This is a genomic window from Alistipes finegoldii DSM 17242, assembly GCF_000265365.1.
GTDB classification, from domain to species: Bacteria; Bacteroidota; Bacteroidia; order Bacteroidales; family Rikenellaceae; genus Alistipes; species Alistipes finegoldii.
On record NC_018011.1, the window covers coordinates 2,131,051 to 2,182,500 of the forward strand.

Sequence of the window (51,450 nt, forward strand, 5' to 3'; positions counted from 1 at the left end):
TGCCGGGAGCTATATCTATTTGGTGAGAAGCACCGGTAGCGTAAAAATGATATGACTGTCCGTTCCCGTAGAGATATAGGTTCACGTCCTGGATTGTGTTCTCATCTGTTGCCCGGGCCTTTGCCGCCGGCTGTTCGGGCTGTAACTCCAATGTAACTACAACAGTTCTCCCGTCGGGACATATCTCGCCCACGAACTGCTGGCATCCCGAGAGTAGGATTAACGATAAAAAGCTGTTTAAGAGATATTTCATAAGTGTAAAGTTAAAATGTAAATCGACGGCGGGCCTTTCACCCGCATTGCGTATCCGTTCCGCACAATCCCATAGTCACGTCCCTGTCATGGACTGAATGCGCCGTTCTGTTTTTTGAACTACGCCGATCTGTGGTTATCTGGTCATTGTTATGTCTGAGGGCAGGTAGTATTTCGTCGTTTGCGACTCGACGGATCTGTCGTTGTAATTGAACTTGAAGCCCGGGTTGTCGGCCGGGCGTATCGAGACGGAGAATTTTTCGTCGCAGCGCCAGAGGAATGTCGATTTCGTCGCCCCTTTGGGTATCGTCGGCATCCCGGCGGACTTCCGGCCTACGGGCGGGATCTTCGATGTGTCGAGCCTGTACTCCTCGTAGTAGAACTTCACCGGCTCGGAAGCCTTGTAGTCGGCCGAATACTGCGTGCGGTAATCGTAGGCTACCTTCGGTACGGGACGTCCGCCTTCCATGACGAGATACTGAAATTCTATCCGGGCGATTCCCTGCCGGGTTATGTTTACTGTCCGGGGCTTGAGTCTGACTTCAAGTTGCGTGATGCAGTCGCGCGCGAGTGTGAGCGCATAGGTCGCCTCGTCGGATAGGAGCTGTCCGGATGTGTCGTACCAGCCCTCGACCTCGAAGTTGAACAATTCGTCGTTCACCAGCTTGAGCGTTACCGTCTCGCCTTCGATGTTGTGCTCCCCGGCCCCGTCGATGGTGAAGCAGCCCTCGACGACGCTTGTCACGACGATGTTTTTCACGACGTCCATGTATGCGCGTGCTTTTGCCGACGCCTTCCCTGCCGCGATCTCGAATTCGAGAATCTGCTCGCCGATCTCTTCGGGTGCATACTCGAACGTCACGTCGGCATCTACGGGACAAGCCTGGCCGTTCACGGCGTTTCCGTTCAGGAATATCTTGCCTTTGCCCAGACTGACGGCCGGTGTCACGATGAATTTCCCATCTGCGCCCGGAACACCTTGAATGTGTAGCTGCACCGGAATCCGGGCATCGGCCGCGGGGTTTACGATCTTCGCTTCGCAGACAGCTTCGGCCGTGATTTCTGATGGCGCTGTTACCGTGACCTTCAGGTCTTGCTGTTCACTGACTTCGCCATCAGGTGACTTGGCCTGAAAACTTACGAGCAGATCTCCCGCTTGGGCTGGGGTAATTACAAGGCGTGCATTCTTGGCCGAGAGCTGCACCCATTGGCCCGATGTGTCCATGTCGCTCCCGTCGAGTGTGAGCGTGGCCTTCCCTTCGCGGATGAACGCTGAGAGGGAGAAGTTGCCGTCTACGCCTTCCTGAGAGACGGCCAGCGTAAGACTTACGGCCTGTCCCAGTTCACAGACCGTTGCGACGGTAGACAGGGATAGTTGCGGCTTCGGCTCGACGATCTGGTATTTCGACGAGGAGCATCCGGCCGATACGAACAGCGCCAATGCGTAAAATAGGGTCGTTCTCATGGTGTCGTCAGTTTGTTACGATGATCTCAAGAGTCTTGAATTGGGTGGTATATCCGTCCGTTGCCGAGAACTGGAGACGGTGCATGCCCCGCTCGGCGGCAGTGTAGTAGAGCGGCTGTTCGCTGTTGGCCGGCACGGAGAACGCTTCGGCCGGGGTGACGGCTACGGCCCCGTACTGGAGCGTGCCGCTGCCTGTCAGTTGCGTGTAGGTTACGGGGATCGCCCCTGTCCATCCGGATTTTGTGAGGAGCATCGTCATTTCGATCCGCTCGGTGATGGATGCCGTTTCGGGGTATTCGACCTCCAGTGCGAGTGCGGGACTCTTCTGAACGTTGAAGTTGACGAAGCTGCGGCCGGACTGCTCGCCCTCTTTGGTTTTGACCTCGAAGGATATGCGCAGCGGCCCGGCCAGCGTCGGCGTGAGCGTCAGGATCTCCGTAGTGTTGGACATCGACGTCCATGTGCCGTCGGTCGGGAGGTTGCTGCCCTGCATCGAGAGCTCGCAGGCCCCTTCGCTGAGTACGGCCGAGAGCTGAAATTCCCCGTCGTACCCCTGCTGCGAGACCTTGAGCTGGAGATACGCCGGCTGGTTGATGATGTAGACGTCCTGCAAGGCCGTCACTTCGAGCGTCGGCCGAGGCTCGGTGATCCGATATTCGGATTTTCCGCAACCGAAGGCTGCCATGGCCCAGAGGTATAGGAGTGTCGTTCTGAAAAGTTTCATAGGGTAGTCGTTTGAATTATCACAGCTCTTCCGTCTACAAGTCGCGGACGGGATATGTCCGGTTGTCGGGTTCGTAGAGGAAAAAATATATTCGTTCGAATTGTGTGAGACTGATTGCCCAAAGGTGCAATCCATCTGCGGCAGTGGAGGATATGTAATGCTCGTTGGCTTTTAGTTTTCTGCCACCTATCAAGCTCAGACATCGTTGTACTTCGTCCAGATTTTGACGTATCAAATACATTTGTCCCGCAGCTGGCTGGTACCATTTGCCCGGATTATCTTTATCGTAGTTGTAACATTTTTCGGTGAACTCGATTTTCCGCATAACGTCTTTGGCATTGAGTAATGCCTCTGTGTTTTTTCGGCCGTTATAATCAAATTTGGCTTCTCTCCAGTCCTGAATGACCGTGAGGTCAGAAACACTCGTGAACTCACCACCGCCCCAATCTCCGATAACGGGATCCGGGGCCATCAGAAACCTGCATTCCTCCGTGATGATTGCGACACCTTCAGCTTGCTCTTCCCATTCTTTGTTCCATACCGTACTTGGGTAGTAGAGTGAATTGCAGTAAATATATACGCCGGGCTCGGGATTCGTGAGGCTTCCGTTAATCCCCTTGACTTCGACTTCGATGTCCACTTCGGAAACACTGATGTCGTCCTTTACTACGCAATGGATTTTGTGTATACCCGTTACATGGGGTTGGTAAGAGAGCATATTATGGGAGTCTGCAGGACAGTAGAAACGATTTCCGGCAATGCCGTTTTCGAGTATGAAAAATCCGTTGCCTTCAGTTGACAGTTGTACGAAAAAGTCACCGGCATAATTCTCTTTGGTTGCTGTTAAAATAAATTTAAACTGCTGTTCCAAATTGATTGTCGGGGTGATACATTCGACATTCGTTATGATTTCCGCAGTATTGACACTCACTGCATAAATTCTTTTTTCGACCTTTGTCCCGTCGGCCGAGATTGCATAGATACCGAAGTTGAACGGCTGTTTGGCCGTCGCCCCGGCTTGGGGCGTAATTTTCAGGTGGAGCACCTTCGAGGAGAACTCCTCGTTGACGATCTCGTAGGGAATCTGCTGTTCGGCTTGCCATTGCAGTTCATGGCCGTCTACTGTTGCCACGGCCTTACCTCCGTTGCAGGAGGTGTTCAACAGGAAATAGTCTGCTGCCGGATTCTTTTCGGTGATTGTCAGTGTTGCCTCGATTACTTCGCCTAACTCGTATTCTCGGCTCTGGTAATCGAGTGTCATGCTGATTGAGGGTTTCGGGCCGGGAGTATCCGGCTCTGCGGAGTCTTTGCTGCACGCCGTCGTTGCGGCCAGTAGCAGCATGAGAATTGTCTTGTAAGTTTTCATGACGCAAAATATTTGGAGTTGTGTCGCCGACGGGACTCGAACCCGCAACCTCATGCCCGGATCCAATTTACTAATCTATTCGTATGAAAGAAACCGGACATGCGCTCTTCCGATTGAGCTACGGCGACTTGAATCACCCCCGGCCGCAGCCGGGGATGATTGGGGAAAAGGTAGGGTTTACTGCCCCAAGTTCACGTCTTGCGTGGACAAGGCATCCCAGTTTGCGACGGTCACGGCCAAAGTCACGTCCTGTCCTGTGAGTCCGTCGAGCTTCGCATTGACTTTGTAGGAGCCGTTTCGTGCGATCTTGCCGCCGGTTGCTCCCGTGAGTTCCGTTTCGTAGGTGACGGCCAGCTGGTCGGTCGTAGTCGAGAGGTTGCCGTCAGCATCATAAACGGCATTGAGGACTACTTTTATTCGCGATCCCGTAGCGGCTGCGGCCTTCTCGTTGATGTAGAAAAGGTTGTTGTACTTGTAGGCGTTTGTTTTCGACGCTCCGGTCTTGTCGCAGTAGGCGTCCTGTGCCGAGGTGAAGGAAGAACTTACGGTTGCATATTTGTTCGCCGTCTGGTCAATCAGATAAGATTTCTCGGCTCCTTTGCTCAATGTAATTTTCTTGATCTCGATACAACCGTTGCCATATTTGCTCCGGAACGCATCCGTCATGGTGGTCTGAATCTCGACCTTCGCCACGACGCGCTTCACGGTCATGGTTACGGACGTTGTCCCTGCTGTGATTTTGGCGGTTGTAGCTCCGGTCATTACGAATCCTCCGGAGCGCATGGCCTTTGTCGTGACGTTTGCGTAGGTGCCGTTGTAGGAGGCGATGTCGCTCTCCAACTCTTCGAGCAGCTTGGTCTTGGTGGTGATGTTATCCGCTATGTTACGGTTGATAACGACATAGAAATCACACGAGGCATCGGCGCTCACGCCCGGAAGTACGAACTTGATCGGCGTCGTGGTCGAGCCGTTCACTTCGGCGGCGGTCAGTACGCGGCGCAGGATTTGCGTGCCCGAGGTGTTGTAGACGATAAGTACAGCGGAGGAGATCGACTTCTCCCAACTTTCGGTAGTGCCGGAGCCAAAGGCGCGAGTTCCGTCAGCTACACTTTCATTTTTCAGGATAAGTTCGATTTCGCCTTCCTTTCCACCGTTGGTCGGTGTAGGATTAACTTCGTCTTTCGTGCAGGCTGCAAGCAGCATCGGCATTACCGCGATTGCGGTCAGTTTCATAAAAAATTTTTTCATAAAGGGATGATTAAAAAATTAAGTGAGAAAATAAGTTATTTTCGAGCCTATGCTCCGAAATGTTCTTCTTGAATGACAATTCCTTCCCAGTCGGAGATAATTACCATCACATTGGCTCCGTTCAGGAGAATGCGGATGTCTATCTCGACGTCGTGTCCCGGATTAGGGGCGATCTCTATGTAGCGTTGTATCGTGGCCACAAAGAGTTCATGCCCGTAAATCGAGGTGGGATCGTCGGTGTAGATGCCGATTGAGATTGGCGAGTCCGAAGGAAAGTAGGGCGTGTAAAACGATCCCGACATGGTGCCGGCCGCCGGGTCGCGGGCCAGTTGGGGACGATACATTCTGAAGCCGCCGCAGGGCTTGTTGTCAAAACTCAGAGCGGCGTAGTTGTTCAGCCCGAAATAGAAATCTTCGGGGTTGTTGATGTTCTGCATCCCTTCGACACGGACGTTGACCTTGTAAACGGACTTGAACAGGTCGATGTCGAAGCGCAGCGAGTCGCCCTTTTGGATCGGCGTCTGGATGCGGTTGAAGAAAAGCGGGTCGGCACCCGTATCTGGGAAGGTGATTGCAGCGTCCCGGATGTTGTCTGCCGACACCGTGGAGCCATGCCCTACATTCGCAAGCGTCACAATCCCATATTCTCCATTGGAAATGTAGGTCTGCATGGCTCCGGTATCGGTCAGGAATTCGTCCCGCGTAAGCGTCGTGTCGCGGTACTGCCTGCCGGTCTTCAGGTCGAAGAAGAACAGGCGCAGGGTCTGCACCTCGTCCATGGTGTCGTGCTCCCCGTCGTTGTAGTTGTAGCGCAGGTATACGATGGCCTTGCGCTTCACATCGACGTCGATGTCGTCGTGGATCTCGCAGCCGGGGAGAAGGCTCGCGAGCCAAATCCCCGTGAGTATGTAGCAGAGGTATTTCATATTATTCGTTGTGTTTCTTGAGTTCGTCGAATAGCGTCTTGAGCTTCGCGTTGGATGCCAAATACAGGAAGAGCATATTTCGGGGTTTACAGATCATGGCCAAGTGTTCCTTTGCCTCGTCGATCCGCCCGGCCTTGTAGTATACCAAGGCGGCCAGTGCGTGCGTCTCTTTTGTGAAATGCCACCAATGCAGATAATCCATGATGTCTGCTGCGTCCTTGATCTTTCCCTGCTCCCAAAGGTCGAGTACCATAGCCTCGTAGCTTTTTCGACGAAAGGAGACCGAGTGCGGTAGCATGTAGCATAATATGGTGCCGACACAAAGCAGAAGTGCATAGAGTACTATATCGAATAATCCTAACTCAACTGTCATAGGTCGTAGATTTTACGTTGTTCTGCTTATAGAGTATCTGGATTTCGGGGTCGAGGTTGCCGCGGAACTTCAGCACCGGGTCTGCCTGAATCGCCTTGAGGTAATATTCCAGTCCTTCACGCGGCCGGTTCATGCGCGAGAGGGCTATGGCCGATAGGTAATCGGTTCTTGGGTTCTTCTCGGCCGGCGGCAGCTGCTCCAGAATCTCGAAAGCCGCCTCGTCGTAACTCAGCGAGAGCAGCACGATCGCAAGGTTCTGGCACTTGTAGTCGTTCAGGGTGCGCAGCGCCCCGACATAATCCCGGTCGCGGAGCTGCTGCACTCCGCGCATGTAGGTCGTGTCGAGTACGGTCAGCACGACGGTATCCTTGACCATATCGACGCGGCGCAGGTTGTAGCGGAAGTCCACGGCCCGCAACTGGGGATAGAGGATCTCCTTCATGAAGGCGTAGTCCCCGGGGAACTGCTGGCGGATCTGCTGTTCCGTCACGTCGAGGTTCCTGCTCCGGTCGATCATGTCCGTAATCTTTTCCCAGTTGGGCACGTCGCTGTTGTGGCGGATCAGGTGCTTGAGCAGCGTCCAGTCCTCACCGATGGAGCGGGTTCGGATCAGCGTATCGACCTCGTGGCCGAACTTTCGCACCAAGCGCTCCTTGATTGCCCGGGCACGCTCGCCGGCAATACGGTTGTTGGTCGCCATCGAACCGTCGGGAGAGGATGAAGCGGTAATGGTGATAGAATCGACGAAGAATTCGTACTGGTTGATAAGCGTGTCCATCAGACGTTCGATTTTGTCAAGCTGCACATGGTTCTGGCCCATCGTGTCGATTACATTGGCACGGCCGACCGGGAAGGTGATGTAGTTACGGTCGCGTACCTCGACATACTTGTCTATGATTTTGAGCATGTACCGAGGCTCGTTATCCAAAAGCGACAACATGGATGTCACGGTGTAGGTCAGCGTATCGCTGTTCGTGAGGTCGTAACGGCTGCGGTCGATGGCATCGACGCGGCCCCGGAAAAAGAGATGCAGGCGCTTGGTATCCTTCGTCGGCCGATAGGTCTGGGTGTAATAGTAGCGTATCTCGCCTTTGCGGATCAGTACGGAGTCGAGCCTCGGATCGTTCAGGTAGGGGAACGAGATCGTTTGTTTGTAGGTGGACTCCAGTTTGTCGGCCCGGCGCTTTTGGCCGCCGGCGATGTAGCGGTTGTAGGCTTCGTAGTACTTCGCGGCCAGACCGGTAGTGGTCGTAAGCTCTGTTGAGTCGCCGAGAATACGGTTCAGGTACTTGTTCATCTGCCAGTACTGGCGCTTCTGGATGTCGGAAAAAAGCTCACCCCGGATAGAGAGAGGTTGCAGCGCCTCTTCAGTCCCGTTGTTCTCTATGACCGGGGTGAGCGACAACCCCCACGTGCTGCTCTGGAGAGCAGCGGGTATGCCTATGATGAAGTCGATAGCAATCTCCCCGTTGCGTTCGGCTACGGTTTTCGACTTGGCGACGATGTAGACGGTTTGAATGTCCTCGCCCTTGATGGTGACTTCGCCCGTGGAGTCGCGTTCGACCTCGGCCAGATAGGCGCTGTCGCGGCCACCGTTCATCGAGATGCGGCGCATCTTGGCCACGGCACGTTCTACGTCTTCGACTTCGGGCGTTTCGACAGGCCCGTTGCCGGGCAGGTGGATGTCGGCCGTCGGGGTGCTGCGCAGCAAGGAGTGCGTCATGGCGCAGGAGAGCATCAGGACAGTCAGGGCTATGGAAACGAGTGTTTTATATGGGTTCATTTCTTAGTTGATTTGATGTCCGATAATCCTTCGGCGATATATTCGTTTGCCTTTGCCAGATGCGAGTTCTCCCGCGGACATTGAAGTTCCTGCTTCTCCGGTGCCGTGGCATGCCACTCTTCATAGCAGTCGGGACAATACATGAGATTGACGGCTCCCACATAGAACCCGCTTGAACTGATCTTCCGACCGCAGCGGTCGCAGACTTTGGCCCGAACCCATACTTTGATTTCGGCGGCCGATAATGTCAGTACTTTATATCCTTTGGAGTTTTCGAAAGTCGTTGTCATGGGATCTGTGAATTAGAACAAGTAGGAAAATGACAGGTTGCATTTGATCGGGACGAGCAGGAACCGGCGGTGACGATAGGTATACTCGTCGTCGAACTCCCCGATGTACTTCGGCCGCAGCTTCTCGGTGTAGGGGGTATAGACGATACCGGCCCCGATCTCGACGATGAAGTTCCAGCGGGTACTCAGGAGTTTCGAATAGCCCCACGAGCATCCGATGCCGTAGGCGTTGCCTTTGAAGGTGCGTTTGTCGTAGCCTATGGTGTAGTTGGCATAAAACAGCGAGGGGGAGACGAACTGTCCGATGTATCGCTCGACGAACCAGTGCCGCCATCCCGGTTGCAGGACGACATGGCTCCACTGGGTGTCTCCGAACTTGAACGGATTGGCTGACACCGGAATGTTGATCGTATTGTGCAAGTTCACGTTCAGATCGACGGCCGCGTTTATGTTCCCGGCAGCCCATCCGACGATGTTGGTCGATACGGACGAGAACTGGGCGTAAGAGGCTGAAAACGTGAACAGCGATACGATAATGAGGAGATAGTGTTTCATATTGACGATATTGTGAAAAAAGTGGGGCGGACGCATTTGCATAATGTATTAAATCCCTTCAGTCTGCTTGGAAAGAGAAATTGTCCGCCCCAGTAGTTTCATTCCGGAGTGTTGTGTCATTTGCAGACCGATGCTTTTATACATGATTAGATTTTAATACGTTATGCGATGCAAAGGTACCCGTTCTGTGAGGTGCAAAGCAAATTATAGATACTTTTGGGAGGGGCTTCCATTTTTGTAATCGTTTGATTCTAAAAAAGAATGATTATATTTGTGCAATTGAATTCTACAAGAAAAACATGGCGAAAAACGGGGATACGAGAAAGCTCCTGCTGGATATTGATATCGAAACGATGGAGTATATTAATGACTACAAGTATGCAATGCTTTTATCCCAGGGGATAGTAATGACCAATGTGGATATATTTATTGCAGCGATCCAGAGTTTAAAGCGTGAGACAGAGAAGGAAGGAACACTCAAAGTTGTTCCCCGGCCGGAGCATGTGCGTAAAATGGAAGTCAGCAGACGCGAAGCATTGCAGGCCGGCAAGTTACGGAAGAAACAAAATAAGGAGTAATACAAGGAGGGCTTGATTTAAGGCCCTCTTGTGTTGATAAAGAGATAGCAATAGGGAAGGGGCGGGAGAGTTTGTCCGTTCCTTTGGACGGTATAATGTAAATGCTTTCCCGTACTGCGGCCTGAGGTTCCCATTATGCCAATCGGATCGCCGATATGTATTTTTTGGCGCGGACTCCGGATAAAAGTGCGTTTCAGGTGCCCGTATGTGGTTTTAAAGCCGTATTTGTGCCGTATCTTTATGTGTAATCCAATAAGATCATTATAGGCTACTGTATCAATAATCCCGTTTGCCGCAGCGTAGATTGTATCATTCCCAGACGGGGGAATGTCGATGCCTGAGTGCTGGTGTATTTTTTGTGTGATAGGGTGAATGCGCAAGCCGTAGCCTGAAGAGATTCGCACCCTGTCGAAATTCGGTTGTTGTACTGGGGAGATACATGGGATGTCGAGGATCTGCGGTGCTCTAGCTGGGAGTTGGGCAATGATATCTAATATTTCATTGTTTCTCGCTGTATAGAGTGCATGTGTATCTTGTCCCCATAAAGTTATGGGAAGCAGTTGGAGGAGCAGCGATATTTTTGTCCATTTTCTCATAAAAGATCAGAAAGAAGAACATGCAGAGCATTCGTTATCGCCTCGTTCCGGGGGCAGTCGGCCTTGATGCTCCTGCAAAACTCCTGTATGGCTTCCTCGTTTTTGCGCTCGAGGTAATCCCGGTATTCTCGATCTGACATAGACTGGTGAAACTGGGGCTTAAAATCCGCGATGTAGTTGACGAGGTAGGGCTTGAAAAAGGCTAAATCGTATAATTCTCGTATTTCCAGATCAATAATCTGCTGGAGTTTTTTATCTGTATTTTCACTCATTGGTTTTTGATTTTTTCAACTGTCGATTTTGAAAAAAATACATAATTCTTGATTGATTGACGCTTCAGTATACTGCGTTCGACTTTCTCTATCGCCCTGTATTTTGCATTTTTTTTGTTGTCTGCCCGAACTCTGCAATGCACGATCATAAAACGTAACCCGACATCATATAGGCCCGGGGGAACTTTGTTGGCAGTTTTGTAAATACCTAATAGGTTCGCCATTCGATGTATGGCTTTGGAACTCCGTTTGAATTTCACCTCCAGCTCTTTAGCCGTATACTTTGGATAGAGTTTAATCAATTCCTTTTTTTCTTTTGAATTCCACTCCATAGTCTTGACAATTAGTGTTTAATAGGAACATTGAGTTCTATCTCACGGACACAGGCTTCCATGTCGTCGCCCATAGCTTCAGCCTGGGCCATTCCTTCGAGCCGGAGTCTGTCCGAGTCGTTGTCTGCGAGGGCATATAAGCGTCCGTATTCGCCATATGCGTCCTCGATAGTGATGGCATACACTTTCATATTCGGTATATTGTTATTGGTTTGGGGAAAGAATATCTTGTAGTTCCCACTCTCCTTTCATGTATTGCATGGTGGTTATGGCGGCTCGTCATTTCAGCATCGGGTATCATGGTGCCGGTCGTTATAAATTTTCTTTTTCCTTGAGGAGCAACAGCCCCTTGTAGATCGTTTCCCGGAGATTGTCTTGTATCCCCGGTAACTTTCGGTGCGCCTCGATGATCGACCATATTTCTTCCGTGAAGTCGATGCTTCTCTTCTGCACGAATGTATATGTCCGGCTACGCTTCTTTTTCTGGCGCTGCGTAATACCGGCCAACGCGATGCTCATCATGTCCTCGTCGTAGGAGGGGCGGTCTTCTATGGCTGGCATATGGAGTGTCTACTGAAGGAGTTTAGCAATGATTTCATCTGTCAAAGCACTCATGTCGTCAGCGCCTTTCGATTTCGGTGCGAATTCAAAAATCGTTTTATGTTCGGCTTCTGCCTGTTTGAAGGCTTCGCATAGGCGGATATTCGTGTTGAACGCATCAGGGAGAAGATCATCCGCCCGTAATAGTTCGACCGTTTGTTGGTAAACCTTTGTCCGGGCGTTAATCATGCTTAATATGATGCCTCCGAGCTGGATTTGGGCTCCATAATTCTTTTTTATCGTGTTTGTGGCAGAGAGGATACGTCGCATGCCGTCGTAGGAGAATTCTCCGGGCGACAGGGAAATAAGCATGGCATCGCCGGCGGTGATTGCGTTTATGATGATTGCATCGAGAGCTGGGGCGCAGTCGATGATGGCAATATCATAATCCTTGTATTCGGGCATTGCCAAGTACTTTTTCAGGAAAAACGGGGCGTTCACGTCGTTTGCGAGCTGAACGTTGATATTCGATGTCCTGACATCCGAAGGGATGATGTAAAGGTTCGGATTGATCTCGTACGGTTTTACGGCCTCGCCTGTTATAAAGAGCTTGAATAAAGTCTCCTTGTGTTTCGTAGCATTGAAGATTAGCGAGAGGTTCGCTTGTTCGTCCCCGTCGATCAGGAGAACTTTCTTTCCGAGTTGGGATAGGCGGAAGCCGACATTTGCTGCGGTGGTCGTTTTCCCGACACCGCCCTTTTGGTTGATGGAGATTAAAACTTTCATGGTAGCAGACTGTATTTGGTATTATAAATTGAGTTCCATTTGAATCACTCCCTGTTCGTGAGAAATCTTCTCTTCCTTTATCGCGTTTTCGATGGATTTGAGGTAATATGCATCGCGATTATTGATCTTGTCGCCGTGATCTTCCATGTAAATCCATGCTGCGAGATGTCTTTGAAACACGTATGTGTAATTTCTTAGGGTTATATTTTTGAATACCCGATTGTATCTGTCTTGCCCGATTTTTAAAATATGCCCAGCACAATGCCGCATCTGGGAAAGATGGTTCTCGTAAGCGTCGAGATCTTTTTTCGACGGATGTGTCTCGTATATGTTAAAAATAATATGGCTTGGCGTGGAATGGCGATTGCTCGGGAACTCCTCGGTATAGGTGAAATAATAGTTTGTCGTATTATTTTGCACCATAAGGAGCAGCTCGTCGCGTGCGACGTCGAGGACGCGCCGACGGAACTCATGGTATCTCGGGACTGAGTTGGCGCGGACACGCTGCTTGGATTCTGTACTCCCTTTCTTCTTGGGTGAGTCGACATTCAGAAGCAATCGTAGATCCGGATAGGGAATAGCCCATTTCTTCCCATCTGCGTGCCGGCATATCTGCATGTAGATCCTCGCAGTATAAACCGAATGGCAGTTGTCGACGGTAGCTTGCAATAAGCGTGAGTATCCGTAACAGGGATTTACCAGCAATCTGGCTATATCTTCGTCGAAAAAAATATGGATGTAGCTTCTGTTTTTCTGGGACTTGTCATTGTTGTAAAATACTCCCTGGCATAAAGGCCGGCGGCCGTCAGTCAGGGTTTCTTTGGCCAATTCCGACCATGTGGGGAATTTTACCGGTATCCTGATCAGATCGCTGATGGCAGCTCTGATCCGGCTGTAATGGCTCCGGATATTCGTAAAAGCATCTAAAGGTATCCTAACCTCGAGTGTCCGCTCGTTGATCTTCCAGTAAACGTTTTCGGCGTGCAGTCGGAGGTTCCGCTCTTCCCCCAGAAGGTAATCAATTTTTTGATGTTCCCCTTTGTTTCCGAAGCGTCGGCACAGCGTGACGTATTCGTCTATATTTTGGTTGATGATCGGCTGTAAAATGTTGGTGATTTTTACGATTGCCGATAGTTGTATCAGCCGGTAATTGTATTTGGCATCCAAAATCATGTTTGGCTGGTTTAATTCGAGTGGTGCTTCGCCAGTCGGGAGGGTTGGGGGAACGATCAAGCTCTCGCTTTTGTATACTCGAGAGTCTTTGTTGCTATATATCGTTTGTACTGCCATGATCGTGGATAAACAAGAGAGAGGGGATATGGTGTGCCAACTGCTACCGTGGGATCAGTGATGCAGTCTTATCACCACTCCCCTCAAGTCTCCTGTGCTTTATATTGATAATTTTAATTCTTTATATTTCCGCTTGAGCTGTTTGAAGTCGAGCAATAAGGCATCTGTTGTAAGTATGAGGATTTTTCGTGAGGTGCTATCCGGATGAGTCGGAATGAATCCTGCATGAACATACTCACGGACAGTCTCGACACACACGTTGTGCATCCGTGCGCAGGCGTCAACGGTTATGGCAGTGCCATAGAATTTTTGAGGGTCGAAACATTCCTGTTTCATCCTCGCGACGGTGGCTTCCAGATTTCTCACTGTGAATTCGAGTTGTTGGACGTAGAGACTGATCTTGGTGGAATCAATATGTGTAGAGTCTTCCATGACTGATTACGATTTATGATATTCTCGTGATTGTAAATGTATTGTCGTCTGAATATGTTTTGGTTTCAAACTTTCGTGGCTCGAGTTTTCCTGTTTTTATCTTCTTGTTATACCGCTTTATTGCCTGTCGGCCATTTATGACTACATTCCCTACATTTTTGAAAATGGCAGGATTTCCTACCTTCATTCCCTTTAAGAATACTTCCCACCCTTTGGAGGAAGGTACTTCTGTAAAAGTGATTTTTCGAGGCATGTCTTTGGTTTTCAAATGTTATTTCTTATCTTTACCTAATTTATTGGGGTGTGTGAGTTTGGTACGCATGTCCCACAACGCAAATATACAACAAATGTTATAATAAACAATAGAATTGTTATAAATTTTATTTGATTTGTTATGGATATAACGGAGCGATTGAAGGAAATTATTGATTACCTCGGACTTACGCCGAATGCCTTTGCTGCGAAGATTGGGATTTCGCAGCCACGGATGCGTAATTATCTGACTGGACGCACTCCTGATTTTGAAACATTAAGACGAATTTGTATAACATTTGTAAATATTGAGCCGCGTTGGTTATTGACTGGGGTTGGAGACATGTTGGTTCCATCGATAGCGCTCGGTGCGACTAACCCTTCTTCTGCTTCTACGTTAGAATTAGCGATTATAAAAACACAGGCTGAAACAATTTTAAAACAGCAGCAATTCATAAACGATCATTTCATGGAACTACACCAGAAAAAAATATCCCCCCCCCGCGTTGGCGTGGAATATCCTGATAAAGAGCATATTAAAGAGTAGTTCTGTGTTTGATATATTGTAGTGGGATCCAATTTTCAAACACGGACTCCATAATAGTATATCGAACAAAATGATAAAATTCTATTTAGCTACTCCCCAGCGGGAGAGATCGGCGATTATCTTATCCGTAACATTTAAGGGCAAACAGTATCGACGCACGACAAAAGAGTCGACTTTGGTAAAGTTCTGGAACCCCCAGCGACAGAGGGTTCGGGTGTGTCGTGAAAACAGATTGGCGAATTGCACGAATGATGCGTTGGAGCTGTGGTGCCAAGCTGCCCAACGAGCTGAAGTGTACTTTAAGAAAGGTTATACGATTCCATCTTCGCGAGACTTTTTCGAGGTCGTGGATGAAGAGTATTACAAAGCCTTAGAGCGACCTGTTCCGTCAATAAATACTCCGGAGTCTCCCTCTGACTATTACTCTGATTATTTTGAGCGTTATATTGCCCGCTATGCCGATGCGAGGTCGATAATAACGATCCGGCATTACCGAACAGTCCTGAATAAGCTGAAGCAGTATGAAAAGATGATTCGGTGTCGTTTGCAATTTGAAGATATCAATATCAATTTCTATAATCAGTTCCGGAGCTGGATATATGGGCAGGGATATTCGGATAATTATTTCGGCAGTCTTATCAAAGTGATCAAACAGGTTTATAGGGAGGCCCGGGAGGTGGATCACCTGCATAATTTGAATGGCACAGCTCATAAAAATTTTATCACGGTAGCAAAAGAGAGTGATCCTGTCTATCTTTCGGTTGACGAACTGATGAAGTTGTATAGATTGAGAATCACAAAAAACACAGTATTGAATGAGTGGCCGGATCTGTGCGGAGAGAAAGCAGTCAGGCAGCGCATAGCTACATGTGAACTGGTACGGAACCGGTTTCTTATCGGGGCATTTTCGGGCATGAGGGTGTCTGACTTTAGTCGTTTCAGCGAGTCAAATATTGTTGATGGGATGATTATGATGCGTACCCGTAAGACAGATACCCCGATTGCGATTCCACTTCATCCTGTGATACAAAGAATCCTTGAGAGCGATTTTGACCTGTCAAAAACGATTTCTGACCAGAAAATGAATGTCTATATCAAAGTGGTGGCGAAAATGGCAGGGATCGACGAAAAAGTGACAATTTGCGAACATCGAGGGGGTGAGTTAAAAGAGATTAGGGTCGAAAAATATACTTTGATCTCTACGCATACTGCTCGCCGATCTTTCGCCACGCACCTCCAGCGTTCCAAAGTTCCGCTTACTGCGATTTCCAAGGCTTTGGGGCATAAAAAGGTTACTACGACAATGCGTTACCTGCGATTGGGGGTGGATGAGAATGCTGCTATACTTGCGGGAAGTTCCTTTTTTAAGGATTTTGAAGGAGAAGAGTAATTCAATTTATCCTAAATTTTATCCTGCACAAAAAAAAGGACGCTGATTATCAGCGTCCTTTGGTGCCCAGGACAGGGATTGATTTATGAAAACATATACAAACAACTGAAATTCGAATATATTTATAATATGTTGAAATATAGTATATTAAAATGATATACTATGAAATGTATTTTGTCTGTTTTTAGCTGTTTTGCAAAAATGCGGACACGGTGCGGACGCAAAAGTATTGCTGTATTCGAATCTAAATCATATCTTTGTAGAGCATAAAATGAGGATGTATGGCAAAAGTTACATATGTTTTGGCGCAAGGGGAGAACAGCGCGGGAGAATCGCAAGTTAATTTCCGTGTCTATGTTTCCCGCGAATTGCGTGTACGTGTGCCGTCCGGCATTTGGGTCGATCGGAAACGTTGGGGAAAGAAAAACGATATCAATATTCCGAACATACCGGGGGAGGAGCGCGATGCGCTGTTGGCAAAGCGGGCGAAATTGAAAGAATTGGTCGATGTAATTGAGACCTCGGTCGAGGCGGCAGACGATAAATCGACCGTTACGCGCGAGTGGCTCGAAAAGTTGATCCGGCGCACTTTGCGGCCAAAGACGGCGACTTCCGTTGAGGAAAAGAAAATAGGCTTTTTCCCGTTGACGGATGAATACCTCGCTACGCATAAATTGTCCGAATCGCGTGTCAAGCATTTCAATGTCTTGGTGCGGACGTTGAAGCGGTATGAGTTGTATCGTAAACTGTCGAACCGACGGTTCGTGCTGGACGTACACACCGTATCTCCGACGACACTTGATGATTTCGGGGCATTTCTGATGAAAGAACCGGAGATTTTCGACGAACATCCGGAGTTGTACGACGAGGTGCCGTATGCCCGGCCGAAGGTGAGGAAGAATCTGCCTGTGAAGCGCGGCCCGTACCTCAACGCTGCGGGAGAAACGGTAATTCCCGGCCGTCCGAAAGAGCGGGGCATGAATTATGTTTCGGACATGTTGATTCGTCTGCGGTCGTTCTATGTATGGCTCAATGATAATGGACATACTTCCAATGATCCGTTCAAGCAGTATAAGATCACGGAGATTGTCTACGGTACGCCTATCTATATTACGACCGACGAACGCAAACAGTTGGCCGAAGCGGATATGGGGGATGACAAGCAGCTGGAAACGCAAAGAGATATTTTTGTTTTTCAGTGCATGATCGGCTGTCGGGTGAGCGACCTTTATAAGATGACCTATGCCAATATCATCGGCGATTGCATCGAATACGTTCCCCGCAAGACGCGCGACGATCGGGTGGTGACGGTCTCGGTGCCGCTGATCGGTGCTGCGAAAGAACTGATTCGCAAATACCTCGACGAGAACCGTGGAACGCTGTTCCCGTTTATTTCGGAGCAGAAATACAATGTTTATATCAAAGCGGCGTTCCGTAAGGCGGGACTGACGCGCATGGTGACGACGATTGACCAGCGGACGCGGCAGAATGTTCAGGTGCCGATCTGCGACCTTGCTTCGTCGCACATGGCGCGCCGGACATTCATCGGGAATGTTTATAAAAGCGTGAAAGACCCTGCGATCGTGGGAGCGATGTCCGGGCATAAGGACGGCAGCCGGGCGTTCGCCCGCTATCGCGATATCGACATGGATATAAAACGGGATGCCGTGAGCGTGTTGGAGTAGAATTTGTTTTGTCGATAAATTTGTATAAATTAGCGACAATAAATAAACAAATAAGCAAATGCAAGCAATAGAGGACAAGATACTTAATAAGATGAAAAAGTGCGGGCGGGGTAAGCTGTATTCCGCATCCGATTTCGCTGTGTACGGATCGGCCGTATCGGTTGCGAAGGCATTGGAACGGCTTACCCGAAAAGGCGGTTTGGTCCGTATTGCAAGGGGCCTCTATTGCTATCCCAAAATCGACAGAAAGTTCGGACTGGGCATACAATATCCGACCATCAATGAAATCGCTGAAAAAGTAGCCCGGCAGAGCGAAGCCCGAGTTGTTCCGACGGGTATGCACGCATTGAATGTATTGGGATTGTCTGCCCAGGTACCGATGAACTATGTGTTTTATACGGACGGCAATTCCCGGACGGTCAATCTGTTCAACGGTCGCAAATTGCGATTCAAGCGTGTAGCGCTTAAAAATCTGGCCTATCAGAATAAAACGCTGATGCTTGCCGTGTTCGCTCTGAAGGAGATCGGTCGGCCGCAGGTGACGGAGGAGCACACCGCCCAACTGAAGACGATATTCGCCCGGATTCCGAAGTCGAGCATTCTGCCCGATCTGCGGTTGGTGCCGGCCTGGATTCGTAAAATCATTATGTCGTTCTATGAAGAATAATTTTTGGACGTTTTCCGACGAGCAGAAAAGTATGTTCGTTGCACAGACGAGCGAGCGTGTCGGGCTTCCTCCGCAGGCTGTCGAGAAGGACTGGTGGGTGACGATGACGCTGAAAGCCCTGTTCGAATCGTCGTGCCGGGACTTCATCACCTTCAAGGGCGGTACGTCGTTGAGCAAGGGTTGGCATGTCATAGAACGCTTCTCGGAGGACATCGATATTGCAATCGACAAGTCCTTTTGGGGAATTGCCGGGGACAACAAGTCGCAGCGCGATCGGATTCGGAAACTTTCGCGGGCCTATATCGAGCAGCGGCTCGTTGCGGAAATGCAGGCATTGCTGGAAGGATATGGGGCTTCCGATTTTGAGTTGCGTGCCGTTCCGGCGCAGGACTCCGATGCCGATCCGACGCTGGTGCTGCTGCCGTATCGAAGTATTTATGCGAATATCGAGTATGTGGAATCGCAAATCCGGATCGAATTCAGCTGCCGGTCGATGAAAGAACCGCGTGAGCGGATCGAGATTCGTCCGCTGATTGCCGAGGCATATCCCGATGTATTCGGAGAATTGGTGTTCCCGATTTATGCGGTCGTGCCGACACGGACGTTTTTGGAGAAAGCGTTTTTGCTGCATGAAGAGTTTCAGAAAGAGAATCCGCGCTTCGAGCGAATGACACGCCATCTGTACGATTTGGAGCGGCTGATGGATACGGATTTCGGAAAGGCAGCCTTGGCCGATCCGAGAATGTATGCCGAGATTGTCAGGCATCGCAGCATATTCAATACGATTCGCGGAGTCGATTATCGGACGCACCATCCGAGCCGGATCGATTTTATTCCGCCCGAAAAATTGGCGGAGGTATGGCGCAGGGATTATGAGCGGATGCAGGAGTATTTCATCTATGGAGATTCGCTGCCATACGATCGACTGATCGCGCGGATGGCGGAGTTGCGGGATCGGTTTCGGAAAGTTGTAATGGAGGATGATTTTTTCAGCGAATCGGAATTATGAATCCCGAGTATTATTTCCAGAAAGGTCTTCGTCTGATCGTGGCAAGCGCCGTGATTTTTGCTTTGATCGTTTTGTTCAGCGCCATGGTTTCGCGGGGATTTCCGCTTTGGCTGGCGCTTGTTTTGCTTGTCCCCGCAGGACTTGGCGTGACCGGATTTTACTTTTTCAGCGTGGGCAGTTCGGCGGATCTTTCGGAGCGTTTTTTTCGTCGTTTTGGGTGTAGTCAGCCGAGAGGCGAAGAGAAAACAACGACAGAAGGAGTCGGTTCCGAACAGCGGTGTGAAAGAAGCCCGGACGCGATCGTGCCGGAATCCGCCGTTGTTTCTGCCGATCCGGTTCCGGACGATCGGATTCTCGAAAATGCACTCGCCACCGTCTACGAATATACCGATAAGGATTTGGGCGATGCCGTTGACGGGACGAATCGGCAAATTTTGCGACGACGTTTGCTTTATTTGGCATGTATGGCGCCTGTTCCGAATGATGTGCCGCAGGTTCGGCTTCGGCATGATCGGGTGAGCTATGGGGATTTGTGTCACTACGGTTGGAACGTCTGGAATGCTTTTAAGGGCGCGACCAATCGTTTTTATGACCAGACCGAATTGGCGGAATGGCTGAAAGCGAGCTTCGAGTCTTTGGCCAAATACAATACGAAGACGTTGCGGGCCAAGCTTCGGGCGACGGACGGAGGTTATCGCATCCGATTGATCGATAATCTGAAAGAATATATCCAAAAATAAAGAGCTGTATAAGGATGAGATATTCCCTGCACCCGGTCGGTGCAGGGAATTTTCTTTCTGTTGTCATGTAATTGCAAAATGCTGGTAAGTAGCAATATCTGAAATTGTTTGCCGGTGCAAATGCGGTGATTCGATTGCAAAAACAGGTGCAGGAAAAGCACCTGTTATTTTCGTCGCCGGACCTGCTGTTCGGGTTCGGTTAAATTATCGTATTATGGACTTAAAACAATTGAGTGAGCTGGGCGGTGAAGTGAATGTGACCGTCCGTCTGGAAGATCTCCGGCAATGGCACAAGGAGTTGACGGCAGTCGCGTCGCCGCCGTCCGTAATGCCGGTTCCGCAACACGCGGGCGAATTGTACACGCGAAAACAGACCATCGCGTTGTTGGGTGTCGATTCCTCTACGTTGTGGCGATGGGCCAAGAGCGGTTATCTTGTTCCCGTGGAGTACGGCGGGCAGCGCCGTTATCGCGTGGCGGATGTGCAACGGATTCTAAACGGAGACAGCTATGCCCGCTAAAACAGTGAAAAGAGAAAGCCCCTACCTGCGCGTGGGAACGACCATCTACAAGCGGGTCCGGCAGCCGTTGAGCAGCGGCCGGAGCGTCGAGACGCTCATCCCGTGGAATGTCGAGACCTTGCGTCAGGACTACGGGAAAAGCTATCTGGCCTGCATTCCGAAATACGACGGCTTTTGCACGGTTCCCGACCACACGAACTACCGCCGGGAGATCGACGGTTTCCTGAACCGTTACGAGCCGATTCCCTTTCAGCCCGCCGATGGCATCTTTCCGCACATCCACGACTTTTTCGCTCATATCTTCGGCGAGCAGGTCGAACTGGGGTACGATTATCTGCAACTGCTCTACCTGCGCCCCTTGCAACGGCTGCCGGTATTGTTGCTGGTGTCGGATGAACGCAACACGGGAAAGACGACCTTTCTCAATCTCTTAAAGTCGATCTTCGGCGGAAACGTTACCTTCAATACCAACGAAGATTTCCGTTCGCAATTCAATGACGACTGGATGGGCAAACTGCTGATCTGCGTGGACGAGGTGCTGCTCAACCGCCGCGAAGATTCCGAGAGGATCAAGAACCTATCGACTGCACGCAGCTACAAGGCTGAGGCGAAAGGCCGCGACCGCCGGGAGGTGGAGTTTTTCGGCAAGTTCGTCCTCTGCTCCAACAACGAGCGCAATCCCGTCCTGATCGAGGCTGCGGAAACCCGCTACTGGGTGCGGCGCGTGCCGCCGCTCCCGTATGACGATCAACACCTGCTGGCCAAAATGCGAGCCGAGATACCGGGGCTGCTCTTCTATCTGCAACAACGTATGCTCTCGTCACATGAAGAGAGCCGTATGTGGTTCGCGCCCCGGCTGCTGGTCACCGATGCCTTGCGGCGGATCATACACTACAACCGCAGCAAGACCGAAACCGAAATGCTGTCGATTATTCGCGATATCATGGATGCCGAGAACCTTGCGGAGTATCGGTTCGACGTGAGCGATATGGTCAATATGCTGGAGATACGCGGCATCCGTGTTGACCATCCCACCGTGCGGCGGATTCTTGCCGAAAATTGGCAGCTGCGACCCGCACCACCGACTTACTACCAACGCTATACGATTACCTACAACGGCGAAACGCAGCGGCAGGACAGCAAGACGGCACGGGTCTATACCGTCACGCGGGAACAACTCGGCGGATTGCTGGACGATGCTGCGATGTAAGAATGTTGAAAAAAGGAAGTAGCTTTCTTATTTTCATAATCTTACATCTCTTACAAATCCTCTTACAAAGTCTTACGGGTTCTTTCGGACTTACAGCGCCGGATGCCGTGTAAGAGATATGTAAGACGCCAACCTTTTCTTTCACTGGATTTTACACTTTTTCTCAACAAATTTACGGAAAAAATGACTGTCATACCATACAGCAACCGGATTTCCATCCGTGATTTTCTCGCCTGGCGCGGGATTCAGCCCAAATACGAACGCAACGGCTACGGTATGTATCTTTCACCCTTGCGGGAAGAACGCACGCCGAGTTTCAAAGTGGACTACGTGCAAAATCTCTGGTACGACTTCGGACTGGGCGAAGGCGGTACATTGCTCACCCTCGTGATGCGGTTGGAGCGGTGCGACAGCCGCGAAGCGGTCCGACGGCTGCAAAACGGTGAAAAAGGAGACACGGGGATTGCTTCTATCTCACCGGGTATTGGTGAGCCTCTTGGCGTTGGCGGGGCATTGTCGGTCGTGCGGCCGGCCACCGTCCCCGCGCTCCGCATCCTCTCCGACGCTTCGCTCCGGCATCCGGCATTGGTCGGTTATCTCGCCTCGCGCGGCATCGTCCCGCCGGTCGCCGCGGCATTCTGCCGCGAGGTCCGTTACGAGATAAACGGCCGCGCCTTTTTCGCCGTCGGTTTCCGCAACGATGCCGGAGGGTGAGAGCTGCGCTCCGCACGGTTCAAAGGCGGCTCCTCGCCCAAACATATCACCACCATCGACAACCGTTCCGATACGGTAATCGCTTTCGAGGGATTTATGGATTTCCTCGCTTATCTCTCACTGAAATACCCCGAACGACTGCGCATCGACGCCGCGGTTCTGAACTCGGTCGTCAACCTGCCCAAAGCCGTTCCGTTTATCTCCCGACATCCGGTGATCCGCACCTTCTTCGACAACGACGAAGCAGGACGCAAGGCAACTGCCGATCTGATCCGTCTTTGTCCCCGCAGCGAGGTAATCGACCAAAGCAGTTTTACAAGGACGTAAATGACTATCTGATCGCCCATATAAAAGACCGGCCGAATCTCCCGAAAACGACATCCGACCGGCAGGGTCACCTTTGTCGGAATAATCTGCAAGCCCTGAAAGCGGAACCGGAGGAAATTGAACCACCGCGTCGGAAAGGGATAAAGGTTTAAGGAAGGCAAGGTTGTGTTTTCGTAGACGAAAACTGCGCCTTCCCCGCTGGCCGGCGTAAAATCCCGCTGGTCTGAACAACCTATATAGCATGAACAATCTATCGAAACAACCTGTCATGGAAACACCGAAGAAAACATACAGCAAACAGGGCGGTCGGCCGAAAGTCGGCATCGGCCGCATCTGCAAATACGTCGTCAGCACACGACTCAGCCCCGAACGGAAACTCCGATTCTCGGCCCTTTGCCGCGAGGCCGGGCAACCGCCTGCCGAAGTCCTGCGCCAGCTGATCGACCGAGGAACGGTGAGGGCGCGGATCACCCGTGAACAGCTGGATTTCATGGCCCAACTCAAGGGCATCGCCCGAAATCTGAACCAACTGACCCGGCTGGCCAATGCCAAAGGTCTGGCGGCTGTCAGGGTACGGCATGCGGCGATCGTCACGGCCATCGAAAAACTCCTGAAGCAGATATGCGATGGTCGGTAAGGTCATATCCGCTTCGTCCTTTTCGGGGACGGTAGGCTACGTGATGAAAGAGGAATCCCGGATACTGGAAGCTGAAGGCATTACGCCTCCGGAAGTGAAGGACATGGTGCAGGACTTCAAAGACCAGACCTTATTGAATCCGCGGCTGAAAAACACCGTCGGGCATATCTCGCTGTCTTTCTCACCCAAGGACGCTCCGCGGATGACCGACGCCCTGATGACGCAGATCGCAAAGGAGTACATGCAGAAGATGGGCATCACCGATACGCAATACCTATTGGTGCGCCATCTCGACCAGCCCCATCCGCACTGCCATCTGGTCTACAACCGGGTCGGGAATAACGGGCAGACCATTTCGGACAAGAACATCAAGCTCCGCAGCGCCAAGGTATGCCGGGAGCTGACCGAGAAGTGCGGATTGTATCTCGCACCGGGAAAGGACGACGTGCGGCGGGAGCGGCTGCGCGAACCCGACAAGACCAGATACGAAATCCACGATGCGATCAAAAGGTGTCTGCCCCGATGCGCCGGATGGAAAGGGCTGGAGAAGCAACTGGAAAAACAGGGCATCGGCATCCGTTACAAGTATTGCGGTTCGACTGACCGCAAACAAGGGGTTTTGTTCTCGAAAAACGGCTTCGAGTTCTCCGGATCGAAGATCGACCGGGCTTTCAACTTTACGAAACTCGACAACCGGTTCAACAATATTCAACAACAAACCCAACACCGGGCAACGCTCTTCGGGAACCTCTCGGCGGCGGCAGGCAATTACCGTTCAGCATTTGCAGGGTTGTTCGGCGGTATGGGTAGCAGCGGCACGCGCGAAGAGCCGTCATCGGTAAACCTCGGAAAGGCAGGCGGGATTCCACTGCCGCCGGCCGATTCGCCCGGCGGAGTGTCCGCCAAGCAGTTACAGCGCAAGCCGGGAGAAAGCCCCGAAAAGTATATAGCACGAATCACGGCACTGCTCAACGCCGCGGCCGAGGCGATGGCCATCGCTGCGATGGAGCACCGCCGCAGGATGGAAGAACAGAAAAGAAGAGCCAAAATAAAACTGTAACCGAATTAGAAAATCTCAAAAATCATGAACGACGAAAATAAGATCGGACTCTCGATCGAAATGTACGAAGACCTCAAAGAAACGCTCGTCAAGGCTGTCAAAAGCACCAAAGCCAACGCGGGTCTGGAGAATGCACAGCTGGAACGGATCGAGCGGCTGATAGAGGCCACGGAGCTCTCGCAGGGGCAGGTCGCACAGATGCTCGAACAACTGCAACGGCATACGGCCTTGCCGGGAGTAAAAACCGAGCAGGAGCGGGAATTTACCGACAAATACAACGCTCTGTTGGCGCAGTTAGCGGGTAGGCTGGAGGTGATCGACAAAGAGATCAGGCAGACACATACATTGATAGAGCAGGTGAGGCAAGCTGTCGAAGCAGCGGTAAAGCCCGAAAACCTGCCAGTGCGGGAGCACCGGCATACTTATACGCTCGATATCAGTTCTTCGAAAACATTTTTGACGATGTTCGTCATGCTGGGATGTATTTTCCTGCAAGGCGCATTCATTTACCGAATCTCAGAGAATAATCGGCTGTTAGCTGCGAACGACCTGAAATACCGCTACGTGAAAATGCGTGGTGAGATCAAAGAAAAGGAGCTTATGGAGTTGGAAACGATATTCAGGGATGAGCAGCACACGGCCATACGCGATACCGTCCGAAACCAAGTTGAACGGTACAAAGAAGCCGTAAGGCGGCGGGCAGAACAACTAGAGCGGGCTGCAAGCAAAGAGCGCAAAGCGAAAAAGCTACTTGATGATGCAGCACAGTTGCGGGGAAAATAATTTATTTTCCCCGCTATAATGATTCGTTAATTTTGATTGACCACCTCCATGTTGTTTTGAAAATCAAGCAGTTGTGTTAATCTTGGATTTGTGGGCGTAAATGGTTTGGAGTCAATAATATAGGGGCGAACTTTTGCGTTTTAAAAATACGCATAAAAAAGCCCCTGTTCTTGAAAAGAACGAGGGGCAAAGGATTTTTTGAGGGGGCTGTGTGGGCCCCGGCATGATTGCCGTCCGCAGGCATCGCCCGTTATTTCAGCTTGCAGAGTTTGCGGTCTGCGTCGGTTGCCTCGCGTATGGAGATTGCAAAGCCTCCGCCGCGCGCCATCTCCACGTCGAGTTCCGTGCGTTGTCTGACCTTCCCGGTGCGGATGACATATGCCTGCGGATTGGTCTGGTAATCGGCATCGGGGGCATCGGCGTAGAGCGTCGCCACGTACTCCTTACCGGGATCGAGGTAGTCGAACGGGAGCGTCACCGTACGTCGGTTCTCGTCCGTCACGCCGCCCACGAACCACTCGCCCGTGTCTTTGGCCTTGCGCGCCACGACGATGTAGTCGCCCGGTTCGGCCAGCAGGTAGCGGCTCTCTTCCCAGTCCAGTGCGACGTCCTCGATGAAACGGAACGCATCCATGTATTTCTCATAGTGCTCGGGCAGGTCTGCCGCCATCTGCAGCGGCGAGTACATCGTCACGTACAACGCCAGCTGGTTGGCGAGCGTCGCGTTGACGTGCGAGTGGTTGCCGGGGTTGACCTCCGCGACGTCCATCACGAAGATGCCGGGCGTGTAGTCCATCGGGCCGCCCTGCAGGCGCGTGAAGGGCAGGATCGTCACATGGTGGGGCTTCGAGCCGCCGAACGCCTGGTACTCCGTGCCGCGTGCCGACTCGTTGCCGATCAGGTTGGGGTAGGTGCGGCAGAGGCCCGTCGGGCGCACCGCCTCGTGGGCGTTGACCATGATCTTGTGGTCGGCGGCCCGGCGGACGGCATAGAGGTAGTGGTTGTTCATCCACTGCCCGTAATGGTGCTCGCCGCGGGGCAGGATGTCGCCCACGTACCCGCTCTTGACCGAGTTGTACCCGTATTTGTCCATCAGGCGGTAGGCCGCTTCCATGTGGCGTTCGTAGTTGCGCACCGAAGCCGACGTTTCATGGTGCATCATCAGCCGGATGCCTTTCCCGTGCGCATATTCGTTCAGTGCGGCGATGTCGAAATCGGGGTAGGGGGTCACGAAATCGAAGACGTAATCCTTCGTGTGCCCGAACCAGTCCTCCCAGCCGACGTTCCAGCCTTCGACGAGCAGCTGGTCGAACCCGTGTGCCGCCGCGAAGTCGATGTACCGCTTCACGTTCTCGTTCTCGGCGCCGTGGCGGCCGCTGGGCCTGCATCGGGCGTAATCCGTCACGCCGAGCTGTACCGACGGCACGTCGCGCGTATAGGCCCAGTCGCTCTTGCCGGTGATCATTTCCCACCATACGCCCATGTATTTCACGGGCTTGATCCACGAGGTGTCGTCATAGGCGCACGGCTCGTTGAGGTTCAGGATCAGCTTCGAGGCGAGGATGTCGCGGGCGTCGTCCGAGACCGTCACCGTGCGCCACGGGGTATGGCAGGGCGCCTGCATGTAGCCTTTCCACCCCTGTGCGTCGGGCGTAAGGTGCGAGGTGAAGATGAAATTCCGGTCGTCCAGGTCGAGGTGCATGCACGCATAGTCGACCAGCGCCGCTTCGTGGATGTTGATGTAGAGCCCGTCGTCGCTCTTCATCTGCAGGGCCGTCTGTACGCCCGTGGGCGAGAAGGGCGTCTGCGACGAGTTGGGCGTGATGGCGCCGGGCATCAGCTCCCGTATCTGCGAGAGTTTCGACTCCGTGTAGTCGTACTCCTGCGTGTCGTAGTCGCCCGGGATCCAGAACGCCGTGTGGTCGCCCGCCATGGCGAACTGTGTTTTCTCCTCGCCGATGACGAAATAGGTCAGCGACTCCTGTTCGGGGAATTCGTAGCGGAATCCGAGCCCGTCGTCGTAGAGCCGGAAGCGGATCGTCATGTCGCGGCCTGTCGCGGCCTGCCGCAGCGTGACGGCCATTTCGTTATAGCGGTCGCGGATCTCGGCCTGCTCGCCCCATACGGGACGCCATGTCTGGTCGGACTCGCTGCGGGCCACCTGCCCGAGGGTGAACCCGTCGTAGAGCGATACCGGGCGCCCTGGTTCGCCCTTGCGGATTTCAGCCCCGAATTCCAGCTTTGGGGCTTCGCCGCGCAGTTCGAGCCCCATGCCGCTGGGCAGGATCACGGGGCGCTCCTTGTAATCGAGCGTATAGGTGGGGCGGCCTCCATCCGCCAGGCTGAACTCCAGGCGGAGGCGGCCGTCGGGCGAGAGGAGCGTCTCCTGTGCCGTGCAGGCTGCACCGGCCAGCAGCGCGGAGATATATAAAAATATTTTCTTCATGGTTCGGTCTTGTTATTTACGTTTGAATTCTACGATCAGCGCCTGCCGCGGGCCGACCGTGGTGGTATCGTCCACCTCCGTGGCTTTGCCCGTCAGGACGTTGCGCCCGTCGCTCAGCCCCGAGGCGATCTCGGCATAGTGCGACCACGGCACCTGTTTCTTGCCCCGCGAGTTGTTGATGAAGACGAATACCGCGTCGGTGTCGTCATAACGGAAATAGGCGTAGGTGTTGTCGCGCGAGAGGAAGTGCATCGTGCGGCCGTTGTGGATCACGGGCTTCGACTTGCGCCATTGGAAGAGCCGCTGCGTGTAGTCGAAGAGCCCCGCCTGTACGGCATCGCGCTGCGCCGGGTCGAACAGGTTCACCGCGTCGCCCTCCCAGCCGCCGGGGAAATCCACGCGCAGCCCGCCGTGTCCCTGCGAGAGGTCTTTCGAGGTGAACATCATCTCGTCGCCCGAGAATATCTGCGGGATGCCGCGCATCGTGGCCAGCATCGCCATCGAGAGTTTCAGCCGGTCGGGGTTTCTGCGTACGATGTCGCCGATGCGGTCGGTGTCGTGGTTGGCGACGAAGATCATCATTTTCGACAGGTCATGGTAGACGAAATCGTGCGACAGGCAGTCGTAGACGCGCGTCATGCCCTCGCCCCAGCGGAGCGAGTCGGTGGGCAGCGCCCGGCAGATGGCCTCCTGCAGCGGGAAATCCATGATCGACGGCAGGTGCGAGTCGAAGCCGTCCTTGTTGGGATTGCCGCCCTGCCAGTATGCCAGTTGCGGGATCGACGACGTCCAGCATTCGCCCACGATGTTGAAATCGGGGTATTCCCTGCGTACGGCCGCGCACCACTCGCTCATCGGCACCTTCTCGTTGTAGGGGTAGGTGTCGACGCGGAACCCGTCCAGGCCGGCATACTCGATCCACCACACGGCCCATTGCTTGAAATATTGCAGCACATAGGGATTGTCGAGGTTCATGTCGGGCATCGACGGCACGAACCAGCCGCTCTCCTGCAGGTCGAGGTCGTAGCGCGAAGCGTTGGGATCCATGTTCGTCGAGAAGCAGACGTTCGTCCCGGTGTATTCGGGGAACTGGTGTATCCAGTCTCTGAAAGGCAGGTCTTTCATCCACCAGTGGCCCGTGCCGCAGTGGTTGGTGACGATGTCCATAATCACCTTCAGCCCGTGCTCGTGGGCTTTGCCGACGAACTCCCTATACAGTTCGTTCGAGCCGAACCGGGGGTCTATGCGGTAGTAGTCGCCGCAGGCGTAGCCGTGGTACGAACCTTCGGGTTCGTCGTCCAGCAGCAGCGGCGTGGGCCATACGGCCGTGGCGCCCAGCCCTGCGATGTAATCCAGGTGGTCGATCATCCCCTGCAGGTCGCCCCCGTGGCGGCCGAAGAAGGCGCTGCGGTCGGCGCGCTCCCGCGTGTGGGGCGTCGAGTCGTTCGACGCATCGCCGTTGGCGAAGCGGTCGGGCATCAGGAGGTAGATCATGTCGGCCGTGGTGAAACTCTTGCGTGCGACCGAGCCTTCGGCGCGTGCCGCGATCTCATAGGGAACCTTGAACTGTCGTTCCCCCTGCGAGAATACGAGGTAGTAGGTGCCCGGCTCCGCGTCGGGTTTCACCTCCACGTCCACGAATAGGTAATTGGGACTGTCGGCTTTGTGGCGGGCCTTCACCCCGACGCCCTGTCCGCCTTCGATGCGGACGTCGTATGCCGCGATGCCGGCCCCGTTGACGAGCAACTGGAGCGGGGTCTGCATCCCCGTCCACCACGAGAGGGGTTCGACGCGGGTAACCTCGCCCGAGGCGTCTGCCACCGAGGCGGGGTCGAATGCGGACTGTCCTGTCCCTGTGCAGGAGAGCAGTCCGGCTGCTGCGAGTGTCATGAAAAATCGGTTCAAAATATCGTCGTTTGTAAAGTTAGCAAAAAATCGGTTTCCAGCGATTCCCGTTTCGCCCGGGGCATCCCTGTGCTTCTCGTGCGCATCCCTGTGCTTCTCGGATGGTTTACTGTCTATTCCCGTCGGGTTCTATCGGGTTCCCGGCGGGTTCCCGGCGCTGTTTCCGCGCATCCCCGGCGCATGTCCGCAACTTTTATCTCCTGTCTTGTGCGAAGACCAGCCATTGCCATGCGGGAAGCACGGTGCGGGTGCCGCCCGTGTATTCCTTCCCGGTGAAGAACTCGCGGCGCGAGCCCTCGAACGGCAGGTCGAATGCGACCTCCTCCGCACTGAGGTTCGCAGCGACTGTCACCTCGTTGCCGCCGGCCGTACGGGAAAACAGCATCAGGCCGTCGGGTGTTCGTTCGCCGAGCGGGTATGCGGCCTGCCCGCCGCGTTCCCCGGCTGCGAGCGCCGGGTTCTCGTGGCGCAGCCGGATCAGGGCGGCGTAGAAATCCGTAAATCCGTTGCGTTCCCACGCGGGGACGGGGTCTTTCTCGAAGAACTCGAAGCGGTGGTCGAACCCCATCTCCTGTCCGGTATAGACGAGCGGCTGCCCGTTGGGCAGCGTGAAGGTCAGCAACGCCATCACGCGTGCCGCGTCGCCCATGCGCTCGAATTCCGTCCCGGCCCACGAGTTTTCGTCGTGGTTCGAGGTGAACATCAGGCGGAACGCCTCGCGCGGCATGGCAGCGGCATCCCTGGCGACGTAGGCACGCAGGTCTGCGGCGCTTTTCCGTCCCTGTGCGATATCGTTCAGCAGGTGGTGCAGCTCCCACGCATACGAGGCGTCGAACGCCCCGTCGTGCAATGCGGGGGCTTCGCCCTCGGCGAGCAGGTAGATGCCGGGGTACTCTTTCCGCAGTGCGGGCAGCGTCTGCTGCCAGAAGTCGATGGGTACCTCGCACGCCATGTCGCAGCGGAATCCGTCGATGCCGCGGTCGAGCCAGAAACGCATGGCGGCCGCCATTGCGGCACGCATGTCCGCGTTGCCGTAGTCGAGCTTGGCGATGTCCGTCCAGTCGTACTGCACGATGGTGTTGCCCTGCGAGTCACGTACATACCAGTCGGCCGGGCGCTCCTCGATCCAGCGGGCATCGGGCGAGGTGTGGTTGGCCACCCAGTCCAGGATCACGCGCAGCCCGAGTCTGTGGGCTTCGGCCAGGAACCGGTCGAAATCCTCCAGCGTGCCGAATTCGGGGTTGACGGCTTCGTAGTCGGAGATGGCGTAGTACGAGCCGAGGGTTCCCTTGCGCTCCTTGACGCCGATGGGGTAGACGGGCATCAGCCAGACGATGTCCACGCCCAGTTCTCTGAGCCGGGGCAGGTGGCGTGCGGCCGCCGCCAGCGTCCCTTCGGGGGTGTACTGGCGCACGTTCATTTCGTAGACGACCGAGTTGTAACTCCAGTCGGGGTGGGCGGCCGGTTGCTGCGGCCGTGTGCCGCAGGCAACCAGTACCATTGCGAGAAGTAATGCGGGCAAGCGTTTCATGGCGTGTCGTTTAGAGCGTGAATACCACCGACGACCAGGCGCCCATGAGCAGTTTCGACGAAGCGTCGCCGCGCTGAAGTTTCACTTCACCTGAGACGCCTACGGCCTTGTCCGGTTGGTCGGTAAGGGTCAGTATCTGCTCCTCCCGGCCGAAGTTGTGCACGACGAGCATCCGTTCGCCGTCCAGCTCGCGGTACCAGGCCGCGATGGATTGCTGCGAGGTGTTGCCGTCGTTGTAGACCGGGTGTTTGACCATCTTGCCCTGCGCCAGCACGGGGTAGGTGTTGCGCAGCCGGGCGAACGTGCGGTAGAGGTTGAGCAGCGAACCGTCGTCGTCGGCCTGTGCCTCGACCGAGATCGCCGGGGTCAGCATCTGCATGTCGATCTTGCCCGAGAGGCTTCCCGAAGCCAGTTCGTTGCCCGCCTTGTCCCACAGGATCGGGGTGCGGACATATTCGTCGCCGTTGGATTTGGTGCCCCAGTACCCGAGCTCTTCGCCCTGGTAAATGTAGGGTGCGCCCTGCGCCGTGAGCAGCACGGCGGCCGCCACCTTCATCTTTTCGGCGGACTGTCCCAGGTCGGAGCCCGTGCGATCCTCGTCGTGGTTCGAAAGTTTCGTGGCTTCGATATAATCGCTGCGGTACTGTGCGTAGAGGGGCTGCACGTCGAGGATGTCCTTGACGAAATAGCATCCGATGCCGTTTTGCAGCGCCCATTTGAGCTTGTACCAGAACGTGAATTCGAACAGCGCCGGCAGCCCCCGGTAATAGGGTGCCGCCTTGTCCGCTTCGTCGAGCATCTCGCCCACCATGTAGAAATCGCCCTCTCCGCCGGCGGCCTTGTAGCTCTCGTTCATGCGGTCGTAGAATTTCTTGAGGAACGTGGGGTTCTCGTCGTTGTAGGCGTTGTGGTAGATGTGCTTCACGGCATCGAGGCGGAACCCGTCCACGCCCATGCGTACCCACTTGTCGGCCGCTTCGGTGACGGCCTTGAACGCCCCGGACTGCTCGGCCTCGGCGGCCTTGCCGTAGTTGAGGTCGGCGAATGCCGCCGTCCAGAAGTGCGAATGGTACATCGTCGGCAGCGAGAACTGCACGTTGGCCGGATCGGCCGAGCGGTTCGACATCAGGGTGAAGGGCTCCCCGAACCGGATGATCGTCCGGTTGTCGGGGGCGCCGTATTTGGTGCCTGCGGCCCACGACGTGGTCGAGGTGCGGACGAGGAATCCCCAGTCGGAATCGAAGTCGAGCGTCAGTTCGTAACTGTTGCCGCCCCTGGCGTAGAAGCGTTTGCTCGTGCCGTTGCCGAAATAGAGGTATTTGTCGTCCGCGCCGCCCTGCGTATTGTCCGCATCCGCGGCATCGGTCGTTTCGGTAACGGTCACCGTCGGGCTGTCGGCATTTGTCCAGTCGAGCACGAACTTGAAGCGCCCGGCGGCACCCGCCCCCGTGTCGGTCGAGAACCATTGTCCGGCATCGTAGCCTGCGGCGCCTTCCGTGGCGATCTGGTCGATCCGCCCGGCCGCGATGTCGGCCTGCGGGTCTTCGGAGAAGATATAGCGGTCACGGTAAGGGCTCCCTTCGGACGCGGCGGCCGATTTGAACCACGGGTGGTCTTTGCCCGTATGGTTGAGCACGTAATCCAGGTAGACCCGGATGCCGCGGGCATGGGCCGCGTCGATGAATGCCCTCAGGTCGGCGTCCGACCCGAAGGCGGGGTTGACCGCCTCGTAGTCGAGCACGTCGTAACCGTGGTACGAAGCCGCCGGATGGATCGGTGAGAGCCACACGGCCGAGGCGCCGAGTGCGTCGATGTAGTCGAGCCGCCGGGTCAGCCCCGGCAGGTCGCCCACCTTGTCGCCGTTGCCGTCGGCAAAGCTGTATACCAGCAGCTGGTAGCTTATGTCGGCGCGTTTGCGGTTGTCCCACGCATCGGGCTGGGCGACGACCTGCTCGCCCTCGAAATCCTGGGAGGCATCGCCGCTCTGTGTCACGGTGACGACGACCGGATCGCAGCCCGGGGCGGTGAAGGTAAGCGTCGCGGAGCGTTTCGACGACTCGTTTGCGGTCGCCGTGACCGCGAACGACGTGGAGGTTTTGCCCGATGTGAGGGCCGGTGTGCACCATGCGGTATTGTCGCTCTGCGTCAGCGACCACGCGCCCGCATCGGTGCGCAGGTCGAGCAGCCGGCTGCCGCCTGCGGCTTCGAATTCTATCTCCGCGGGGGTCACGGAGAGCATACTGCCGCCGGTATCGCCGGTCTTGTCGTCGCTGCACGACACGGATACGGAAAGTACGAGTGCCAGCAGCAGGAAAAGAAATTTTTTCATAGCGGAATCTCGGTTAAAGTTCGTTTCGGGGCCTGCCGTCCGGTCAGGGGCGGCAGGCCAGAAACGGGACGGCAATCTCTGTGTGCCGTCCCGTGAAAGGGTGGCCGTTATTCGGCCTCTGCCGGGGTCTTGCCCTCGGACATGATGTATATCTGCGAATTCGCGAGGTCGAAATAGATGTCGTAGGTGCCGTCGAGCTGGACTTTCATGTTCTGCGAACCGCCGCTGGTGATGATGTCGACGGCCTTGTTGATGTCGACCGCACCGCCCGACGCCGTGCCGTAGTTCTTGGAGTCGTCCCAGGCGTTGTTGAAGCGGATCTTGAATTCGCTGGCGGTGGTCAGGACTACGCCTTTGCGAACGAGGTAGGCGCCCTCCTCGCTCATGGAGAAATCGCCCAGGTCACCCCATCCGGTGATGTTGCCGACCAGTCCCCATGTGTCGGCGACCAGCTCGGGCTTGGCGCCTGCGGCCATCACGTAGGCGCGTCCCGCCTCGGGCAGCAGCCAGTAGTCGTACGTGCCGGCTTCGGCGATCACGGCATTGACCTTGTCGGCGGAAACCTTGAAGGCCGAGCCGATCGTGCAGGTGTAGGGGCTGCTGCCGGCGAATGCGGCGTCGGCCCCGATCCACTGCGACTCGTCGCCGCTCTTGAAGAGGAATTCCGAGTTGGCGGCTACCTCGACCCCTGCGGCCTTGTAGGCCACGATGTTCGAGCTGGCGCTCTCCATGGCCGTCGGGCCCCAGTCGGGGGTTGCGACGGTCTGGCCGTGGATGTACCAGTCGGCCTTTTCCGGCCCCGGGTCGGGTTCTTCGCCGCCGCCCGTGCCGTAGTCGCCGGCATTGAGTTCGTAGGTGATCTCCGCAGAGTTGTTCAGGGTTGCGTATACGCGGTAGTTGCCCGCCGTGGCCTTGATGTTGTCGCCGTTCTGCGAAAGGCGTCCGTCCGCCCCGCCGAAGTTTATCGCCCAGTCGTTGTCCGCACGGAATTTGAATTCCCCGGCGGTCAGTGTGACGTCGACCCAGAAACGCTGTTTTTGGGTGTCGAAATTCATCTCCGTGTCGGTGTCCCAGCCGCCCGGAGTGGCATCGCCGATAATACCCATCGAGTTGAACGACAGCTTATTGCTTAACGTTAATGTCGAACGGTCGAATACGAAGCGGTAGAAGCGCTTGGAATAGACCATGATGTTTCCGGAACCGCCGCTGGAGATCAGCGTGATCGACGGGGCTTCCGTTTCCGGAGCCGCAGCATCACCGTCGGTGCCCCAGTTGCAGGCATCGTTCCAACCGGCTTCGCCGCTCAGTTTGAAGCCGTTGGCGGCTTTTTCGCCCAAGTCAACGATAGCTTCGTAGGTGACCTCGTCGCCGGAGAAACAGAACAGTCCCTGTGCGTTGTCGAAATTCCAGCCGCAGTAATCGCCGATTACCCAGACCTGGGGATAGGTACGCTCGGCCGTCGTCACGGTCATGCGGACGGTGGCGGGGGCGGAGTAGAATTTTTCGAAGTCGGTGCCGATCGTGGCGCTGATGTAGAAATCCACGTCCGTAGGTTCGCCCGAGGGAACCCCCAGGCCGCCGTCTTCCACGGACAGCGCAAGGATGTTGTTGAGGCTTTCATAGGTCTGTTCCGACGAGGTGCCGTTCATTCCCGTGAAGAGCACCAGTTTCGCACCGTCGTTGTACGAGGCTTCGATCGAGTAGTTGATCTGGGTGCGGACGCCGAAGTCGGCGGCGTCCCAGGTGAAGGTCTGCGTCGAGCCCATGTTGTCGGGCGTAATGACGATCTCCCCGGGCAGCGCATGCAGCACGGGCGCCACGACCTTGTCGGGGTCGTAGGCCTTTACCTCGTCGAGCTTTTGGCAGGCGGAGAGGAGCCCCGTCGCAGCCGCCAGCATCATCGCATATCGTGTAATTTTCATAGTCGTACGATTTTTAGGGTTGGTTATTTATCGGTTGCGTTTCCGTAGCCGGGATTCTGGTGCAGTTCGGGGTTGGAAGCGAGCTCCGACGAAGGGATGGCAAAGATTTTCATGTAATCATCGAACCCCTGTCCGGTGAAGGTGCCGCCCTTGTATGTCCAGAGGAACGACGGGGTGGTGAACTTGCCGTAGCGGATCAGGTCGGTGCGGCGGTGCCCCTCCCACATCAGCTCGCGGGCACGCTCCTCGAGCAGGTAGTCGGCCGTGACCGACGAGGGGGCCGATACCCCGGCGCGGTCGGTCAGCTCCTTGAGCTTCGGCAGCGCGGTGTTGGCCTGTCCCAGGTTCATGCAGGCCTCGGCGTAGATCAGGTAGATCTCGCCCAGGCGGATCATCGGGAAGTCGATGTCGCTGTATGCCTTCGATGCAGCCGTGGCAAGGAATTCGTCGTTGGTCATGTCGTGGGGGATATTGTTGAACTTGAGGCAAGTCCACCCGTTGAGGAAGACATAGAGCGCATCGTTCATCGACTCCTGGCGGCCTTTGATGTAGAACATTCCGCCGCGTTTGTCGTTGACCGTATATTCGCCCGTGGTGTAGTCCGCGTTGCGGGCGTTGAAATATTTCTGTACGTATTCGTAGGGTACGCGGATGCCGGCCCAGCCGTTGTTCACGCCGTTGATCTTCTGTTCGGCCGTCACGTCGGTGGCGGCGATGGCTGCCAGCGTCAGGTACGACGTGCCGCCGTAGGACTGCGTCTGCTCGGCGTCGTATGCCACGCCGAAGATGATCTCCTTCAGGGCGTCGGCGTTCTCGCCGTTGTCGCCGCGGAAGAGGTCGGAATACTCCGGGCAGAGCGAGTAGCCCATGCCGAAGATCGCTTCGCAGGCGGATTTGGCCTCCGTCCACATCGGGGTGCCGGCATAAACCTCGGCATTGAGGTACATGCGGGCCAGCAGGCCGTTGACCGCACCCTTGTCGGCACGCGGGTAGTTCGAGCGTGCGGCAGGCATCGCGCTTTCGTCCGAAGCCAGGTCGGTCAGCTCCGAGATGCAGTAGTCAAAGACATCCTTGCGCGAGGCCTGTTTGGGGTTCACACCGCCGCCGAAGGGCGAGGTCTCGGTCGTAAACGGCACGTCGCCGAACACGTCGAGGGCGATCCAGTAGAAATAGGCGCGCAGGAAACGGGCCTCGGCACGGAAGCTCTGGATCCTGGCGGCCAGTTCGCTGCTCACGCCGCGGTCGGAGAGTTTGTCCGAGGCGGTCTGGCGCAGGTACTCGTTCACGTAGGCGATGCCCTGCAACGTACGTACGTAGACGGCGTAGGTCGCGTCGTTGTCGGCGTCGGACCACGTGTCGGTATTCATGGCGCGAACCCAGGCGTCGTTCTCCCAGGCGCATTTGCAGGCGTCGGCCGTAACCTCCTGGATCGTCCAGAATGCGCGGATGAGCTCCGAGGCGCCGCCGTCGCTGACCTGCAGGTCGGTGGTGTCGTTCGAGACGAAATTGAAATAGAGTTTGGTGAGCCCGGCCAGGTAGCCGTTCTCGTCTTTCCCGTAGACGGTCTCCGAGGTCGAGTCGGACGGGTTGAGGGGCAGGGTGTCGAGATCCCCGATGCACGAAGTGAGCAGCATCGTTGCGCCTGCCGCCGCCAAGGCGAAATGTTTTATGTCGATTTTCATGGTTCGTTCGTTTTTAGAAGTTTACATTCAGACGCAGCGAATAGGTGCGCGGGCGCGGCCAGATCGAGCCGTCGATGCCGTTGACGCCCGGTATTTCGGGGTCTACGCCGCTGTAATCGGTGATGACGAATACGTTCTGCACGCCGAAGGCGACGCGCATCGAGCCCTTCCAGTTGCCAATCTTGTTGAACGTGTACCCGAGGTTGATGTCGTCCATGCGGAAGAACGAAGCGTTTTCGAGGAACATGTCCGAATACCACTGCTCGCCGCTGTTGGCCTTCGTAAAGCCGGTCTTCTTGACCAGCCGTGCGAAGTTGGGCAGGTTGCCGGCGTTGATGTCGATGTTGGACGTCGAGTTGGCCGAGGCGAAGTCGTTGAAGACCCAGTTGCCCGCCGAACCGTGGCCGTTGAAGCCGAAGTCCCAGTTCTTGTAGCTCAGCTTGAGGCTGATGCCGTAGAAGAAGTCGGGGTTGGGGCTCTTGTCGGTCATGTAACGGTCGCCCTGGTCGATCTGGCCGTTCTTGTTGCGATCCACCAATGCGTTCTGGATCGGCTTGCCGTCCTGGTCGTAAACCTGCTGGAAGCAGTAGTAGGTGTAGGGTGCATAACCCACCATGTGGCGCTGGAGCAGGTTGCCCGTACCCTTGGTGATGCTGCTCACCTGGATGGCGTAGTCGGGGTCGTCGGTGTTGTTGAGCTTGGTGAACTCGGTGTGCTGGAACGTGCCGTTGAAGCCGACCGTGAGGTTCCAGTCCTTGGTCTGCACGGGGATGAAATTCAGGTTGAACTCCACGCCCTTGTTCTCCATCGAGCCGATGTTGGTGAGCACCGTGTTGCCGAAGTTCGAGCCCATGGGGGTGATGACGTTGTTCAGGAGGTCGTCCGTCTGACGCAGGTACCAGTCGACGCTGCCGTTGATGCGCCCGCCGAGGAACCCGAAGTCGAGGCCGACGTTGTAGGTCGTCGTGGTCTCCCATTTGATGTTGGGGTCGTAGGCGCCCGGCGTGAGGTAGAACATGTGCCCGGCGCTGCCCATGTAATAGGTCTTATAGACGTCGGTCGACATGTAGTAACGCGCCAGGTAGGGATAATTGGAGCCGATCTCCTGCTGCCCGGTCTGCCCCACGCTGACGCGCAGCTTGAGGGCCGAGACGGCACGCGAATCCTTCAGGAAATTCTCCTCGGCGATGTTCCACGCAAAGGCGCCCGAAGGGAAGAGGCCCCAGCGGGTATCCTTCGAGAAACGCGATGAGGCGTCGTCACGCAGTGTGAAGGAGAAGAGGTATTTCGAGGCGATCGAATAGTTCAGGCGTCCGTAGAACGAGAGCAGATAATTCTCCTGGCGGTTGAACGGGTAGCGCGAATCCTCGCCCTTCTGCTCGTGCGTCTCGTTGAAATAGGATACCGAGTGGTCGGAGCTGTAGAAATGCTGCCACGAATAACCGGCCATCACGTCGAGGTGGTGGATGCCCCACTCCTTATTGAAGTTGGCGTAGAATTCGAGCAGCTGGTTGCGGCGGAAGTTCGTCGTCCACGAATACTGTCCCCAGCCGCGGGCCTCGGTGTCGGTGTATGCCTGGAACGAGCCGGGGTTCACGCCGTCGTAGGTCTTGGCGCTCGATACGTCGAGGCCGAGGTTGAGGTTGAAGCGCAGCGCCTCGAAGCCGTGAACCTTATAGTCGATCTGGGCGTTGCCGATGAAACGCTTGGCACGCGCCGTATTGTCGCGGTCGTAGAGCTGCGAGAGCGGGCCTGCGCCCAGCAGGGTGTTGGGCGTGAAGTCCTCGCCGCGGCCCGATCCGTAGTTCCAGTATCCGTTGGTGGTCGTGTAGTCGATCGAACCGTCGTCGTTGCGGAAATAGGGGTCGATCGTGGGGTTGAAGAAGGCCGCCGAACCCACCACGCCGCCCGAGGCGTAGCGCTGCGACGTGATGACGCCCTTGGCGTTGAGGTTGACCGTGAGGTGCTTGTCGAAGAAGTTGGGCGAGAGGCTCAGGTCGAGCGTCCCGCGTTCGTATTTCGATGTTTCGAGCGTACCCTGCTGGTTGGTGTAGCCCACCGATGCGCGGTAGGGCATCCTATCGTTGATGTTGCCGATCAGGCTGACGTTGTGGTCATGCGAAATGGCGGTGCGGAAGACCAAGTCCTGCCAGTTGGTGTTCTTGTCGCCGAGCATCGACTGCACCTTGTCGCCCGTGGTCGTACCTGCGGGGTATACCTGGTCGATGTAGGTGCGGAACTCGCCGGGCGACATCACGGGCAGCTCGTCGGAGTTGGTCTGGACGCTCACGCTGCCGCTGTACGATACGCGGGGCGTGTTGCCGCGCCCCTTCTTGGTGGTGACGAGGATGACGCCGTTCGAGGCGCGCGAACCGTAGATGGCCGCCGCCGAAGCGTCCTTGAGCACGGTGAAGGATTCGATGTCGTTGGGGTTGATCGTCTCCAGCGGGTTGGCCATACCCTTGCCGCCGTCGACTGCGATGGGCACCCCGTCGATCACGATCAGCGGGTCGTTCGAGGCGTTGAGCGAAGCCGCACCGCGCACGCGGATGGTGGCGCTCGATCCGGGGCCTCCGTCGCCGGGGATGATATGCACGCCCGGAACCTTACCCTTGAGCATGTCCTGTGTGGAGACCACGGCGCCGCGGTTGAACTCTTCGGCCTTGATCGCCACGACCGAACCGGTCATGTCGTTCTTCTTGACCGTACCGTAGCCGATCACCACCACGTCGTCGATACCCATGGCATCCTCTTCGAGCGTGAGGTGCGCCAGCAGCGACGAACTGGCCACCAGGCTGACGGTCTTGTAACCGACATAGCTGACCTCGATGACCGACTCGGGGCCGGCGGCGCGGATGGCATAGTCGCCGTCGATGCCCGTCGAGACACCGTTGGTCGTGCCCTTTTCGACGACGGTAGCGCCCAGGATCGGCATCCCGGACTTGTCGACAACTACGCCTTTTACCTCATAACCAGCGTTTTGCGCCAGCGTGAGGGGGGGGGTAAATTGACATATGAGCAAGATACCCGCACACATAGTTAAAAATCGTTTCATAAGAATTTTGGTTAGTTTATAAGTTGATTTTATGGATTGTAGGTCATTGGGCCTTGTGTTCTTTGACCAGGAAGACCGACACGGCGGCCAGCAGCATGAATACCCCGGCGAGCGCCAGCATGTCGGCCGCATCGGAGGCGAAGCAGTACTTGACGATGGCACCGCCGGTCAGTCCGATGACGATCTGGGGGACGGTGATCGTGAAATTGAAGATACCCATGTATACGCCCATGCGGCGTGGCTCGACCGCGCGCGACAGGATGGCGTAGGGCATGGCGAGGATGCCCGCCCAGGCGATGCCGATCCCCACCATCGGGAGCATCAGCGCGTACTGGTCGTGCAGCAGGCACAACCCCGCGAAGCCCAGCGCCCCGGCGAGCAGGCAGGCAGCGTAGACGGGTTTGTTGCCGTAGCGCGCGGCGACGCGCCCGAGGAACAGGGCGGCGATGCAGGCGGGGATGGGGTAGGTGCCGTTGAGCACGCCGACCCATGTCTGCGTGGCGCCGGCCGAGAGCACTTCGCCCGTGGCATGGTCGGTGACTACACCCGTGATGGCGGGTTTGAGGTAAGTCCACATCAGGAAGAGCGCCGCCCACGAGAAGAACTGCGTGACGCCCAGCCGCACCATCACGCCGGGGACGTTGCGCATGAGGCCGACGAAGCTCATCGGTTTGGCGTCCTCCTCGGAGAGGTTGTTGTAGCGGGCGAACTCCCCGGGCGGATATTCCCGTGTCTTGAACGAGGTGACGAGCACCGTGAGCAGCAGGATCGCGCCCCCGGCATAGTAGGAGTAGGCGATGTGCGGCGAAACATGCCCCGGAGCGGCCTCGTCCGACACGCCGAGCCATGTCATGACGAGCGGCAGGATAGCGCCGACGACCGCACCGAGGTTTATCAGGAAGGTTTGTACCACGTAGCCCTGTGTCTTCTGCGAATCGTCGAGCATGTCGGCCACCAGCGCCCGGAAGGGCTGCATCGTGACGTTGAACGACAAATCCATGAACAGCAGGATGAAAGCCCCCATGGCGAGCGGGGCGAAGGCGAGCAGTTTGGGGCAGTTGGGCATGAGCACCAGCGCCAGCGCCGAGATCAGCGACCCGCCCAGGATGTAGGGGATGCGGCGGCCCCAGCGCGTCCAGGTGCCGTCGGAAAAAAGCCCCACGATGGGCTGGACGATCATGCCGGCCAGCGGTGCCGCCAGCCAGAAGTAGCTCAGGTGGCTGACATCTGCCCCCAGCGATTCGAAGATGCTCGACGTGTTGGAATTCTGGAGCGAATATCCGATCTGCACGCCGAGGAAGCCGAAGCTGAGGTTCCAAATCTGCCAAAATGAGAGTTTAGGCTTGGTCATTTCGGTTTTTCGGTTGGTTTTCAGGTTATACAAATTTTAATAAAAAATCCGGACGGCGAACCGCAGGGCGACGAACGGAAGGTTCAGCCGGATGAACGGGCGGATTTTTGCGACGAACGGTAGCCCGCGGGGGACGATTTGGAATTTCCGCGGAAAAACACTACCTTTATTCGTAATAAACGAAACCCGTATATACTTTAATACAGCCTCAGTCAGCCTATATGCGATCGCTCAAAGTGTCCGGAATCATCCACCTGTTCGCCGTGCTCCATGCCGTGGTCGCCCTTTCGTGCCATCTGGCGGGGATCAACGACGAGTTGGTGCTGACGCTGCTGACGATCGTGCTGATCGTGCTGATCTGCCTCAAACGGGGACTGAACGTGGAGTTCACCGCTGCCAGCGTGATCGTCGTCAACGTGATCGGCTACCTGCTGGGTACGGGCGGTGCGCAGTTGATCGAGCTGTTATTGCACGCCTCGCCCGTGGTGCATGCCGTCTCGACCTTCATCACCACCGAGATCCTGGGCTGGAGCATCGTGTGGTTCACCAAGTTGTTCCGCCGCGGCGACGACACGGCGAGCCGCTCCTCGGCCTGGACGCCCCGCATCGGGTTGCTGCTGCTGGCCGTGGGGGGGGATTTTCGTGCTGAGGCTGGCCTATGTCGAGCTTTTCGCCTCGCCCTCCTTTTCCACAGACCGCCTCTACCACATGGCCGACTTGCTGGCTTCCAATTCCGCGGCACTGATTATCCTGCTGTGCGTCAATATCATCTATGTCCGGCATACGCGCAGGCGTGAAACCCGACACGGCCCGATCGCCGAAATCGCGGCCTTCCTTCTGTTCGTGCTGCTCACGTCGGCCTGCGTGGCGCTCATTACGGGGCTGCACCTGCCGTTCGCCTTCGACCGCTCGTTCACCGCACGGGAGTTCCTGCAACTGTGGATCGTCACCCTGCTGGTCGAGGTGACCCTCTATTCGGTCGTATTTATGGTCGATTACGCCCTGGTCGCACGTGCCGTGCTGCGTGCCGAGCGCGGCAAGGCGCACCAGGCGCAGTTCCGTTACATGAAACTCAAACAGCAGGTCAACCCCCATTTCCTGTTCAACTCGCTCAATATCCTCGACTGCCTGGTCTGCGAGCAGCGCACGGAGCAGGCCAGCGCCTACATCCATAAACTGGCGGGCATTTACCGTTACATGCTCCAGAACGAGGAGGAGACACTCGTGCGCCTGCGCGAGGAGATGGCCTTCGTGGGGATGTACGTCGACCTGTTACAGGTGCGTTTCCCCGAAGGGTTCCGCGTGGAGACCGACATTTCGGATGAGGCCATGAACCGCCATGTCCTGCCCTGCTCGGTGCAGTTGCTGATCGAAAACGCCATCAAGCATAACTCGGTGGGGGCCGACCGGCCGCTGGTGATCCGCATCGTCGCCGTGGCCGAGGCCGTGACGGTGTCGAACAACCTTCAGCTGAAGGTATCCGGCAACCCCTCGACCCGTGTGGGGCTGAACTACATCCGCCAGCAGTACCTCGACCTGTCGGGCATCCCGATCGGGATACGCCGTACCGATACCGAATATTGTGTCACCTTACCGTTGCTGTAATATGAACGTACTGATCGTAGAAGACGAAATGATGGCCCAGGCAAACCTGGCGCGAGCGCTGACCCAGCATTTTCCCGACGTACGGATCGTCGGGACGACCGGCTCGGTCAGGGAAACGGTGCTCTGGCTGCGCACGCCGGGGAACAGTGCCGATGTGATTTTCATGGACGTGGAACTCTCCGACGGGGATTGCTTCGAGATATTCCGCCAGGCGGACGTAACGGCGCGGGTCATCATGACCACCGCATATGACAATTACGCCGTGCGGGCGTTCGAGGTCAACAGCATCGACTACCTGCTCAAACCGATCGACCTCGCGGCGCTGCGGCGTGCCGTGGAACGTTGCCGTGTGCGGAGCGGGGGCATCGACCCCGACGTATTGCTGAACGCAATCCGCAGCCCGCGCGAATACAAACAGCGCTATGTCGTGCGTTTCAACGACCGGATCGTCCCGGTGCAGACCACCGACATCGCCTATTTCTACTCGGAAGAGAAAAACACCTACCTTGTCACGAACGACAACAACCGCTACATCATGGATCAGTCGCTCGACGTCCTTTCGGACGAACTGGATCCCGGGCGGTTTTTCCGCATATCGCGCAGCTGCATCATCGCCATGCCGGCGATCGTCAGCATCGTGAAATACCTGGGCAACCGGCTGAAGATCACGGCACGTCCGCGTCCGGAGTTCGAGATGGTGGTGAGCCGGTCGCGGGTCGACGACTTCCTGAAGTGGCTGGAGGGGAATGGCTGAGCCTTGGTCGCGACGGGCAGGTCTTCGGCCCCCCCCCTCCGTTTCCGGGTTTTGTCCTCCGGCCTTCCGGGTTACCGTTCCTGCGGCGGGCGGGGGCTCCGGTTCCGGCGGGAGAGGGGAGTTCCGCAGAGGAGTTCCTCTGGAATTTTCCGCCGAGGACTGAAAGTTCACTTTGAAGGATCATGCTGCGGGCGTTCCTCCGGAGGCGTCCTTCGAGGGCTTCGGTTGAGAGATCCCAGGAAGGGATTCCCGTGGAAGGTTTCCGCAGGGGCACCCGGGAGGATGGCGCGGCGGCATGATAAAAGGGGCGCTCCGGAAATTCCGGGGCGCCCCTTATTTTTGCGGCCGGGGTCGGCGCTGCCGCAGTCTGCCCGTCAGCGGCGCCCGCTGCAGGCGATCATGTCGTGCAGCGACTCGTTGAAAGTCTCCTTGTGCAGCAGTTCCTCGAGCGGGAGGTGCATTCGGTAACGCCAGTAGTATCGGGCGACGGCCGGGACGTTGATGCGTTCCTTGGCCGGGTCGGGGTAGCGCAGTTCCCCGTCGGTCGAGAACCAGTCCTGCAACGGCAGGATGGTGAGCATCGCCGGGGAATTGAGGTGCATGTCGAGGATGCGCCGGCATATCCACGGCTCGCAGAAATAGGGAACGTCGCCCCCGATGCCGAGTGCTTCGTGGTAGAAGCGCGCCGTGAGTTCGCGGTCTTCCTCCCACCATGCCCGCAGCGGGTTCATGTCGTGCGTCGAAGTGGTGCAGACCGAGAAATAGGGGTAGTGCGCCGGGTCGGCGAAGAGTTCCCCCGGCGTCTTGGGCATGCGCTGGATTTCGAGCGAGAGGATTTGCAGTTCGTGCATCGTCTCGGGGACGCTGTCGGGAATCATGCCCAGGTCTTCGCCGCAGGTCAGCATCTCGGTCGCCGAGAGGAGCACCGGGAGCTTGCGCAGGGCCGACTCCTGCCAGAACCGGTTGTGGCGGCGGTAAAAGAAGTCGTCGTGAAGCCGGTCGAAAGTGTCGCGCCGCTGCGGGTCGAGGGTGCGGTACATATAGGTCGATTGGGCTGCGATGCGGGGGTGGAAAAAACCTTTGCGGCGCGGGTCCTCGATGAACAGCACGTCGTCGAGCAGCGTCATCAGCCCTTCGCGCAGGCGGCTTCGGCGCGGATCGTCGCCGGGAAAGCGCTCGGCGACCTTGCGTTGCGTCGCATAGGCGGGCAGCAACCGGCCCTCCTTCATGCAGGTCGTGCGCACTTCGTCGGCCAGCTCGCCGAACAGCTCGCCGAGCATCCGGTCGTCGGGCGCGGGAACGGTGAAGCGTCCCCCGGCCGTATCGAAGCCCATGCCGCGCAGTTCGTCGGCGGAGTAGGGCAGGGCGGGATTGAAATAGCCCAGCAGGCCGTGAACGGCATGTACGGGAATCTCCCAGATGCGGAAGAAGCCGAGGATATGGTCGATGCGGAAGGCGTCGAAGTATTCGGCCATCTTGGCCATGCGTGCCCGCCACCAGGCGTAGCCGTCGCGTGCCATGCGTTCCCAGTTGTAAGTCGGGAATCCCCAGTTCTGCCCGACGGCCGAGAATGCGTCGGGCGGAGCCCCGGCCTGCGAGTCCATGTGGAACAGGTGTGGGTAGAGCCATGCGTCGACACTCGTGCGACTGATGCCGATGGGCAGGTCGCCCTTGAGGACGATGCCGTGGGCGCGGGCGTAGGCGCAGACCTCGGACAACTGCGTATGCAGGTGGTATTGAATATAGCAGTGGAATGCGATGTCGCGGTTGTGGCTGCGGCAGTAGGCGTCGACGGTTTTGCGGTCATAGCGGGCGAAGCCGCCCCAGCGGGTGAAGTCGGGCGTGCCCGTTTCGTCGCGCAGCGTGCAGAAGGCGGCATAGGGGATGAGCCAGTGTCTATTGGCGGCGATGAAGTCCTTGTAGTCGCGGCGTGCCGCAGTGCGGGTTCCGTGGCGTTCGAACGCCCGGCGGAGCAGCCGCAGTTTGTGCCGGTTGACCCGTTCGTAGTCTATTTCGGGGAGTGCGTTCAGTTCGTTGCGCAGGGTGCGGTACTCGTCGTCCTCCACGACGCCCGCGGCCGGCAGCCGGATGAACTGCGGGTGCAGGGCGAAGGTCGAATTGGCGTTGTAGGGGTAGGAGTCTTCCCATGTACCGGTCATGGTGGTATCGTTGATCGGCAGTACCTGGATGACGCACTGCCCGGTGGCGGCCGCCCAGTCGATGAGCCGTTTCAGGTCGTAGAACTCACCGACGCCGAAATCCTCTTCCGTACGGAGCGAGAAGACCGGGATCGCCGTCCCGGCGCCCTGCCATCTGCGTTCGGGGAACCGCGGGTACGCCGCGGCGTCGAGGGCGTGTTCGCCGGCGCCGGGCAGTTCGCCCCAGGTGCGGTTGGCACCCTCCTCCCACAGGATGGGGGTGAGGGTCTTGCGGTCGGCGATCAGGAATTTGTATTCGAACCGGTGTGCGGTATGTAGCGTGAGTTCCCATTCCGGGAAGCGGCTGTCGTCCATCGGGACGATTCGTTTCCAGTCGCCCAGTTCACGGCCGCTGCCGGCGACGGCGAGCGTTTCGTCCGGCCGCAGGGTGGGCAGGATGACGCGCAGGGTGATGTTGCCGGCTGCTTTCTTCGGATTACCGGTTTTCCCGCGGCCGAAGATGCCCCGGGTGAATGCCGAGGAGTAGAACGGCGTGTCGGAGGGCATCTCCTGCCAGCGGTCGCGAATGCGCAGCGTACGCACCCCCTCCCGGGACGGGATCCGCAGCGTGTGCGGCCGCCATTCGCTGCGGATGCACACGCCCTCGCGCTCGACTTCGTAACGGTATTCTGCCGGCTGCGCCGCAGGGGCGTACCGCTCTACGGCGCAGGTCCAGACGCCGCCGTCGGCGTATTGCAGGGCGATGCGCCGCTTGCCGAGGCGGAGTACGAGCTGTTCGCCCCAGCGGGTACGGTATTCGATGCTGATCAGGAGTGTCATTCGTATATTCACTTTAATGATTATAACTTTGAGGAAATAAAGACATCAGAGCATGGAATAAGTCCGAAATTTCATTGGTCTACGAGACCGGGGACAATGTTCCGGCCCCATGCTGCCGTTTCCTGTTACAATCCAAATAAATCTGGATCAAAGTTTTCGGTTAAATTTGTTTTTATTTCATTTGCAATACATTGCGATTCTTGATGAGTTTCCCGGCCAAAGGTCAAGGCACAGCGTGTCTCCGCCGGCCTTCGATCGAGTCGGTGCGGAGTCACGATGTGCTTTGACCTTTGGCTCTTGCAAAAGCCGTGATTTCAGAACCCGTAAAAATCCTTCGGTAGACAGACTTTCCACAGCGGTCAGTATTCTGCCGCATGTTCCTGTATTAGTTTACAAAGGCCAGAGGAGCATTTTACATTAAGCGGACTCCAAAGCCGCACGCAATATGTAGTATTCTCTCTGGGAAAATCCGTTTACCGGAAGGGGTTGCTTATGACACGACACTATTGACATATTCGGTCTGGTGTTTCAACACGAAGTATAGTCTATTTACCAGTTTGCGGGCGACCTTTACGATGGCCTTGCTCTTGGGCATCCGCTTGCATTGTTCTGTATAAAACAGATTCATCGCGGGATCTTGGCGTATAGCCACCCATGCAGCCTCTATCAGATTACAGCGCATGACGGCGTGTTTTCGCACGGTAATGTCTCCTGTTCCGTCTTTCTCTCCGCTGCTATGGCACATCGGGATCATCCCGATATAGGCGGCCAGTTGTTCGGCATTGCGGAAACGGGTTATGTCGCATATCTCCGACAGAAACGCCATTCCCGTAGTCTGCCCGAACCCCGGAACGCTCATAATCAACCGCTGCGGTTCGCGGAATCGGTCCGCCTTGGCCAAGGCCCGTAAAGCCCGTGTCATCTCCAACTTCTGACGGCGTAGTTCCTCCAGATGCCGGAGCTGAATGTCGAGGGCCTGACGATCGCTCGGAGTGAGTGTCTCAACCTCTTTCAGCCATGCGAAAAAGCGTTTCGACCAGTTGGAGAAAGGTTCGAGGAACTCCTGCGGAATCCCGATGCCTAAACACCGTAACTGGGACTTGATCCGGTTCTTCTGACGGGTCGTGTCTTTGGTGATCGAGTTCTTCAATCTTATCAAGGAACGCATTTCCAACGATACACTGTCCGGCGTATAAATGCCTTTCAGTTCGTTGGCTCTTAAACTCCGCGCCAGCTTGCCGCTGTCCACGGCGTCACTCTTACGCAGCTTTTCGCTGCTCTTGGTCGGTACGTCGGCCGGGTTGACCACGATGTTGTCGATCCCCAATGCCGTCAGGCGTTCGTGTATCCAGAATCCGCAAAAGCCCGCTTCGTACACCGAATGATACTCGGCTCCCGGATAAACTCCTCGTCAGAAATCCGTGCAACGCTTCCGGGGCCGGATTTTGACTGAATTTCTTCAGTACAGAGGTCGCGGACAAGACCGTTACCGACCAACTCTTCAAATGGACGTCGATTCCTACATAAATCTTTTGTCCTTTGAAATAATTTCATTTCTTCGTTCTCTCATGGCTATCGTCGTTTTAGTTAGTAAAGGTCTCGCAACTTTAATCTAACCAAAATCTCGATAGCTTTTTCATCTATCCGCTTTCATCGCAGTCAACTCTGATTGTAAACATAGGGATTACATCAGAATCTGGATAGTTCGTCGTTTGTTTGGAATCGGTTTATACAAAATTACAAAAATAATCTGGTTTTGTCTTTCTGGCAGGGAAAAATCAGAGCCCTTCTCCATGAAATTGCGGACACGATGCGGACACGGAAAAAGAAAAATCCCCTCAGAGTTTCCTCTAACGGGATTTTTTGTGCCCAGGACAGGAATCGAACCTGCACGCCTTGCGGCACACGCACCTGAAACGTGCGCGTCTACCTATTCCGCCACCTGGGCATTATTGGAATTGCGGTGTGCAAAAGTAATACTTTTTTCTGAATCGCCAACTATTTTTGCGAAAAAAATCTACTTGCTCAGAAATTTATACTGAAACAGAAGCAGATAGACTACCGCCACGGAGATGTAGGCGTCGGCCAGATTGAAGATCGCCCCGAAGAAGTAGTTGTTGCTGTCGACCAGAAAGCTCAGGAACCGCGGCACGTTGTTCCACTGGAACAGCGGAAAATAGAACATGTCCACGACCTTTCCCATCATGAAGCCCGCGTAATGTCCGCCGAAATGCGCTACCGCGTACGGCGTCGATTCCGAAAAGATCAGTCCGTAGAAAGCGCTGTCGATAATATTGCCGAGCGCACCGGCCATCACCAGCGCCAGACCGACGATAACCCCCTTCGGCGTATCCTCCCGGCGGCGGAGCAGATGATGCATCAGCCAGCCGATGAGACCTACCATGACGATGCGGAATATGCCGAGCAGCAGTTTTCCCCAGTCGAATCCCCCTTTCGAGGCGATGTGCATGCCGAAAGCCGCGCCGTTGTTCTCGATAAACCGTAATTGAAACCAGTCCGGGAATACGATGATCGACTCGTCGAGGTGCATGTGGGTCTTGACCCAGATTTTGAGCAGCTGATCCGCGATGAGCAGAATCAGGATGAGCAGTGATATTTTTTTGAAGTTCATAGCCGTCGGATTATCTGCCGCAAAAATAGTAAAAAATCTCTGTTTTACGGGGTGCCGTCCGATTTTACTCGTCCTGCGGACAATTATATTCCCCGAACGGGCCTTTCGGCCGGCAATAGGGGCCGGATGGAATCCCTTGTTGCCGAATCGGGATACGTCCGGGCCCGCATCATGCATCATGTCGGGTGTCATTAATATATATAGGTAAAAAGCGTTATTTTGAAGAAAATTGAAGATTTTTCAAAAAAAAATGCGAAAATGCTTGCAGGTTCAGAAAAAGTCACTACCTTTGCATCCGCGTTCAAGAAAAACGGATGTTCTTACAAAGACTGAAAGTTTACAATAAAGGAGCTTAAAGCTCTGTGTAAGCGCGATTTTCCGAAACGTAAAGTTCTTGAAAAAGATTTTTGAAAAAAGATTTGCAGGATTAAAAAAGATGACTTATCTTTGCAGTCCTTTCGCACTACAAAATGCGAGACTTTTTCAAACTGGTTCTTTGAATTACTGGTTATATTTTGAGAGAAAAGAAATGTAGTATTTATCTGTCAATTTTCCTTTTAAGGATAAACGAATAGTCAGGACTCTAACAAAACATTTATAAATTTTATACAATGGAGAGTTTGATCCTGGCTCAGGATGAACGCTAGCGGCAGGCTTAACACATGCAAGTCGAGGGGCAGCGGGGAGTAGCAATACTCCGCCGGCGACCGGCGCACGGGTGCGTAACGCGTATGCAACCTACCTTTAACAGGGGCATAACACTGAGAAATTGGTACTAATTCCCCATAACATTCGAGAAGGCATCTTCTTGGGTTAAAAACTCCGGTGGTTAAAGATGGGCATGCGTTGTATTAGCTAGTTGGTGAGGTAACGGCTCACCAAGGCAACGATACATAGGGGGACTGAGAGGTTAACCCCCCACATTGGTACTGAGACACGGACCAAACTCCTACGGGAGGCAGCAGTGAGGAATATTGGTCAATGGACGCAAGTCTGAACCAGCCATGCCGCGTGCAGGAAGACGGCTCTATGAGTTGTAAACTGCTTTTGTACTAGGGTAAACGCTTCTACGTGTAGGAGCCTGAAAGTATAGTACGAATAAGGATCGGCTAACTCCGTGCCAGCAGCCGCGGTAATACGGAGGATCCAAGCGTTATCCGGATTTATTGGGTTTAAAGGGTGCGTAGGCGGTTTGATAAGTTAGAGGTGAAATACCGGGGCTCAACTCCGGAACTGCCTCTAATACTGTTGAACTAGAGAGTAGTTGCGGTAGGCGGAATGTATGGTGTAGCGGTGAAATGCTTAGAGATCATACAGAACACCGATTGCGAAGGCAGCTTACCAAACTATATCTGACGTTGAGGCACGAAAGCGTGGGGAGCAAACAGGATTAGATACCCTGGTAGTCCACGCAGTAAACGATGATAACTCGTTGTCGGCGATACACAGTCGGTGACTAAGCGAAAGCGATAAGTTATCCACCTGGGGAGTACGTTCGCAAGAATGAAACTCAAAGGAATTGACGGGGGCCCGCACAAGCGGAGGAACATGTGGTTTAATTCGATGATACGCGAGGAACCTTACCCGGGCTTGAAAGTTAGTGACGATTCTGGAAACAGGATTTCCCTTCGGGGCACGAAACTAGGTGCTGCATGGTTGTCGTCAGCTCGTGCCGTGAGGTGTCGGGTTAAGTCCCATAACGAGCGCAACCCCTACCGTTAGTTGCCATCAGGTCAAGCTGGGCACTCTGGCGGGACTGCCGGTGTAAGCCGAGAGGAAGGTGGGGATGACGTCAAATCAGCACGGCCCTTACGTCCGGGGCTACACACGTGTTACAATGGTAGGTACAGAGGGCCGCTACCCCGCGAGGGGATGCCAATCTCGAAAGCCTATCTCAGTTCGGATCGGAGG

General features: G+C 55.3%; 45 protein-coding genes, 2 tRNA genes, 1 rRNA gene and 1 pseudogene (2 of these 49 cut by a window edge). 18 read left to right on the plus strand and 31 right to left on the minus strand.

Annotation, left to right across the window (positions count from 1 at the left end):
• The 11 genes from ALFI_RS09275 to ALFI_RS09320 form a co-directional block, all read right to left on the minus strand.
• Window positions 1-253, minus strand: the 5' end (the start) of a protein-coding gene (locus tag ALFI_RS09275; RefSeq protein ID WP_014775618.1) for a DUF4906 domain-containing protein. The gene continues 2,150 nt to the left of window position 1, outside the view; 253 of the gene's 2,403 nt are visible here — the first part of the coding sequence; it begins with the start codon at window positions 251-253; its stop codon lies off the left edge, out of view.
• A gap of 135 nt (window positions 254-388) precedes the next feature.
• Window positions 389-1,717, minus strand: a complete 1,329-nt coding sequence (locus tag ALFI_RS09280; RefSeq protein ID WP_014775619.1) for a hypothetical protein — start codon at window positions 1,715-1,717, stop codon at window positions 389-391.
• 7 nt (window positions 1,718-1,724) lie between these two features.
• Window positions 1,725-2,441 carry a hypothetical protein gene (locus tag ALFI_RS09285; protein WP_014775620.1) on the minus strand — a complete coding sequence of 239 codons (717 nt, stop codon included), beginning with the start codon at window positions 2,439-2,441 and terminating at the stop codon, window positions 1,725-1,727.
• A 34-nt stretch (window positions 2,442-2,475) separates the two neighbouring features.
• Window positions 2,476-3,807: a hypothetical protein gene (locus ALFI_RS09290; RefSeq protein ID WP_014775621.1), complete on the minus strand. Its 1,332-nt coding sequence runs from the start codon at window positions 3,805-3,807 to the stop codon at window positions 2,476-2,478.
• Window positions 3,808-3,828: 21 nt separating this feature from the next.
• Window positions 3,829-3,935, minus strand: a tRNA-OTHER gene (locus tag ALFI_RS16930).
• A gap of 49 nt (window positions 3,936-3,984) precedes the next feature.
• Window positions 3,985-5,040: a DUF4906 domain-containing protein gene (locus ALFI_RS09295; RefSeq protein WP_014775622.1), complete on the minus strand. Its 1,056-nt coding sequence runs from the start codon at window positions 5,038-5,040 to the stop codon at window positions 3,985-3,987.
• A gap of 62 nt (window positions 5,041-5,102) precedes the next feature.
• Window positions 5,103-5,981: a FimB/Mfa2 family fimbrial subunit gene (locus tag ALFI_RS09300; protein ID WP_014775623.1), complete on the minus strand. Its 879-nt coding sequence runs from the start codon at window positions 5,979-5,981 to the stop codon at window positions 5,103-5,105.
• A gap of 1 nt (window position 5,982) precedes the next feature.
• The gene (locus ALFI_RS09305; RefSeq protein WP_014775624.1) at window positions 5,983-6,354 is read right to left on the minus strand and encodes a hypothetical protein; all 372 of its coding nucleotides are present in this window, start codon (window positions 6,352-6,354) and stop codon (window positions 5,983-5,985) included.
• A complete protein-coding gene (locus tag ALFI_RS09310) occupies window positions 6,344-8,137 on the minus strand; it encodes a tetratricopeptide repeat protein (protein WP_014775625.1) in 1,794 nt (597 codons plus the stop codon). Before ALFI_RS09310 ends, ALFI_RS09305 begins: the two co-directional genes overlap by 11 nt.
• Complete coding sequence (locus ALFI_RS09315; protein WP_014775626.1) at window positions 8,134-8,427, minus strand: zinc finger domain-containing protein; 294 nt, start codon at window positions 8,425-8,427, stop codon at window positions 8,134-8,136. Before ALFI_RS09315 ends, ALFI_RS09310 begins: the two co-directional genes overlap by 4 nt.
• 12 nt (window positions 8,428-8,439) lie before the next feature.
• Window positions 8,440-8,982, minus strand: coding sequence for a DUF3575 domain-containing protein (locus ALFI_RS09320; protein ID WP_042493508.1), 543 nt, complete (start codon window positions 8,980-8,982; stop codon window positions 8,440-8,442).
• A gap of 299 nt (window positions 8,983-9,281) precedes the next feature.
• Between ALFI_RS09320 and ALFI_RS09325 the strand changes: the two genes are divergently transcribed.
• A complete protein-coding gene (locus ALFI_RS09325) occupies window positions 9,282-9,560 on the plus strand; it encodes a hypothetical protein (RefSeq protein ID WP_014775628.1) in 279 nt (92 codons plus the stop codon).
• A gap of 17 nt (window positions 9,561-9,577) precedes the next feature.
• Here the strand turns inward: ALFI_RS09325 and ALFI_RS17790 are convergent, their stop codons facing one another.
• From ALFI_RS17790 to ALFI_RS09360, 8 genes are all read right to left on the minus strand, one after another.
• Entirely contained in the window at window positions 9,578-10,156 is a 579-nt protein-coding gene (locus tag ALFI_RS17790; RefSeq protein WP_014775629.1) for a M23 family metallopeptidase, read from the minus strand.
• On the minus strand, window positions 10,153-10,428 hold the full coding sequence (locus ALFI_RS09330; RefSeq protein ID WP_042493510.1) for a hypothetical protein: 276 nt from the start codon (window positions 10,426-10,428) through the stop codon (window positions 10,153-10,155). Before ALFI_RS09330 ends, ALFI_RS17790 begins: the two co-directional genes overlap by 4 nt.
• On the minus strand, window positions 10,425-10,760 hold the full coding sequence (locus ALFI_RS09335) for a hypothetical protein (RefSeq protein ID WP_014775630.1): 336 nt from the start codon (window positions 10,758-10,760) through the stop codon (window positions 10,425-10,427). Before ALFI_RS09335 ends, ALFI_RS09330 begins: the two co-directional genes overlap by 4 nt.
• 11 nt (window positions 10,761-10,771) lie before the next feature.
• Window positions 10,772-10,951, minus strand: a complete 180-nt coding sequence (locus tag ALFI_RS09340; RefSeq protein WP_014775631.1) for a hypothetical protein — start codon at window positions 10,949-10,951, stop codon at window positions 10,772-10,774.
• A gap of 121 nt (window positions 10,952-11,072) precedes the next feature.
• The gene (locus ALFI_RS09345; protein WP_009597056.1) at window positions 11,073-11,321 is read right to left on the minus strand and encodes a hypothetical protein; all 249 of its coding nucleotides are present in this window, start codon (window positions 11,319-11,321) and stop codon (window positions 11,073-11,075) included.
• 9 nt (window positions 11,322-11,330) lie between these two features.
• Complete coding sequence (locus ALFI_RS09350) at window positions 11,331-12,086, minus strand: ParA family protein (protein WP_014775632.1); 756 nt, start codon at window positions 12,084-12,086, stop codon at window positions 11,331-11,333.
• Window positions 12,087-12,107: 21 nt separating this feature from the next.
• Window positions 12,108-13,376, minus strand: coding sequence for a replication initiation protein (locus tag ALFI_RS09355; RefSeq protein ID WP_042493513.1), 1,269 nt, complete (start codon window positions 13,374-13,376; stop codon window positions 12,108-12,110).
• A gap of 99 nt (window positions 13,377-13,475) precedes the next feature.
• Window positions 13,476-13,808, minus strand: coding sequence for a hypothetical protein (locus tag ALFI_RS09360; protein ID WP_014775634.1), 333 nt, complete (start codon window positions 13,806-13,808; stop codon window positions 13,476-13,478).
• 394 nt (window positions 13,809-14,202) lie between these two features.
• Here ALFI_RS09360 and ALFI_RS16210 point away from each other — a divergent pair, with 394 nt between their 5' ends.
• The 13 genes from ALFI_RS16210 to ALFI_RS09420 all read left to right on the plus strand — a co-directional run bounded on the left by ALFI_RS16210 (window position 14,203) and on the right by ALFI_RS09420 (window position 25,349).
• Window positions 14,203-14,607: a helix-turn-helix domain-containing protein gene (locus tag ALFI_RS16210; RefSeq protein ID WP_052312786.1), complete on the plus strand. Its 405-nt coding sequence runs from the start codon at window positions 14,203-14,205 to the stop codon at window positions 14,605-14,607.
• A 70-nt stretch (window positions 14,608-14,677) separates the two neighbouring features.
• Window positions 14,678-15,997, plus strand: coding sequence for a site-specific integrase (locus ALFI_RS09370; protein ID WP_014775635.1), 1,320 nt, complete (start codon window positions 14,678-14,680; stop codon window positions 15,995-15,997).
• Between the two features lie 281 nt (window positions 15,998-16,278).
• Window positions 16,279-17,682, plus strand: coding sequence for a site-specific integrase (locus ALFI_RS09375; protein ID WP_042493516.1), 1,404 nt, complete (start codon window positions 16,279-16,281; stop codon window positions 17,680-17,682).
• 58 nt (window positions 17,683-17,740) lie between these two features.
• A complete protein-coding gene (locus ALFI_RS09380; RefSeq protein ID WP_014775637.1) occupies window positions 17,741-18,349 on the plus strand; it encodes a DUF6088 family protein in 609 nt (202 codons plus the stop codon).
• Window positions 18,339-19,358: a nucleotidyl transferase AbiEii/AbiGii toxin family protein gene (locus ALFI_RS09385; RefSeq protein WP_014775638.1), complete on the plus strand. Its 1,020-nt coding sequence runs from the start codon at window positions 18,339-18,341 to the stop codon at window positions 19,356-19,358. Before ALFI_RS09380 ends, ALFI_RS09385 begins: the two co-directional genes overlap by 11 nt.
• The gene (locus ALFI_RS09390; RefSeq protein WP_014775639.1) at window positions 19,355-20,098 is read left to right on the plus strand and encodes a hypothetical protein; all 744 of its coding nucleotides are present in this window, start codon (window positions 19,355-19,357) and stop codon (window positions 20,096-20,098) included. Before ALFI_RS09385 ends, ALFI_RS09390 begins: the two co-directional genes overlap by 4 nt.
• Before the next feature lie 214 nt (window positions 20,099-20,312).
• Entirely contained in the window at window positions 20,313-20,618 is a 306-nt protein-coding gene (locus ALFI_RS09395; RefSeq protein WP_014775640.1) for a helix-turn-helix domain-containing protein, read from the plus strand.
• Window positions 20,608-21,828, plus strand: a complete 1,221-nt coding sequence (locus ALFI_RS09400; RefSeq protein WP_009597055.1) for a primase-helicase family protein — start codon at window positions 20,608-20,610, stop codon at window positions 21,826-21,828. Before ALFI_RS09395 ends, ALFI_RS09400 begins: the two co-directional genes overlap by 11 nt.
• A gap of 183 nt (window positions 21,829-22,011) precedes the next feature.
• The gene (locus tag ALFI_RS17445) at window positions 22,012-22,542 is read left to right on the plus strand and encodes a CHC2 zinc finger domain-containing protein (RefSeq protein WP_229028858.1); all 531 of its coding nucleotides are present in this window, start codon (window positions 22,012-22,014) and stop codon (window positions 22,540-22,542) included.
• 96 nt (window positions 22,543-22,638) lie between these two features.
• Window positions 22,639-22,869 carry a toprim domain-containing protein gene (locus ALFI_RS17450; protein ID WP_229028857.1) on the plus strand — a complete coding sequence of 77 codons (231 nt, stop codon included), beginning with the start codon at window positions 22,639-22,641 and terminating at the stop codon, window positions 22,867-22,869.
• Window positions 22,870-23,137: 268 nt separating this feature from the next.
• A complete protein-coding gene (locus ALFI_RS09410) occupies window positions 23,138-23,506 on the plus strand; it encodes a MobC family plasmid mobilization relaxosome protein (protein WP_009597001.1) in 369 nt (122 codons plus the stop codon).
• Window positions 23,496-24,566: a relaxase/mobilization nuclease domain-containing protein gene (locus ALFI_RS09415; protein WP_009597064.1), complete on the plus strand. Its 1,071-nt coding sequence runs from the start codon at window positions 23,496-23,498 to the stop codon at window positions 24,564-24,566. Before ALFI_RS09410 ends, ALFI_RS09415 begins: the two co-directional genes overlap by 11 nt.
• 24 nt (window positions 24,567-24,590) lie before the next feature.
• Window positions 24,591-25,349, plus strand: a complete 759-nt coding sequence (locus ALFI_RS09420) for a hypothetical protein (protein ID WP_014775641.1) — start codon at window positions 24,591-24,593, stop codon at window positions 25,347-25,349.
• 250 nt (window positions 25,350-25,599) lie between these two features.
• Here the strand turns inward: ALFI_RS09420 and ALFI_RS09425 are convergent, their stop codons facing one another.
• The 8 genes from ALFI_RS09425 to ALFI_RS09460 form a co-directional block, all read right to left on the minus strand.
• A complete protein-coding gene (locus tag ALFI_RS09425) occupies window positions 25,600-27,795 on the minus strand; it encodes a glycoside hydrolase family 97 protein (RefSeq protein ID WP_009597069.1) in 2,196 nt (731 codons plus the stop codon).
• A 12-nt stretch (window positions 27,796-27,807) separates the two neighbouring features.
• Window positions 27,808-29,685 (minus strand): glycoside hydrolase family 13 protein, encoded by a 1,878-nt coding sequence (locus ALFI_RS09430; RefSeq protein WP_014775642.1) that lies wholly within the window; start codon window positions 29,683-29,685, stop codon window positions 27,808-27,810.
• Window positions 29,686-29,893: 208 nt separating this feature from the next.
• On the minus strand, window positions 29,894-31,201 hold the full coding sequence (locus tag ALFI_RS09435; RefSeq protein WP_015545742.1) for an alpha-amylase family glycosyl hydrolase: 1,308 nt from the start codon (window positions 31,199-31,201) through the stop codon (window positions 29,894-29,896).
• A gap of 40 nt (window positions 31,202-31,241) precedes the next feature.
• Window positions 31,242-33,560 (minus strand): alpha-amylase family glycosyl hydrolase, encoded by a 2,319-nt coding sequence (locus ALFI_RS09440; RefSeq protein WP_014775644.1) that lies wholly within the window; start codon window positions 33,558-33,560, stop codon window positions 31,242-31,244.
• 107 nt (window positions 33,561-33,667) lie between these two features.
• A complete protein-coding gene (locus ALFI_RS09445) occupies window positions 33,668-35,482 on the minus strand; it encodes a SusF/SusE family carbohydrate-binding protein (protein WP_009596999.1) in 1,815 nt (604 codons plus the stop codon).
• Window positions 35,483-35,505: 23 nt separating this feature from the next.
• Window positions 35,506-37,164, minus strand: a complete 1,659-nt coding sequence (locus tag ALFI_RS09450; protein WP_014775645.1) for a RagB/SusD family nutrient uptake outer membrane protein — start codon at window positions 37,162-37,164, stop codon at window positions 35,506-35,508.
• Window positions 37,165-37,177: 13 nt separating this feature from the next.
• Window positions 37,178-40,219: a SusC/RagA family TonB-linked outer membrane protein gene (locus ALFI_RS09455; RefSeq protein ID WP_081488097.1), complete on the minus strand. Its 3,042-nt coding sequence runs from the start codon at window positions 40,217-40,219 to the stop codon at window positions 37,178-37,180.
• Window positions 40,220-40,262: 43 nt separating this feature from the next.
• Complete coding sequence (locus tag ALFI_RS09460; protein WP_014775647.1) at window positions 40,263-41,570, minus strand: MFS transporter; 1,308 nt, start codon at window positions 41,568-41,570, stop codon at window positions 40,263-40,265.
• A 236-nt stretch (window positions 41,571-41,806) separates the two neighbouring features.
• Between ALFI_RS09460 and ALFI_RS16580 the strand changes: the two genes are divergently transcribed.
• Genes ALFI_RS16580 through ALFI_RS09475 form a run of 3 tightly spaced genes read left to right on the plus strand, consistent with a single transcriptional unit; the run spans window position 41,807 to window position 43,929 of the window.
• On the plus strand, window positions 41,807-42,367 hold the full coding sequence (locus tag ALFI_RS16580) for a hypothetical protein (protein ID WP_244264958.1): 561 nt from the start codon (window positions 41,807-41,809) through the stop codon (window positions 42,365-42,367).
• A complete protein-coding gene (locus ALFI_RS09470) occupies window positions 42,279-43,175 on the plus strand; it encodes a sensor histidine kinase (protein ID WP_244264959.1) in 897 nt (298 codons plus the stop codon). The genes ALFI_RS16580 and ALFI_RS09470 overlap by 89 nt, the downstream gene beginning before the upstream one ends.
• A 1-nt stretch (window position 43,176) precedes the next feature.
• Window positions 43,177-43,929, plus strand: a complete 753-nt coding sequence (locus ALFI_RS09475) for a LytR/AlgR family response regulator transcription factor (RefSeq protein WP_009597005.1) — start codon at window positions 43,177-43,179, stop codon at window positions 43,927-43,929.
• A gap of 374 nt (window positions 43,930-44,303) precedes the next feature.
• Here the strand turns inward: ALFI_RS09475 and ALFI_RS09480 are convergent, their stop codons facing one another.
• The 4 genes and pseudogenes from ALFI_RS09480 to ALFI_RS09495 form a co-directional block, all read right to left on the minus strand.
• Window positions 44,304-46,907, minus strand: coding sequence for a 4-alpha-glucanotransferase (locus ALFI_RS09480; protein ID WP_014775649.1), 2,604 nt, complete (start codon window positions 46,905-46,907; stop codon window positions 44,304-44,306).
• 490 nt (window positions 46,908-47,397) lie between these two features.
• Window positions 47,398-48,477: pseudogene (locus ALFI_RS09485) on the minus strand (IS110 family RNA-guided transposase).
• A 296-nt stretch (window positions 48,478-48,773) separates the two neighbouring features.
• A tRNA-Leu gene (locus ALFI_RS09490) sits at window positions 48,774-48,855 on the minus strand.
• A 69-nt stretch (window positions 48,856-48,924) separates the two neighbouring features.
• A complete protein-coding gene (locus ALFI_RS09495) occupies window positions 48,925-49,539 on the minus strand; it encodes a lipoprotein signal peptidase (protein ID WP_022043422.1) in 615 nt (204 codons plus the stop codon).
• A gap of 608 nt (window positions 49,540-50,147) precedes the next feature.
• On the opposite strand from ALFI_RS09495, the gene ALFI_RS09500 reads away from it, so the two are divergent.
• Window positions 50,148-51,450 (plus strand): 16S ribosomal RNA (locus tag ALFI_RS09500); it runs 221 nt beyond the window's last position.

What these genes read in the sequence shown, in the direction of transcription:
- ALFI_RS09280 (WP_014775619.1), bottom strand. Translation starts at nt 1,717, where the DNA reads ATGAGAACGACCCTATTTTACGCATTGGCGCTGTTCGTATCGGCCGGA.
- ALFI_RS09285 (WP_014775620.1), bottom strand. Translation starts at nt 2,441, where the DNA reads ATGAAACTTTTCAGAACGACACTCCTATACCTCTGGGCCATGGCAGCC.
- ALFI_RS09290 (WP_014775621.1), bottom strand. Translation starts at nt 3,807, where the DNA reads ATGAAAACTTACAAGACAATTCTCATGCTGCTACTGGCCGCAACGACG.
- ALFI_RS09295 (WP_014775622.1), bottom strand. Translation starts at nt 5,040, where the DNA reads ATGAAACTGACCGCAATCGCGGTAATGCCGATGCTGCTTGCAGCCTGC.
- ALFI_RS09300 (WP_014775623.1), bottom strand. Translation starts at nt 5,981, where the DNA reads ATGAAATACCTCTGCTACATACTCACGGGGATTTGGCTCGCGAGCCTT.
- ALFI_RS09305 (WP_014775624.1), bottom strand. Translation starts at nt 6,354, where the DNA reads ATGACAGTTGAGTTAGGATTATTCGATATAGTACTCTATGCACTTCTG.
- ALFI_RS09310 (WP_014775625.1), bottom strand. Translation starts at nt 8,137, where the DNA reads ATGAACCCATATAAAACACTCGTTTCCATAGCCCTGACTGTCCTGATG.
- ALFI_RS09315 (WP_014775626.1), bottom strand. Translation starts at nt 8,427, where the DNA reads ATGACAACGACTTTCGAAAACTCCAAAGGATATAAAGTACTGACATTA.
- ALFI_RS09320 (WP_042493508.1), bottom strand. Translation starts at nt 8,982, where the DNA reads ATGAAACACTATCTCCTCATTATCGTATCGCTGTTCACGTTTTCAGCC.
- ALFI_RS09325 (WP_014775628.1), top strand. Translation starts at nt 9,282, where the DNA reads ATGGCGAAAAACGGGGATACGAGAAAGCTCCTGCTGGATATTGATATC.
- ALFI_RS17790 (WP_014775629.1), bottom strand. Translation starts at nt 10,156, where the DNA reads ATGAGAAAATGGACAAAAATATCGCTGCTCCTCCAACTGCTTCCCATA.
- ALFI_RS09330 (WP_042493510.1), bottom strand. Translation starts at nt 10,428, where the DNA reads ATGAGTGAAAATACAGATAAAAAACTCCAGCAGATTATTGATCTGGAA.
- ALFI_RS09335 (WP_014775630.1), bottom strand. Translation starts at nt 10,760, where the DNA reads ATGGAGTGGAATTCAAAAGAAAAAAAGGAATTGATTAAACTCTATCCA.
- ALFI_RS09340 (WP_014775631.1), bottom strand. Translation starts at nt 10,951, where the DNA reads ATGAAAGTGTATGCCATCACTATCGAGGACGCATATGGCGAATACGGA.
- ALFI_RS09345 (WP_009597056.1), bottom strand. Translation starts at nt 11,321, where the DNA reads ATGCCAGCCATAGAAGACCGCCCCTCCTACGACGAGGACATGATGAGC.
- ALFI_RS09350 (WP_014775632.1), bottom strand. Translation starts at nt 12,086, where the DNA reads ATGAAAGTTTTAATCTCCATCAACCAAAAGGGCGGTGTCGGGAAAACG.
- ALFI_RS09355 (WP_042493513.1), bottom strand. Translation starts at nt 13,376, where the DNA reads ATGGCAGTACAAACGATATATAGCAACAAAGACTCTCGAGTATACAAA.
- ALFI_RS09360 (WP_014775634.1), bottom strand. Translation starts at nt 13,808, where the DNA reads ATGGAAGACTCTACACATATTGATTCCACCAAGATCAGTCTCTACGTC.
- ALFI_RS16210 (WP_052312786.1), top strand. Translation starts at nt 14,203, where the DNA reads ATGGATATAACGGAGCGATTGAAGGAAATTATTGATTACCTCGGACTT.
- ALFI_RS09370 (WP_014775635.1), top strand. Translation starts at nt 14,678, where the DNA reads ATGATAAAATTCTATTTAGCTACTCCCCAGCGGGAGAGATCGGCGATT.
- ALFI_RS09375 (WP_042493516.1), top strand. Translation starts at nt 16,279, where the DNA reads ATGGCAAAAGTTACATATGTTTTGGCGCAAGGGGAGAACAGCGCGGGA.
- ALFI_RS09380 (WP_014775637.1), top strand. Translation starts at nt 17,741, where the DNA reads ATGCAAGCAATAGAGGACAAGATACTTAATAAGATGAAAAAGTGCGGG.
- ALFI_RS09385 (WP_014775638.1), top strand. Translation starts at nt 18,339, where the DNA reads ATGAAGAATAATTTTTGGACGTTTTCCGACGAGCAGAAAAGTATGTTC.
- ALFI_RS09390 (WP_014775639.1), top strand. Translation starts at nt 19,355, where the DNA reads ATGAATCCCGAGTATTATTTCCAGAAAGGTCTTCGTCTGATCGTGGCA.
- ALFI_RS09395 (WP_014775640.1), top strand. Translation starts at nt 20,313, where the DNA reads ATGGACTTAAAACAATTGAGTGAGCTGGGCGGTGAAGTGAATGTGACC.
- ALFI_RS09400 (WP_009597055.1), top strand. Translation starts at nt 20,608, where the DNA reads ATGCCCGCTAAAACAGTGAAAAGAGAAAGCCCCTACCTGCGCGTGGGA.
- ALFI_RS17445 (WP_229028858.1), top strand. Translation starts at nt 22,012, where the DNA reads ATGACTGTCATACCATACAGCAACCGGATTTCCATCCGTGATTTTCTC.
- ALFI_RS17450 (WP_229028857.1), top strand. Translation starts at nt 22,639, where the DNA reads ATGGATTTCCTCGCTTATCTCTCACTGAAATACCCCGAACGACTGCGC.
- ALFI_RS09410 (WP_009597001.1), top strand. Translation starts at nt 23,138, where the DNA reads ATGGAAACACCGAAGAAAACATACAGCAAACAGGGCGGTCGGCCGAAA.
- ALFI_RS09415 (WP_009597064.1), top strand. Translation starts at nt 23,496, where the DNA reads ATGGTCGGTAAGGTCATATCCGCTTCGTCCTTTTCGGGGACGGTAGGC.
- ALFI_RS09420 (WP_014775641.1), top strand. Translation starts at nt 24,591, where the DNA reads ATGAACGACGAAAATAAGATCGGACTCTCGATCGAAATGTACGAAGAC.
- ALFI_RS09425 (WP_009597069.1), bottom strand. Translation starts at nt 27,795, where the DNA reads ATGAAGAAAATATTTTTATATATCTCCGCGCTGCTGGCCGGTGCAGCC.
- ALFI_RS09430 (WP_014775642.1), bottom strand. Translation starts at nt 29,685, where the DNA reads ATGACACTCGCAGCAGCCGGACTGCTCTCCTGCACAGGGACAGGACAG.
- ALFI_RS09435 (WP_015545742.1), bottom strand. Translation starts at nt 31,201, where the DNA reads ATGGTACTGGTTGCCTGCGGCACACGGCCGCAGCAACCGGCCGCCCAC.
- ALFI_RS09440 (WP_014775644.1), bottom strand. Translation starts at nt 33,560, where the DNA reads ATGAAAAAATTTCTTTTCCTGCTGCTGGCACTCGTACTTTCCGTATCC.
- ALFI_RS09445 (WP_009596999.1), bottom strand. Translation starts at nt 35,482, where the DNA reads ATGAAAATTACACGATATGCGATGATGCTGGCGGCTGCGACGGGGCTC.
- ALFI_RS09450 (WP_014775645.1), bottom strand. Translation starts at nt 37,164, where the DNA reads ATGAAAATCGACATAAAACATTTCGCCTTGGCGGCGGCAGGCGCAACG.
- ALFI_RS09455 (WP_081488097.1), bottom strand. Translation starts at nt 40,219, where the DNA reads ATGAAACGATTTTTAACTATGTGTGCGGGTATCTTGCTCATATGTCAA.
- ALFI_RS09460 (WP_014775647.1), bottom strand. Translation starts at nt 41,570, where the DNA reads ATGACCAAGCCTAAACTCTCATTTTGGCAGATTTGGAACCTCAGCTTC.
- ALFI_RS09470 (WP_244264959.1), top strand. Translation starts at nt 42,279, where the DNA reads ATGGCCGACTTGCTGGCTTCCAATTCCGCGGCACTGATTATCCTGCTG.
- ALFI_RS09475 (WP_009597005.1), top strand. Translation starts at nt 43,177, where the DNA reads ATGAACGTACTGATCGTAGAAGACGAAATGATGGCCCAGGCAAACCTG.
- ALFI_RS09480 (WP_014775649.1), bottom strand. Translation starts at nt 46,907, where the DNA reads ATGACACTCCTGATCAGCATCGAATACCGTACCCGCTGGGGCGAACAG.
- ALFI_RS09495 (WP_022043422.1), bottom strand. Translation starts at nt 49,539, where the DNA reads ATGAACTTCAAAAAAATATCACTGCTCATCCTGATTCTGCTCATCGCG.